General features: G+C 66.5%; 55 protein-coding genes (1 of these 55 running past the window's edge). 34 read left to right on the top strand and 21 right to left on the bottom strand.

Annotated features, from left to right (window positions below):
- The 3 genes from JHL17_RS15710 to JHL17_RS15700 all read right to left on the bottom strand — a co-directional run.
- On the bottom strand, positions 1 to 535 hold the 5' portion of the coding sequence (locus tag JHL17_RS15710; protein WP_200194475.1) for an ABC transporter permease subunit. It extends 116 nt beyond the left edge of the window; only the first 535 of its 651 coding nucleotides appear in the window; its start codon is at positions 533 to 535; its stop codon lies beyond the left edge, outside the window.
- Entirely contained in the window at positions 528 to 1,202 is a 675-nt protein-coding gene (locus tag JHL17_RS15705) for an amino acid ABC transporter permease (RefSeq protein ID WP_200194474.1), read from the bottom strand. The genes JHL17_RS15710 and JHL17_RS15705 overlap by 8 nt, the downstream gene beginning before the upstream one ends.
- A 240-nt stretch (positions 1,203 to 1,442) precedes the next feature.
- The gene (locus JHL17_RS15700; RefSeq protein ID WP_200194473.1) at positions 1,443 to 2,246 is read right to left on the bottom strand and encodes a transporter substrate-binding domain-containing protein; all 804 of its coding nucleotides are present in this window, start codon (positions 2,244 to 2,246) and stop codon (positions 1,443 to 1,445) included.
- Between the two features lie 209 nt (positions 2,247 to 2,455).
- Here JHL17_RS15700 and JHL17_RS15695 point away from each other — a divergent pair, with 209 nt between their 5' ends.
- The 5 genes from JHL17_RS15695 to JHL17_RS15675 all read left to right on the top strand — a co-directional run bounded on the left by JHL17_RS15695 (position 2,456) and on the right by JHL17_RS15675 (position 5,474).
- The gene (locus JHL17_RS15695) at positions 2,456 to 3,379 is read left to right on the top strand and encodes a MurR/RpiR family transcriptional regulator (protein WP_200194472.1); all 924 of its coding nucleotides are present in this window, start codon (positions 2,456 to 2,458) and stop codon (positions 3,377 to 3,379) included.
- Between the two features lie 123 nt (positions 3,380 to 3,502).
- The gene (locus tag JHL17_RS15690; RefSeq protein ID WP_200194470.1) at positions 3,503 to 3,871 is read left to right on the top strand and encodes a hypothetical protein; all 369 of its coding nucleotides are present in this window, start codon (positions 3,503 to 3,505) and stop codon (positions 3,869 to 3,871) included.
- 147 nt (positions 3,872 to 4,018) lie between these two features.
- On the top strand, positions 4,019 to 4,438 hold the full coding sequence (locus JHL17_RS15685) for a putative toxin-antitoxin system toxin component, PIN family (RefSeq protein ID WP_200194469.1): 420 nt from the start codon (positions 4,019 to 4,021) through the stop codon (positions 4,436 to 4,438).
- Positions 4,439 to 4,684 carry a toxin-antitoxin system HicB family antitoxin gene (locus tag JHL17_RS15680; protein ID WP_200194468.1) on the top strand — a complete coding sequence of 82 codons (246 nt, stop codon included), beginning with the start codon at positions 4,439 to 4,441 and terminating at the stop codon, positions 4,682 to 4,684.
- Positions 4,685 to 4,760: 76 nt separating this feature from the next.
- Complete coding sequence (locus JHL17_RS15675) at positions 4,761 to 5,474, top strand: 2OG-Fe dioxygenase family protein (RefSeq protein WP_247893572.1); 714 nt, start codon at positions 4,761 to 4,763, stop codon at positions 5,472 to 5,474.
- A gap of 10 nt (positions 5,475 to 5,484) precedes the next feature.
- On the opposite strand, the gene gstA is transcribed toward JHL17_RS15675, so the two are convergent.
- A complete protein-coding gene (gstA, locus tag JHL17_RS15670) occupies positions 5,485 to 6,102 on the bottom strand; it encodes a glutathione transferase GstA (protein ID WP_200194466.1) in 618 nt (205 codons plus the stop codon).
- 100 nt (positions 6,103 to 6,202) lie between these two features.
- On the opposite strand from gstA, the gene JHL17_RS15665 reads away from it, so the two are divergent.
- Complete coding sequence (locus JHL17_RS15665; protein WP_200194465.1) at positions 6,203 to 7,060, top strand: LysR family transcriptional regulator; 858 nt, start codon at positions 6,203 to 6,205, stop codon at positions 7,058 to 7,060.
- 85 nt (positions 7,061 to 7,145) lie between these two features.
- A complete protein-coding gene (locus tag JHL17_RS37885) occupies positions 7,146 to 7,610 on the top strand; it encodes a 2OG-Fe dioxygenase family protein (RefSeq protein ID WP_200194553.1) in 465 nt (154 codons plus the stop codon).
- Positions 7,611 to 7,640: 30 nt separating this feature from the next.
- On the opposite strand, the gene JHL17_RS15655 is transcribed toward JHL17_RS37885, so the two are convergent.
- From JHL17_RS15655 to JHL17_RS15645, 3 genes are read right to left on the bottom strand one after another with little or no spacing between them, the layout of a single operon-like run.
- A complete protein-coding gene (locus JHL17_RS15655; protein WP_200194463.1) occupies positions 7,641 to 9,629 on the bottom strand; it encodes a class I SAM-dependent DNA methyltransferase in 1,989 nt (662 codons plus the stop codon).
- A gap of 2 nt (positions 9,630 to 9,631) precedes the next feature.
- A complete protein-coding gene (locus tag JHL17_RS15650) occupies positions 9,632 to 10,774 on the bottom strand; it encodes a restriction endonuclease subunit S (protein WP_200194462.1) in 1,143 nt (380 codons plus the stop codon).
- Positions 10,771 to 13,185 (bottom strand): DEAD/DEAH box helicase family protein, encoded by a 2,415-nt coding sequence (locus JHL17_RS15645; RefSeq protein WP_200194461.1) that lies wholly within the window; start codon positions 13,183 to 13,185, stop codon positions 10,771 to 10,773. The genes JHL17_RS15650 and JHL17_RS15645 overlap by 4 nt, the downstream gene beginning before the upstream one ends.
- Positions 13,186 to 13,729: 544 nt before the next feature.
- On the opposite strand from JHL17_RS15645, the gene JHL17_RS15640 reads away from it, so the two are divergent.
- The 5 genes from JHL17_RS15640 (at position 13,730) to JHL17_RS15620 (ending at position 16,940) form a co-directional block, all read left to right on the top strand.
- Positions 13,730 to 14,281, top strand: a complete 552-nt coding sequence (locus tag JHL17_RS15640; RefSeq protein ID WP_200194460.1) for an MbcA/ParS/Xre antitoxin family protein — start codon at positions 13,730 to 13,732, stop codon at positions 14,279 to 14,281.
- Entirely contained in the window at positions 14,278 to 14,955 is a 678-nt protein-coding gene (locus JHL17_RS15635) for an RES domain-containing protein (protein ID WP_200194459.1), read from the top strand. Before JHL17_RS15640 ends, JHL17_RS15635 begins: the two co-directional genes overlap by 4 nt.
- A gap of 437 nt (positions 14,956 to 15,392) precedes the next feature.
- Positions 15,393 to 15,698 (top strand): response regulator, encoded by a 306-nt coding sequence (locus JHL17_RS15630; RefSeq protein WP_247893583.1) that lies wholly within the window; start codon positions 15,393 to 15,395, stop codon positions 15,696 to 15,698.
- A 145-nt stretch (positions 15,699 to 15,843) separates the two neighbouring features.
- Positions 15,844 to 16,380, top strand: coding sequence for a dihydrofolate reductase family protein (locus tag JHL17_RS15625; RefSeq protein WP_200194457.1), 537 nt, complete (start codon positions 15,844 to 15,846; stop codon positions 16,378 to 16,380).
- Positions 16,377 to 16,940, top strand: coding sequence for a TetR family transcriptional regulator (locus tag JHL17_RS15620; RefSeq protein WP_200194456.1), 564 nt, complete (start codon positions 16,377 to 16,379; stop codon positions 16,938 to 16,940). The genes JHL17_RS15625 and JHL17_RS15620 overlap by 4 nt, the downstream gene beginning before the upstream one ends.
- Before the next feature lie 152 nt (positions 16,941 to 17,092).
- Here the strand turns inward: JHL17_RS15620 and JHL17_RS15615 are convergent, their stop codons facing one another.
- Positions 17,093 to 17,845 (bottom strand): SDR family NAD(P)-dependent oxidoreductase, encoded by a 753-nt coding sequence (locus tag JHL17_RS15615; RefSeq protein WP_200194455.1) that lies wholly within the window; start codon positions 17,843 to 17,845, stop codon positions 17,093 to 17,095.
- Positions 17,846 to 18,045: 200 nt separating this feature from the next.
- Here JHL17_RS15615 and JHL17_RS15610 point away from each other — a divergent pair, with 200 nt between their 5' ends.
- Together JHL17_RS15610 and pyk are read left to right on the top strand one after the other, a co-directional pair.
- Positions 18,046 to 18,981 carry a LysR substrate-binding domain-containing protein gene (locus JHL17_RS15610; protein ID WP_200194454.1) on the top strand — a complete coding sequence of 312 codons (936 nt, stop codon included), beginning with the start codon at positions 18,046 to 18,048 and terminating at the stop codon, positions 18,979 to 18,981.
- 187 nt (positions 18,982 to 19,168) lie between these two features.
- On the top strand, positions 19,169 to 20,593 hold the full coding sequence (pyk, locus tag JHL17_RS15605; RefSeq protein WP_200194453.1) for a pyruvate kinase: 1,425 nt from the start codon (positions 19,169 to 19,171) through the stop codon (positions 20,591 to 20,593).
- Positions 20,594 to 20,642: 49 nt separating this feature from the next.
- On the opposite strand, the gene JHL17_RS15600 is transcribed toward pyk, so the two are convergent.
- Together JHL17_RS15600 and JHL17_RS15595 are read right to left on the bottom strand one after the other, a co-directional pair.
- Positions 20,643 to 21,068 (bottom strand): Lrp/AsnC family transcriptional regulator, encoded by a 426-nt coding sequence (locus JHL17_RS15600; RefSeq protein WP_200194451.1) that lies wholly within the window; start codon positions 21,066 to 21,068, stop codon positions 20,643 to 20,645.
- Between the two features lie 167 nt (positions 21,069 to 21,235).
- Entirely contained in the window at positions 21,236 to 21,721 is a 486-nt protein-coding gene (locus JHL17_RS15595; RefSeq protein WP_211113432.1) for an acyl-CoA thioesterase, read from the bottom strand.
- Positions 21,722 to 22,138: 417 nt separating this feature from the next.
- Here JHL17_RS15595 and JHL17_RS15590 point away from each other — a divergent pair, with 417 nt between their 5' ends.
- The 3 genes from JHL17_RS15590 (at position 22,139) to JHL17_RS15580 (ending at position 26,411) form a co-directional block, all read left to right on the top strand.
- Positions 22,139 to 24,403 (top strand): carbohydrate-binding domain-containing protein, encoded by a 2,265-nt coding sequence (locus tag JHL17_RS15590; RefSeq protein ID WP_200194450.1) that lies wholly within the window; start codon positions 22,139 to 22,141, stop codon positions 24,401 to 24,403.
- A 308-nt stretch (positions 24,404 to 24,711) separates the two neighbouring features.
- Entirely contained in the window at positions 24,712 to 24,906 is a 195-nt protein-coding gene (locus JHL17_RS15585; RefSeq protein ID WP_200194449.1) for a hypothetical protein, read from the top strand.
- Between the two features lie 134 nt (positions 24,907 to 25,040).
- Complete coding sequence (locus JHL17_RS15580) at positions 25,041 to 26,411, top strand: chloride channel protein (RefSeq protein WP_200194448.1); 1,371 nt, start codon at positions 25,041 to 25,043, stop codon at positions 26,409 to 26,411.
- Between the two features lie 210 nt (positions 26,412 to 26,621).
- Here JHL17_RS15580 and JHL17_RS15575 read toward each other — a convergent pair whose 3' ends face one another.
- The 3 genes from JHL17_RS15575 to gcvA form a co-directional block, all read right to left on the bottom strand.
- Positions 26,622 to 27,590: an aldo/keto reductase gene (locus JHL17_RS15575; protein WP_200194447.1), complete on the bottom strand. Its 969-nt coding sequence runs from the start codon at positions 27,588 to 27,590 to the stop codon at positions 26,622 to 26,624.
- 27 nt (positions 27,591 to 27,617) lie between these two features.
- Entirely contained in the window at positions 27,618 to 28,841 is a 1,224-nt protein-coding gene (locus JHL17_RS15570; RefSeq protein ID WP_200194446.1) for an MFS transporter, read from the bottom strand.
- 126 nt (positions 28,842 to 28,967) lie between these two features.
- Complete coding sequence (gcvA, locus tag JHL17_RS15565) at positions 28,968 to 29,852, bottom strand: transcriptional regulator GcvA (protein ID WP_200194444.1); 885 nt, start codon at positions 29,850 to 29,852, stop codon at positions 28,968 to 28,970.
- A gap of 111 nt (positions 29,853 to 29,963) precedes the next feature.
- Between gcvA and JHL17_RS15560 the strand changes: the two genes are divergently transcribed.
- Both JHL17_RS15560 and JHL17_RS15555 read left to right on the top strand, forming a co-directional pair.
- Positions 29,964 to 30,716 (top strand): TSUP family transporter, encoded by a 753-nt coding sequence (locus JHL17_RS15560; RefSeq protein WP_200194443.1) that lies wholly within the window; start codon positions 29,964 to 29,966, stop codon positions 30,714 to 30,716.
- An 809-nt stretch (positions 30,717 to 31,525) separates the two neighbouring features.
- Positions 31,526 to 32,839 carry a replication initiation protein gene (locus JHL17_RS15555; RefSeq protein ID WP_247893571.1) on the top strand — a complete coding sequence of 438 codons (1,314 nt, stop codon included), beginning with the start codon at positions 31,526 to 31,528 and terminating at the stop codon, positions 32,837 to 32,839.
- A 34-nt stretch (positions 32,840 to 32,873) separates the two neighbouring features.
- Here the strand turns inward: JHL17_RS15555 and JHL17_RS15550 are convergent, their stop codons facing one another.
- Positions 32,874 to 33,749: a LysR family transcriptional regulator gene (locus JHL17_RS15550; RefSeq protein ID WP_200194441.1), complete on the bottom strand. Its 876-nt coding sequence runs from the start codon at positions 33,747 to 33,749 to the stop codon at positions 32,874 to 32,876.
- 95 nt (positions 33,750 to 33,844) lie between these two features.
- On the opposite strand from JHL17_RS15550, the gene JHL17_RS15545 reads away from it, so the two are divergent.
- Positions 33,845 to 34,252 carry a tautomerase family protein gene (locus JHL17_RS15545; protein WP_200194440.1) on the top strand — a complete coding sequence of 136 codons (408 nt, stop codon included), beginning with the start codon at positions 33,845 to 33,847 and terminating at the stop codon, positions 34,250 to 34,252.
- Between the two features lie 450 nt (positions 34,253 to 34,702).
- Here JHL17_RS15545 and JHL17_RS15540 read toward each other — a convergent pair whose 3' ends face one another.
- Positions 34,703 to 36,010 carry an MFS transporter gene (locus JHL17_RS15540; protein WP_200194439.1) on the bottom strand — a complete coding sequence of 436 codons (1,308 nt, stop codon included), beginning with the start codon at positions 36,008 to 36,010 and terminating at the stop codon, positions 34,703 to 34,705.
- Positions 36,011 to 36,326: 316 nt separating this feature from the next.
- On the opposite strand from JHL17_RS15540, the gene mhpA reads away from it, so the two are divergent.
- From mhpA to JHL17_RS15510, 6 genes are all read left to right on the top strand, one after another.
- Positions 36,327 to 37,817, top strand: coding sequence for a bifunctional 3-(3-hydroxy-phenyl)propionate/3-hydroxycinnamic acid hydroxylase MhpA (mhpA, locus tag JHL17_RS15535; RefSeq protein WP_200194437.1), 1,491 nt, complete (start codon positions 36,327 to 36,329; stop codon positions 37,815 to 37,817).
- The gene (locus JHL17_RS15530) at positions 37,814 to 38,944 is read left to right on the top strand and encodes an alpha/beta hydrolase family protein (RefSeq protein WP_200194436.1); all 1,131 of its coding nucleotides are present in this window, start codon (positions 37,814 to 37,816) and stop codon (positions 38,942 to 38,944) included. The genes mhpA and JHL17_RS15530 overlap by 4 nt, the downstream gene beginning before the upstream one ends.
- A 38-nt stretch (positions 38,945 to 38,982) precedes the next feature.
- On the top strand, positions 38,983 to 39,978 hold the full coding sequence (locus JHL17_RS15525) for a fumarylacetoacetate hydrolase family protein (RefSeq protein ID WP_200194435.1): 996 nt from the start codon (positions 38,983 to 38,985) through the stop codon (positions 39,976 to 39,978).
- A 40-nt stretch (positions 39,979 to 40,018) separates the two neighbouring features.
- On the top strand, positions 40,019 to 41,023 hold the full coding sequence (locus JHL17_RS15520) for a VOC family protein (protein ID WP_200194434.1): 1,005 nt from the start codon (positions 40,019 to 40,021) through the stop codon (positions 41,021 to 41,023).
- A 425-nt stretch (positions 41,024 to 41,448) separates the two neighbouring features.
- A complete protein-coding gene (locus tag JHL17_RS37880; RefSeq protein WP_200194433.1) occupies positions 41,449 to 42,201 on the top strand; it encodes an IclR family transcriptional regulator domain-containing protein in 753 nt (250 codons plus the stop codon).
- A gap of 242 nt (positions 42,202 to 42,443) precedes the next feature.
- Positions 42,444 to 43,145, top strand: a complete 702-nt coding sequence (locus JHL17_RS15510; protein WP_200194431.1) for a hypothetical protein — start codon at positions 42,444 to 42,446, stop codon at positions 43,143 to 43,145.
- Between the two features lie 149 nt (positions 43,146 to 43,294).
- Here JHL17_RS15510 and JHL17_RS15505 read toward each other — a convergent pair whose 3' ends face one another.
- From JHL17_RS15505 to JHL17_RS15490, 4 genes are all read right to left on the bottom strand, one after another.
- On the bottom strand, positions 43,295 to 44,065 hold the full coding sequence (locus tag JHL17_RS15505) for a hypothetical protein (protein ID WP_200194430.1): 771 nt from the start codon (positions 44,063 to 44,065) through the stop codon (positions 43,295 to 43,297).
- Between the two features lie 116 nt (positions 44,066 to 44,181).
- A complete protein-coding gene (locus tag JHL17_RS15500) occupies positions 44,182 to 44,607 on the bottom strand; it encodes a DUF350 domain-containing protein (protein ID WP_200194429.1) in 426 nt (141 codons plus the stop codon).
- Positions 44,608 to 44,649: 42 nt separating this feature from the next.
- Entirely contained in the window at positions 44,650 to 46,422 is a 1,773-nt protein-coding gene (locus tag JHL17_RS15495; RefSeq protein WP_247893570.1) for a DUF2491 family protein, read from the bottom strand.
- A gap of 213 nt (positions 46,423 to 46,635) precedes the next feature.
- Positions 46,636 to 47,418 (bottom strand): lysophospholipid acyltransferase family protein, encoded by a 783-nt coding sequence (locus JHL17_RS15490; RefSeq protein WP_200194428.1) that lies wholly within the window; start codon positions 47,416 to 47,418, stop codon positions 46,636 to 46,638.
- A gap of 146 nt (positions 47,419 to 47,564) precedes the next feature.
- Between JHL17_RS15490 and ftsE the strand changes: the two genes are divergently transcribed.
- From ftsE to hemP, 4 genes are all read left to right on the top strand, one after another.
- A complete protein-coding gene (ftsE, locus tag JHL17_RS15485; protein WP_200194427.1) occupies positions 47,565 to 48,275 on the top strand; it encodes a cell division ATP-binding protein FtsE in 711 nt (236 codons plus the stop codon).
- A 4-nt stretch (positions 48,276 to 48,279) separates the two neighbouring features.
- The gene (locus JHL17_RS15480) at positions 48,280 to 49,173 is read left to right on the top strand and encodes a cell division protein FtsX (protein ID WP_200194425.1); all 894 of its coding nucleotides are present in this window, start codon (positions 48,280 to 48,282) and stop codon (positions 49,171 to 49,173) included.
- Positions 49,173 to 49,811, top strand: a complete 639-nt coding sequence (locus JHL17_RS15475) for a YdcF family protein (RefSeq protein ID WP_200194424.1) — start codon at positions 49,173 to 49,175, stop codon at positions 49,809 to 49,811. The genes JHL17_RS15480 and JHL17_RS15475 overlap by 1 nt, the downstream gene beginning before the upstream one ends.
- 137 nt (positions 49,812 to 49,948) lie before the next feature.
- Positions 49,949 to 50,116, top strand: coding sequence for a hemin uptake protein HemP (gene hemP, locus JHL17_RS15470; protein ID WP_083897402.1), 168 nt, complete (start codon positions 49,949 to 49,951; stop codon positions 50,114 to 50,116).
- Between the two features lie 94 nt (positions 50,117 to 50,210).
- Here the strand turns inward: hemP and JHL17_RS15465 are convergent, their stop codons facing one another.
- Positions 50,211 to 50,411 (bottom strand): heavy-metal-associated domain-containing protein, encoded by a 201-nt coding sequence (locus JHL17_RS15465; RefSeq protein WP_200194423.1) that lies wholly within the window; start codon positions 50,409 to 50,411, stop codon positions 50,211 to 50,213.
- Between the two features lie 423 nt (positions 50,412 to 50,834).
- Here JHL17_RS15465 and JHL17_RS15460 point away from each other — a divergent pair, with 423 nt between their 5' ends.
- From JHL17_RS15460 to JHL17_RS15445, 4 genes are read left to right on the top strand one after another with little or no spacing between them, the layout of a single operon-like run.
- Positions 50,835 to 52,226 carry a GntP family permease gene (locus JHL17_RS15460; protein ID WP_200194422.1) on the top strand — a complete coding sequence of 464 codons (1,392 nt, stop codon included), beginning with the start codon at positions 50,835 to 50,837 and terminating at the stop codon, positions 52,224 to 52,226.
- Between the two features lie 2 nt (positions 52,227 to 52,228).
- Positions 52,229 to 52,888, top strand: a complete 660-nt coding sequence (locus JHL17_RS15455) for a CoA transferase subunit A (RefSeq protein WP_200194420.1) — start codon at positions 52,229 to 52,231, stop codon at positions 52,886 to 52,888.
- Positions 52,889 to 52,905: 17 nt separating this feature from the next.
- On the top strand, positions 52,906 to 53,559 hold the full coding sequence (locus JHL17_RS15450) for a 3-oxoacid CoA-transferase subunit B (protein WP_200194419.1): 654 nt from the start codon (positions 52,906 to 52,908) through the stop codon (positions 53,557 to 53,559).
- Between the two features lie 6 nt (positions 53,560 to 53,565).
- Positions 53,566 to 54,354, top strand: a complete 789-nt coding sequence (locus tag JHL17_RS15445; RefSeq protein ID WP_200194418.1) for a 3-hydroxybutyrate dehydrogenase — start codon at positions 53,566 to 53,568, stop codon at positions 54,352 to 54,354.
- Between the two features lie 60 nt (positions 54,355 to 54,414).
- Here JHL17_RS15445 and JHL17_RS15440 read toward each other — a convergent pair whose 3' ends face one another.
- Positions 54,415 to 54,795: a ribbon-helix-helix domain-containing protein gene (locus tag JHL17_RS15440; protein WP_200194417.1), complete on the bottom strand. Its 381-nt coding sequence runs from the start codon at positions 54,793 to 54,795 to the stop codon at positions 54,415 to 54,417.
- Between the last annotated feature and the right edge of the window lie 167 nt (positions 54,796 to 54,962).

The raw sequence follows: 54,962 nt of genomic DNA, 5'->3' as shown, positions 1-54,962 counted from the left end.
CGTTGGTGATCATGGTTCCGGCCTTCGTCACCTCGACGAAGCCGATGATGGAGGTCACCGCCGTGCCCTTCACCACCTGCACCGAGAATCCGACGGTCGGCGGCACGGCGATGCGCAGGGCCTGCGGCAGGATGACGTGGCGCATCTGCTCGGGAAACGTCATGGCGAGGCTGGCCGAGGCTTCCCATTGGCCCTTCGGCACCGCCTCGACGCAGCCGCGCCAGATCTCGGCGAGATAGGCGGCGGTGAACAGCGTCAGCCCGACGGCGGCCGAGGTCCAGGCCGAGGTCTCGATGCCGATCAGCGGCAATGCAAAGAAGACGATGAACAGCTGCATCAGCAGCGGCGTGCCCTGGAAGACCTCGATGAACAGCCGGGCCGCGACGCGCAGCGGCGGCACCGGCGATACCCGGGCGACCAGCAGCAGCAGCCCGGCGATCCCGCCGGAAACGAAGGCGATCAGCGACAGCAGCACCGTCCAGCGCGCCGCCAGCAGCAGGTTGGACAGGATGTCCCACAGCGTGAAATCAAGCACGCGCCACCCCCTTTGCGAACATCCGCCGGCCGATCAGGCTGAAAGCCCAGCGCAAGGCCACCGCCAGCGCCAGATACAGCGCGGTCGCCAGGAAATAGGCCTCGAAGGGCCGGAAGTTGCGGGACTGGATGAAGTTGGCGGCGAAGCTCAGCTCCTCCGCCGCAATCTGCGAGCAGACCGACGAGCCCAGCATGACGATGACGATCTGGCTGGTCAGCGCCGGCCAGATCTTGCCCAGCGCCGGCCCCAGCACGACGTAGCGGAAGATCTGCGGCCCGGTCATGCCCAGGCTGGCCCCGGCCTCGATCTGGCCCTTCGGCGTCGCCTCGATGCCGGCACGGATGATCTCGGTCGAATAGGCGCCGAGATTGATCACCATCGCCAGCACCGCCGCCTGCCATTCCGCCAGCCGGATGCCGAGCGAGGGCAGACCGAAGAAGATGAAGAACAGCTGCACCAGGAAGGGCGTGTTGCGGATCAGCTCGACATAGGCACCGACGACGATCGCCAGCGGCTTGACGGTCGAGGTCCGCGCTGCCGCCCCGCCGATGCCGAGCGCCACCCCCAGCACCGTGCTGACCGCGGTCAGCCCGACGGTCGTCGCCACACCGTCCACCAGCACGGGCGTGTAGTCCAGCAGGGACGAGAAATCGAAACTGTAGGCCATTGTTGTGGTGTCCGTCGGTGGGTGCATGCCGGAAGGATCCCCTCTCCCCCCCGGGGAGAGGGTTAGGGTGAGGGGGACGCATAACGAGGTTCTTCAAGCATCCCGCNGGGGACGCATAACGAGGTTCTTCAAGCATCCCGCGCTTGCCGCTCCCCAACAAATCCACGCTGTGCGTCCCCCTCACCCCGACCCTCTCCCCGGGGGGGAGAGGGGGGATCCCTGGGAGAGGACAGCCTTACGTCACAGATCCTTGGGCAGCGGCGCGTGCAGCCACTTCTTGGAGATGCCGTCCAGCGAGCCGTCGTCCTTCGCCTTGGCGATGATGGCGTTGACCTTCTCCAGCAGCGGCCCCTCGTTCTTGTTCAGCCCGACGAAGCAGGGGGAGTTCTTGATCAGGAACTTCATGTTCGGCAGGCGCGGCGGCTTGCGCTCGAAGATGGCGGCGGCCACCACGTTGCCGGTGGCGACCAGCTGTACCTGCCCCGACAGGAAGGCCGAGATGGTGCCGTTGTTGTCCTCGTAGCGGCGGACGGTGACCTTGTCCGACACGATCTTCGACAGCTCGATGTCCTCGACCGAGCCGCGGGTGACGCCGACGGTCTTGCCTTCCAGATCCTCCACCTTCTCGGCCTTGATGTCGTCGGGACCGAAGACGCCGTTGAAGAAGGGGGCATAGGCGGTGGAGAAGTCGATGACCTTCTCGCGTTCGGCGTTCTTGCCCAGGCTGGAGATGACGAGATCGACCTTGCCGGTGGTCAGGTAGGGGATGCGGTTGGTGCTGGTCACCGGCACCAGCTCCACCTTGGCGCCCATCTCCTTGGCGATCAGGGTGGCGGCGTCGATGTCGTAGCCGACCGGCTTCAGGTCGGTGCCGACCGAGCCGAAGGGCGGGAAGTCCTGCGGAACGGCGACGCGCAGCACCTTCTCCTTGGCGATGCGCTCCAGCGCGTCGGCTTTTGCATGTGTCGGGGCGGTGGAAACGAGACCACCGGCCAGAACCGCCGTGGCAAGGCCGAGAGCACCCAGAATCTTCGCGAACCGCATGGCACCTGATCTCCAAACCGAAGGACGATGAGCCTCCCTTTTCAAACCCTGTGCCACTTTCGCCCTATGAATTCCGGTGCAGTCCAAAGGGCAGGAATGTTACGATTATCCCGACCCATGGAGGTCATGTTACGAATGTAACGGCGCATCATCCTCACCGCCCAAGTCGATTTTTTACGCAAATGCCGATGTTGCGAGGCGATCCGCCCATGAAACAGGCAAACCAGCCGCTTGCCCACGCTGCTTCCCGCCCATCCTCCGCCGACGCCGCGGAGCCGTCCCTGACCGCCCGCATCCGCGACCGCTACGGCGAACTCACCCCCACGGAGCGGCAACTCGCCGACGTCATCCTCGCCTGCCCGGGCGAGCTGTCGGGCTATTCGGCGACCGAGCTGGCCGGCCGGGCCGGCGTATCGAAGATGACGGTGTCGCGGCTGGTCCGCCGGCTCGGCTATGCCGGCTTCGAGGAGGCTCGTCTCGCCGCCCGGCGCGGCGGCGACTGGGGCTCGCCCCTGTTCCTGCTGCCCCCCGGCCCCCCTCCCGACGGTCCGGCCACCGCATCCGACGGCGGCCCGGCGCCGCTGGACGCCCATTTCCAGCGCAGCGCGGAGGCCCTCGCCGCCACCGCGCGCCAGACCGACCCGGCGCTGCTGTCCCAGGCGGCCCGGGCGCTCGCCGACGCCCGCCGGGTCTGGGTCTGCGGTGCCCGCAACAGTGCCTTCCTGGCCGGCTATGCCCGCTGGCAGTTCATCCAGGTGCGCGGCGAGGTCCACCATCTGGCGGCGGTGGGCGAGACGATGGCGGAGACGCTGGCCGATCTCGGCCCCGGCGACCTGCTGGTCCTGGTCGGCATCCGCCGCCGCCCGCCGGCCATCGTCCGGCTGCTGCATGCGGTGCGGGAGCGAGCCATCCCGACCATCCTGATCGCCGACAGCCATTCGGCGCTGGAAGGCCCGGCGCCGCCCCTGACCTTCCGCTGCGAGACGCGCAGCCTCGCAGCCCTCGACACCCATGTCGCGGCGATGGCGGTGATCCACGCGCTCGCCGCCGAGTTGATCCCGCTGACCGGCGAGGCCGGCCGCGCCCGCATCCGCGCCATCGAGGATCTGCACGACCGGCTGGGAGAGCTGTAGGCCTCCCGCCCCTTGCGTCCGTTATGACCGATCCGGGGCCGGAAGCCGACACCGGTTTGGACTGGGGACTTCGCGTTCGGATATCGATATGCCGGACCGTGATCCACGATCGGGAGCATGTCGATGGCTTGGTTGCGCTGGGACCGCGGCCGCCAGGAGAATGGCGGCAAGGACTATTTCAAGATGCTGCTGGCCCGCTCGGCGCGGCTGCGCTTCGATTGCTACCTGCTGCGTTACCCGGCGACCAGCGGCCTGGACGAGCATGTCGACCCGGCGCCGGACGGCTTCGAACATCACCGCGTCAACATCATCCTGCGGCAGCCGGCGGCGGGCGGCGTCTTCCTGTGCGACGGTGCGATCGTCGACACCCCCCGCATCAAGTATTTCCGCCCCGACATCCATCCGCACGGCGTGACCGAGGGGGTTGGCGAGCGGCTGGTCCTGTCCTTCGGCTGGCTGCGGAAAGCGCGACGTCCTGCCGGAAGGCGGTGATCGGCCGGCCGGTGCCGGAAGGCCGCCACAAGCCGGTGATGGACTTGGCGCGGGGACTGCGTGTCCGGAAAAGAGCGGCCTGAATTCTGACATCATATGCGATGTCATGAGCTTGCCGGATGCGATGATGTCGCATACGATACCGGCATGCTTAAGATCGTGATGGATACCGACGTTCTGTTCGCCGCGTTCCACAGTCGTTCGGGAGCATCACGACGATTGCTGCTGGAACTGCTGGATGGAAAGCTGACTCTGCTGCTGTCTCCGACGCTGATGGTCGAGTACGAGACGGTGCTGACCCGTCCAAGGAACTTGGATCTATTCGGCATCGGCATTGCCGACGTGCTATCCGTCCTCGACGAACTGGCGGGACTATGCGTGCCCGTGGCGTTCGACTACCGCTGGCGACCGGTGGCGAACGATCCGGATGACGATCATGTTCTCGAAACCGCGATCAACGGCGGTGCCGATGCGATCGCGAGCTTCAACCTGACCGACCTCGCTGCCGGCGCCCGCCCGTTCGGGATCGCCGTCGAACGGCCGGTGGACATACTCAGGAGACTATGAATGGCGAGCTTTCCCTTGCGCATGCCCGACGACTTGAAGGACGAAGCGGCCCGGCTCGCCGAAGCTGCCGGCGTCAGCCTCAACCAATATGTCGTCGCGGCCTTGGCGTCGCGTGTCGGTGCCCAGGCCGAGGCGACACGGTATTTTGCCGCCAGGGCGGCCCGGGCGGCCCCCGGACGTGCCAGGGAGATCCTGAACCGGTCCGGCGCTGGAAATGCCCCCCGCGACGATGACCGCCTTGAGTGACAGTTCGGAAAGCGACGGTTCGGGAAAGGAGCGTCCAATGTCCTGGAGCAGGTCGCCGTCCTCGGCCTTTGATGCAATGACGACGACGCTTAGCGACGCCGTGGCGGCGGACGGCTTCTCCTTCGTCGAGGCCGCCACCATGCAGGCCCTGCTCGACGCGGCCGGCCTGCGGGATTGGCAGGGGTTCGCCGCCAGCTGGGGCGATCTGGGCCTGGACAGCTACATGGCGGACGGCGGGCGCTACCGGCGCCGGCGCCATGCCGCCTTCGCGCTGTCCGCCGCGGGGATCCGGCGCAAGCCGCACCAGCCCCATTACCAGAGCCGGGACTACAACCCCTTGAACGGCGGCCTCGAACGCTGGTTCGAGCCGATCACCGAGGCGATCGCGGCCCATCCCGCCCTGGAGGCGGTGCTGAAGACCTGTTTCGCGCTGTTCGATCCGCTCACGCCCGACGGCACCAGGCCGGAGGTCTGGCACACGGAGGTCCACCAGTTCCGGGTCGAAGCCCGCGCCGGCGAGACCGGACGCCCCACCCCGGAAGGGATGCATCGTGACGGCGTGGACTGGGTCCTGGTGATGCTGGTCCGGCGCGAGAACGTCTCCAGCGGCACGACGAGCATCCATGATCTCGCCGGCCGGCCGCTGGGCAGCTTCACCCTGCGCCACCCGCTGGAATCGGCGGTGGTGGACGATGCCCGGGTGTTTCACGGCGTGACGCCGGTCGAGCCCGTCGATCCGGCGCAGCCGGCGTTCCGCGACGTGCTGGTGGTGACGATGCGGCGCGCCTGACGGCGCACCCTTACGCCACAGCCGGAACCGCGGCCTCCCGGGCCAGCGCCGCAGCCACGGAAGGCCGCGCCGCGATCCCCCGGACATAGGCGGCGATGGCGGGCCAGCGGGCAAGCTCGATGCCGAATCCCGGCATCCAGCCGAGCACGGCGAACAGAGAGGCGTCCGCCACCGTGAAGCCTTCGCCCATCAGGTACGGCGTCCTCGCCAGCGCCGCCTCGATCCAGTCGAAGCGCCGGAACAGCCGGCTCTTGAACCGCTCCCGCACCGCGTCCGGCAGATCCTTGTCGAACAACGGGGCCGAACCCGCATGGATCTCGCTGCCGACGACGCTGAGCCATTCCTGCAGGCGCACCCGCTCCAGCGTGCCGTTCGGCGGCGCCAGTCCCGCCTCCGGCTTCAGATCGGCGAGATACTGGACCAGCGCCGGGCCTTCCGTCAGCACCTCGCCGGTGTCGAGCCGCAGCGCCGCGACATAGCCCTTGGGATTGACGGCGAGGAAATCGCCGCCATCCGACAGGCGTTTGCTGCGGTTGTCCACCCGCACCAGCCCATAGGGCAGCCCCAGCTCCTGCAGGACGATGTGGGGCGAGAGGGAACAGGTGCCGGGTGCGAAATAGAGCTTCATCGGACGGTCTCCGCCGCTGGGAATGTCGCGGCGGAGAATGGCGGATCGCCGGAAAGAAGGAAAATTACTGCCAAAGAAACATGATATAAGTTTTCCTACTATGAACCTGACCCAAATCCGCAGCCTGATCGCCGTCGCCGAAGCCGGCAGCGTCACCGCCGCCGCCGAGGCGGTCGGCGTCACCCAGTCCGGCATGAGCCAGGCGCTGGCGGCGCTGGAGGACTCGCTGGGCGTCACGCTGCTGGTGCGCCGGCGGCATGGCGTCGAGCTGACGGCTTTCGGCGAACGGGCGCTGCTCCACGCCCGGTCCGCCGTCGCCCATCTCGACGCGATCCGGCGGGAGGCGGCGGAGGCGAGGGGCGAGGAGACCGGCGCGATCCGCATCGCCGCCTTTCCCAGCGTGTTCGCGACGGTCCTGCCGCCCCTGCTGCGCCGCTTCCGCTCCCGCCATCCCGGCATCGAGGTGGTGGCGCTGGAAACCGACGACCGGGAAGTGATGGCGTGGCTGGAGGCCGGGACGATCGATCTCGGCGTGGTCCTGAACCCGCCCCCGGACGGCGACGCGGTTTCGATCGGCCAGGACGCCTGGGTCGGCGTGCTGCCGGCGGGCCATCCCCTCGCCGGACGCCGCACGCTCTCCCTCGCCGCGCTTGCCGCCGAACCCTTCGTCCTCGCCACCGGCGGCTGCCATCTCCATGCGCGCACGCTGGCCGAGGCCGCCGGCCTGTCCCTGCCGGACATCCGGGTGGAGGTGCGCGACTGGGCCAGCGCCATCGCCCTGGTGCGGGAGGGCGTCGGCGTCGGCATCGTGCCGGAATCGACGCTGCCGGAAAAGTGCCGCGGCCTCGGCATCGTCGCGCTCGATCCGCCGCTCGTCCGCCGCTTCGGCCTGAAGGCATCGCCCGTCCGCCGACCGTCCCGCGCCTCCAGCCTCCTGATCGACCTCGCGAGAGGATGAAACGGCTTATTCCCGGCCGGATGTCCGCTTGACTTAGTCCATATCCGGACTACATGATCCGGTTATGGACAGGAGGTGACCCGCCATGCCCACTCCCATGCGTGGCCGCCGCAGCGCCGGCCCGACCACCGGCCAAATTGGTGCAGGCCAAATCGGTGCAGGCCTGTCCCTCCTGCTGCCCGACCGCTTCGCCCCGGCCAAGGGCCGGCAGCTCAGCGCGCCGCGCTTTTCGCCAATCCCGGCCTTCGACGGCGCGACGCGGCCAGAGGATCTGGAGGCCGTCATGGAGTTGGAGGGCTGGACCAACGACCGGCTGGTCCGGCACAATAACGTCTCCAGCGGCACGACGAGCATCCATGATCTCGCCGGCCGGCCACTGGGCAGCTTCACCTTGCGCCACCCGCTGGAATCGGCGGTCGTGGACGATGCCTGGGTGTTTCACGGCGTGACGCCGGTCGATCCCGTCGATCCGGCACGTAGCGTTTCGCGACGTGCTGGTGGTGACGATGCACCGCGCGCGAAGGCGCGCTGCCTATGGTTCAGGGCTTAGGCGGGCGAACTCCGTAATGCCGGACCGCCCTCAAGCCACCGCCGAACTGCCGGGCCGACACTCCAAAGCGTCCTCTCCATCTTGCCCGACCGGCGCCTCGGCCGCCAGCAACGCACTCAACCGCTCCAACGCCTGCGCCACGATTCGGCCCTGCGCGTCGATGCTGGCGATGATCTCGGCCGGCGTGCGCGCGTCCACCGTGGCAACCACGTTCGGGTTGACCGCTTTCAAATCGAACACCGCCGCATCGATGGCGGCGGCCTGCGCCTCCAGATCGCGGGCCGCCTTGTCCTTCTCGCGGATCTGTGCTTCGCGCGCGTCCAGCACGCCGGCGGCGGCCTTGCCCTTCCTCTGGTGTTTCAACAGCTCCTTGAGGTCCGCCACCTCGGCCTTGAGCGTGGCCGCCTGATCCCGCAAGGGCAGCATCTCCTCGCGTGCCTTGGCGCGGCGAGCGGCGAAGTCCACGGTCCAAGACCAACGGCTGTCGGCCTCCGGGGTGCCGCGTCGGGCAAGCTGACGGGCATAGCTTGGAAAGGGCTGACCCGCATTGGTTTCATCGACCTGCCAGTCCGCGATCAGTGCCGCCGGCAGCGCGGCATCGTTCAACACAGAGCCATCCGGGGCGAAGCCGAAGTGCGCCAGCGTCAGTGGCGTTTTCTTGCCAACTTTGACGTGTGACAGGTCGTAGTACCAGATGCGCTCGGTCTTGCGGCCCTTGGTGAAAAACAGCAGGTTGGTCTTGACGCCTGCACCGGCGGTGGAGAACACCCCGCCCGGCAAGCTGACGATGGCCCACAGGTCGCACTCGTCCACCAGCTTGCGCTTGGTCTCGACGAAAGCGCTCTCGTTGGTGCGGAACAGCAGCCCCTCGTCCAGCACGATGGCGCAGGTGCCGCCCGGCGCCAACTCGGCCAGGATGTCCTGCACGAACAGCACCTGCGTCGCGCTGGTCTCGAACGCAAAGTTGCTCTGCGCGTCCTTGCCCTCCTTGCCGCCGAACGGCGGGTTGGTCAGGATCACGTCGAACCGGCTGGGCGCCGTCTCGAACAGCGCGCCATAGGTGGCGCGGCGCGTCAGCGAATTGCCGTGCCACAGGTTGGGCTGGTCGATGCCGTGCAGCACCAGGTTGGCCAGCGCGATGGGGAACACCAGGTTCTCCTTCTCGCGGCCGAAGAAGGTGTCGTGCTTGAGCGTGTCGATGTCGATGCTGCGGGCCTGTGCCCCGAGCTTGCGGGCGATGTGTTCGTAGGCGATGGCCAGGAAACCGCCGGTGCCGCAGCAGGGGTCGTACACCGTCTTCCCGAGCGTGGGATCCACCGTGTGCACCATCGCGCGGATCACCTCGCGCGGGGTGAAGAACTGGCCGCCGTCGGAGTTCTTCTCGCCCATCTTCAGCAGCAGATCCTCATACACCTGCGACAGGGTGAAGAAGTGCCTGTCGTCGATGTGGTCGATGCTGATCTCGTGGACCTTGTCGAGGATGTCGCGCAGGTTGGTCTCATGGTCCACCCGCACGCGCTCGACCGCCGTCATGATGCGGCCGATGATGCGCTGTTTCGGCGTCGCGCCGGGCATCGGCAGGCCGGTGCGCGGGTCCAGGTCCAAGCCGTGCAGGTGGGGCAGGAGTTCCTTGTTGATGAAGTCGAACAGCTTGCCGTCGCCGGCGGCGAACAGCTCCTGCCGTTTCCAGCCGAAGGGCTTGCCCTCCTGCGTCTTCGGGTGCCTCAGCCTGTCGGACTCGGTCCTGGGCGGAGGGGCGGCCCAGTCCTGCCAGCGGTAGGGTGCGCGCAGCGCCGAGGTGAAGGACGCCCCCACCGCTTCGGCCTTCTCCTGGTCGCGCATCTCCTGGGCGTCCAGGATACGCAGGAACAGGATCCAGGTCAGTTCCGGCACATACTGCAACGCGCTCGCGCAGTTCGAGCGGCGCATCACGTCGCAGATGGTCTTGACGAAGGCCGAAAGCGATTGGGTGGAGGCGATGGCCTTGGGGGCTTTGTCGGTCTTCCTGGGGCGGGCCATGGTCATTTCTCGAAGGCTTGGGCGAGCAGACGTTGAGGGAGCATCTCAATGTCCTGCAGTTTCTTTTCGATGGCAGCGCGAACCGGCCTGAGCTCCTTCAACGCGGCTGAGGCGCTTCGCTGGACTGCAAGAGTTGGCAGGTCGATTGTCCCTTCCGCGAGGCGGTTGAACAGCATTCGCTCGCGCACAGCGCCACGCGCCAGCGAAGCGATGCAACGAACGCCCAGCGGAGACCTTAGCCAGTGATAAAACCAGCGCGAGTCCACGACGTCCGGCTTGCCTTGCAAAGCAACGTAGTCCGGGCTGGTGATCCCAGGTGTGTCGTCATCGTCCACGTACGCGATCGAGCCGATCAGGATGCGCATCGGGTTATAGAACACCGTTCCCGGAGTCACGGGCTTGTACTTTGTAGCCTGCTTGCCTGGACGCTCTTTTGCCGGCGCCAAGCCATCACGAGTTGCCCCCAGTACTGGATAAGAGGTCCAGTTGGCTCCAATGCCGTGTCGAACCTCCGCGAGTACTTTCCTCAACGACATAGCAGAGGTCGAACTTCGGCGAACGCTTTCCACCACGATGGCATGCGCGAGACGGCTAATTTCTTTCAACTGCGTCTGCGCCGCCTGCCGTGCGGTTTCTACCTCGGCGAGTTGAGCCTTCAGGCAGGTGGCAATGCGACGTTGCTCCTCCCGATCAGGCGCAGGAATTTTCAGCGCATTTAATTGAGCACCATTCAGAGCGGATTGGCTTCCACCACGGGCCGAGGACAAATTGCGTAAATAGTCGTATTGCGACCTCAGCCATAGTTGCAAGAAATTACTGTCCCACGTTTCGTTCGGGAGAATGGCAAAGCAGTTTTGGTTTGTGGTGGCCTCAATCTCAAGTACAGCTGATCGACCGCGCGTCTTTCCTTCTCCAATTATCGCAATCAGCACTGAATTCTCTGGCAGTAACGTTAGAGAGCACTCATTGATAGCTTTTTCTGAAATTGACTCCTTCGCCGTGGTAATCGGCAAAAAATCTATTTCCCCTGTCTTCACCCAGGGGATTTCTGCCTTATGCCAATACGAAGCGTTATCTCGTGAAGGCGTCGCTCCGCTAGTGGTTCGTGCGTGATCGCCGAGAATCTTAACGGGCCAATGACTCATACCCCGAATAACCTCTCCTTTGCCTCATGCACCACCTGCGTCGGCATGCCGAGCGCACGCAGCGCATCCAGCCCGCCAGCCTGCTTGATTTCCGGCACGTCCCACAGCGCCTTTGTTTCCAGCGCTTCGGTGCCGCCCATGGCGAACTGATGGCCGAGGCCCTTTAGCACGATGGCGGCCTTGGGGTCCATGCCGTCGAACCATCGCTGATGCTTGAGGATGAACAGGTCTCCGCGTTCGCGACGACGCAGGGCGCGGGCGTGGTAGCCGTGGTGGCCGAAGAAGTCATAGAGGTCGAAATCGGTCATCCGATCCATGTCACGGATCAGCTCGGGGTTGAAACTGTCGCCCCGCAGGTGGCCGATCAGGCTCTCGCGCTTCTGTTTTTCGATCCACAAGGCCCGGAACTCGTCCAGGCTGTGCGCCTCGGCGATCACGCGCCGGATCACCTCGCGCCGGTATTCGTCCACCGGGATCAGAATGTCGCGCCCGTCGCGGCGGCCGGGAATGAAGCGGCCCTGTCCATTGATGCCCACGTCCTGGCCGGCGATCTCACCCACCGCCGGGCCGCCGCCGCTTCCGCCGCCCGCGCCGCCCTCGTCATCGCCATCGTCATCCCGGCCGCCGCCGCCCGGACGCGGCGGCTTGGTGATGAAGTCGGTGCCGAACAGGCTGGTGGCGTCGGTGTAGTCGTAGAGCCAGAACTTGTACTTCTGTGTTTCTTCATGGATGCGCGTGCCGCGCCCGACCATCTGATAAAACTTGATCGGCGACTGTACGTAGCGAAAGAACACCACGGCGTTGAGCCGCTCGATGTCCACGCCCGCCTCCAGCAGGTCCACGGTGCAGGCGATGAAGGCACGCTCGCCCGAACCGCGCATGGGCTCGATCATGGTGGCGCCGTTCTCGGCGCCGCCCATGCATTTGAAGGCATAATGGTCCTTCGGCGTCACCCCATGGTCCCGGCACCAACCCACATACAGGTTGTTCATGTGCTGGGACACGCGGTCGGCATGGATTTCGCGGGTGCAGAAGATGATGACCTTCTGTTCCGGGCCGCCGTTTTCGCACAGAAGCTGGAACAGATCGGCGCACATCTTCGGCGTGCGCAGCTCGATGAACAGCTCGTCGTCGAAGTCCTTGCCGGTATAGTGTGCTTTGGTGAGATCGGCTTCGCCGAGGGGCTTGCCGGTCTTGATGTTCCTGACACCGGAGGCCAGGATTTCCTCCCTGGTGAAGATGGCGCCGTCGATGCTGGCCTTGCGCTTAACGACCTCGCAGGCCGCCAGATAGCCATCCTCCTGCGCCTGGATCAGCGTGTACTCGTAAACCGGCTCGCCGAAGTACAGGCGGTTGTTCGCCGTGATCTCCTGGTCTTCCTGCGTGGCCTTGCCGGACTCTTCCAGCTTGCGCGGCGTGGCGGTCAGGCCGATGTGGATGGCGTTGGGATTGCGCCGCAGCACTTCGGACCAGCGGCCCCAGGCCGAACGGTGGCACTCGTCGATGATGATGACGCTGAAGGCGTCCTCCCCATAATGTTCGGTGAGGAAGCTGGCGAAACCGCGCTCGTCGTCGAGGCCGAGCGTCTGGTAGGTGGCGATGTGGATGCGGGCATTGGCGGCCGCATTTTCGCCGCCCTTCGTCTTCACGATGCGGGCGTTGTCGCCGAACGCGGCCTTGAGCTTGTTATAGGCCTGCCCGCGCAGTTCGTCGCGGTCGCACAGGAACAGGGCGGGCTTCGGCAACTGTTCCGCTTGCGCCAGACGCCACAGCAGGTTGGTGGCGATGACGGTCTTGCCCGCGCCGGTGGCCAGCGTGAGCAGCACGCGCGGCGGCTTTCCGGCCTGCCGGTCATGCAGGATTTTCCCGAACGAGGCCCGGATGGCGGCGTCCTGGTAATAGCGGCTCTGCGACCAAGCGGCGCTGTCGGCCTGGAACAGCATGGCCGACTCAGGCCGGGTCAGGTCGATGCCACTGTCTTTGCAGTAGCGCGCCGTCAGGTCGGGGTGGGACGGGAAGTCGCTGAACGCGGACGGGCCGTTGATCAGCTCGGTGAAGCGGTCGTACTCACCGTATCTGTGGCCGTTGGTGGAAAAGACGTACTTCACGTCGAAGCGCAGCGTGTCGGCGTAGCCGCGCGCCTGCTGCATGCCCTTGAGCGGGTCCTCGGCCTCCTTTTTGGCTTCGAGCACGGCCACCGGCATGGGCCTGGGGGCATCGCCAACCTGGACGCACAACAGGTAATCGGTGCGGCCGGACCCCTTACGCCTGCGGCCCTTCGGGCCAGTGGGCTCGACCGGTGCCGGGGTGAGCACGGTTTCGAGCGTGATGTGGTCTCGGCTGACGTAGCCCTTGTTCCGCAGGACCGGGTCGATGAGATGGTAGCGGGTATCCGCCTCGTTCATGCTCATGCCCCCCCTCCCGATAACCAGCGCTTATCTTCATCGCGCACACCCAGTGCGCGCCACGTCATCCTTTCCCGACAGCTCAAGCCCTGGAGCCCCCACCAGTGGCACATTGTGTCCTTGGGTACATTCAAACGTTGGGTGACCTGCTCGACGGATACCCATGGTTCGGTGGTCATGGCGGTTGCGCTTGCCAACTGGAAGCACCTCGGATGGATTGGGCCGGGGCGAGAGCTTATCAGCAGGGATGTTGCTTTCCCAACATGATCAATCATAAACCGCCGCCTGAGGACATCGCGGCGCTTGGGATTTCGCGCCCCCAGCGTCACGCTTCCCTCATGACGGACTGCATTCAGGTCACGCCCGAAGTCCGCCATCGTGACGCTGCCGCACTTTGACGCCCGGCCCCTCCCTCGGCGCCGCCTTGATCCAATCGAAGCGAGCGAACAGCCGGCTCTTAAAAAGAGTCCGCACGCCGACCCGATGCCGGACTTGACGTTGTCCATATCCGGACTACATGATCCGACCATGGACAAGAGGAGACCCCGCCATGCCCGCTCCCCTGCGCGCCCGTAGCCGCCGCATCACCGGTCCGGCCGCCGGACCGATCGGCGCGGGACCGTCCCTCCTCCAGCCCGACCGCTTCGCCCCGGCCAAGCGCCGGCAGCTGAGTGCGCCGGGCCTGCGGACCTTCCTGGCCATCGCCGACCGCTGGGGCTGGACGGAGGCCGAACGCCTGCTGGCGCTGGGCTCGCCCGGCCGCTCGACCTATTTCGGCTGGGTCGCCAAGGCGCGCGACGGCCAGGATCTGACCTTGCCGGCCGACGTCCTGCTGCGCATCTCCGCCGTGCTGGGCATCCACAAGGCGCTGATGGTCCTGTTCGGCTCGGAGCCGGCCGGCCTGGAGTGGCTGACCGGCCCGCATGACGGGCCGTCCTTCGGCGGCCAGCCGCCGATGGCTCTGGTCACCAACGGCACGATGGACGGTCCCATGCTGGTCCGCCGCTATCTCGACGCCGCGCGGGGGGGCGTCTTCGGGCCGCCCGGTCCGATAGACGAGGCGAGCCCGCCCTATGGCGACGACGACATCGTGATCCTGTGAGCCCCGTGACGACCGGCATCGCCATGGACCAGCCGACGCACCGCCTGATCCCCTCGCGCTTCCCGCCGATCCCGGCCTTCGACGGCGTGACGCGGCCGGAGGATCTGGAGGCCGTGATGGAGCTGGAGGGCTGGACCAACGACCGGCTGGTCCGGGAGCGCGTCGCCCGGCTTCCCCGCGACCAGTGGGTCTACGGCGTCGCGAACGCCTCGGTGGTGATGGCCGCCTTCCTGCACGCCGCCCCCGCCGGCGGGCGCTTCAACAGCGGCGAGCTCGGCGCCTGGTATGGGGCGTGGGCGCTGAAGACCGCCATCGCCGAGGTCGCCCATCACCTCCGCCGCGAGGCCGTCTACCGCCGGCTTCCCGAGATGCGGCTGACCTACCGCCTCTACACCGCCCGCCTCGACGGCAGCTTCCTCGACATCCGTGGCCAGGGCGCCGCGCGGCCCGACCTCTACGCCGCGGTCGACTACCGCGCCTCCCAGGCCTTCGGCGAGGAGGTACGGAGGGGAGGGCAGGCCGCCGGCATCGTCTATGACAGCCTGCGTCACCAAGGCGGCGTCAACGCCGTCGCCTATCGGCCGCGCCTGATCCTGGAAGTGACACAGGCCGATCACTACGAGATCACCGCGCCCGTCGAGGGGGCCGTGGTCGCGCGGCGGAAGGCTCTGTAAGGCAGGCGCCCGGTGGGGACAGGAATCGGCCGCTCAGAATTCTTGTGTTCGACCTGAACCGCAAGACGTCATCGATCTCCACCCGGCTGCACCGGACAGTTTCGCGCGGTATGCGGCGATGGCAAGAAACGCCGGATCACTCTCCGGCTCAGCCAAAAGCATAATCATCCATTTGATCGCCGGCCCGACAGATCTGGAATCACCGGACCGACGTATTCAGAGCGGTTGGGACGGGGGAAGACGGTGGAGACATCTGTCAATCTTGGCCCAACGTCTTGGCAGCGCCCGCTGTCCGTTCTTGCGAACGCTTATCAACGGGAAACTGCCTTGCGACCCGTCCGGCCTTATCAAGAATGCATTTGAGCGAGATTGCTTTGACCGACATGCCCCTTACCGGTCTCACCGTCCTGATTGTCGAGGATGAACCCTTGATCGCGATGAGCCTGGAGGATCTTCTGATCGACCGGGGCGTCACCTGCCTCGGACCCGTCGGCTCCCTCGTCAGCGCCCTGGCGACGATCTCGGAAAGCCGCTTCGACATGGCGCTGCTCGACGTCAACCTGCGCGGCGAGCGGATCGATCCGGTGGCCGACTGTCTGGCCGCCGCCGGCATCCCCTTCATCTTCACCACCGGCCATGGCGAGGACGGCTTGCCCCATGCGTACCGCGACCGCCCGGTGATCGCGAAGCCATACAGCGACACCGCCGTGATCGACGCCCTGCTGAGGTGCCGGCCATGCTGAGGCCGGGGGGTGGCGGCCGGTCCAGGTGAGGCTCCATTCCCCGTTCCCAAGCTGCCCCTCACCGTCCGCTCTGGCGCGATGCAGGCTTGACGCAAGCGATGCCCACCCCCATTATTTATACGGTGTATAAATAATGGGGCCGAGAATGATCAGCGGTCATGTCTTCATCGCGACCAGTCTTGATGGATTCATCGCACGCAATAACGGGGATATCGGTTGGCTCCTGGAAAGGGACGACCCTTCCGAGGATCATGGCTATGACGCCTTCATCAGTAATATCGATGTCATCCTCATGGGACGCGGCACCTTTGAAAGCATTCGGAATGCAAGGCCTTGGCCCTACACGCGCCCGGTTGTGGTCATGTCGGACTCCCTCAAGGACCAGCAGGTTCCAGAGGACTTTGTGGGAAAGATGCTCTTCTCCAACAAATCGCCGCAGCAGGCGATGAAAATGCTTGAGGCCGCAGGAAATCACCGGGTCTATGTAGACGGCGGTTTAATCATCCAATCATTCTTGCGCGAAGGATTGATTGCCGACATGGTAATCACCCGCATCCCAGTGCTGCTTGGAGAGGGACGCAGCCTGTTTGGCGCGATCCCTGCAGATATTGCACTCATCCATGAGGAGACCCGAAGTTTCGCCTCCGGCCTCGTCCAGTCACGCTACCGGATCGCACGGTGACGCGCCCAAGGGGACGTCCGCCCCACAACAAGGCAACCGTCTCGCGTGATGGCATCCTGTCAGCCGCCCTGGATCTGGTTGATACCCATGGGGTCGACGCCTTCACCATGCGTACCTTGGCCGGACGGCTCCAGATCAATCCCATGACGATATATCACCATTTCGGTGATCGCGACGGTTTGATCGGCGCCATGTCGGAACGGGTCTACTGCGGCGTCTCGGCACCGCCAGCAGGCGACCCCCGGAGCCGGATCGACACCCTCTTGCGGGCATATCATGGCCAAGTGCTGAACCATCCCGGCCTCACTCTGCTCATCTTCAGCCGCCCCACGGTCTTTCCAGAACAGGCGCAGCGGATAACCGAAGAGATTGCGCAGCTTTTGGTCGAAGCTGGCTTGTCGCCGCAGAAAACCCGGCTTTGGGTGAACATCCTCGTCGATTTCACCCATGGCGCCGCAATCGCAACCGCGATCGGCGGTCGATGCAATTCCGAAGCCTCCGGTTCGCAGGATGATTACGACAAGGCCCTTGCGGAGCTATTGGACGGGCTCAAAAACTGATTGTACGCCAACCGACCAGAGCATCATCGTCAGCCGCCACCCGGAGGCGGGCAGCCGCCTCGTCGGCGGCTACATGACCTTCTATCCGATCGGCACCGCGACCATGACCCACGTCCAGGCCGGCCTGCGACCGGTTCGGCCGCTCGGCCGGATCAGATGTTCTGGCCGCCCGAGACCTCGATGCGCTGGGCGGTGACCCAGCGGTTGTCGGGACCAAGCAGGCTCGCCACCGCCGGGCCGATGTCGTCGGGCACCCCGACGCGGCCCAGCGCGGTCACCGCGGCGAAAGCCTCGTTGTAGGCCGGGGTGTCGCGCACCGCCCCGCCGAGGAAGTCGGTCTCGATGGCCCCGGGTGCGACCGCGTTGGCGGTGATGCCGCGGGCGCCGAGTTCCTTTGCCAGATAGAGGGTCAGGATCTCGACCGCGCCCTTGGCCGCCGCATAGGCCGAGAAGCCGGGGAAGGACACCCGGGTCAAGCCGGAGGAGAAGTTGACGATCCGGCCGCCGTCGGCCAGCAGCGGCAGCAGCGCCTGGGTCAGGAAGAAGACGCCCTTCACATGCACGGCGAAGAGCAGGTCGAACTGCGCCTCGGTGGTCTCGGCGAAGCCCGCCATCTCGCCATGGCCGGCATTGTTGACCAGATGGTCGAAGCGGTCGCAGCCCCAGCTTTCCAGGGTGGCGCGGACCTGCGCGGCGAAGGCGGGAAGGCCGGAGAGGTCTGCGGTGTCGAGCGGCAAGGCCGCCGCCCGCCGGCCGAGCGCCCGGATCTCCGCCAGGACGGCATCGGCCTCCGCGGCCTTGCTGCGGTAGGTGAGGATCACGTCGCCGCCGCGGCGGGCGATGGCGAGGGCGGTGTTGCGGCCAAGGCCGCGGCTGCCGCCGGTCACGATCGAGATGGTGGTCATTTGCGTGTCTCCTGCTGCCGGTCCCGGAAGGCCGGGAAGGGGGGCCGTCACCGCCCCGCCATGCCCTGGCGGCAAGGGGGTCCCTGCCGCCCTCCTTTGATATCCAGCCGCTTGCCCTCCGGGAACGACTTCGTTTATGTATCATCCATACCTTTCAGGCATGGCCCATGCGGGCCCGCATCAGGCAGGCCCCCCACGGAATGGAACTGCGTCACCTCCGCTACTTCGTCGCCGTGGCCGAGGAGGGCAGCCTCACGGTGGCCGCCGAACGGCGCCTGCACACGGCGCAACCCTCGCTGAGCCGACAGCTGCGCGACCTGGAGCAGGAGGTCGGCGCCCAGCTTCTGCTGCGCAGTTCCCGCGGCGTCGACCTCACGCCGGCCGGACGCGCCTTCCTCGACCATGCCCGGCTGGCCCTGCGGTCGGCCGCCGATGCGGTCGCCGCCGCCCGCCGCGCCGCCCGGCCGCCCAAGCCCAGCTTCGCGGTCGGCTTCCTGACCGGCCAGGAGGTCGAATGGCTGTCGCACGTCACCCATGTGCTGCGCGGCCATCTCAAGGACATCGACTTCCGGATATCGAGCGACTTCTCGCCCGACATCGGCGCGGCCATCCAGCGCGGCGAGATCGATCTCGGCTTCTGCCGGCTCGAACCGCAGCCGGATGTCTCCTACAAGGTCATCGCGCATGAGCCGATCCTGGTCGTCCTGCCGGGCGACCATCCCCTGGCCGCCCGCTCCGCCATCGACGTGCGCGACATCGATCCGGCCTCCTTCATCGGCTACACCGACACCCCGCATGTGCTGCGCGGCATCGTCGACCGCTATCTGCGGGAGCGCGGCGTCGTGGTGGCGCCGGTCCACGCGCTGGACGGCATCGCCACCGGGATCTCGCTGGTGGCGTCCACCGGCGGGGTCACCCTGCTGCCCGCCTATGTCGAGCCGCTGCTGCCGCGCTCGCTGGTCAGCCGGCCGCTCGCCGGCAACGCGCCGGTGATCGAGATCGCCGCCGGCTACCGGGCGGACAATCCCTCCCCCATCCTGCAGGTCTTCCTGGAGAACATCGACCGGCTCGTCGCCTCCAGGGCGCAGGCGCCCGGCGCTGCGGAAAATTCCCCGGGAGGAACGGCATCCCCGTAAACTCCCCCGCGGATCGCCTTGCTTTCCGGGCGCGATGGCGACACCTTGTTCGGGCAGGCGGACGGGCGTATGACCCGGCCGTTCCGTCGCTGACCTGTCACCCCGCCGTCCTCCCAAGGTGGTTGCCGCCCTGCCGGCCCACCGGACGGCCCAGCCAACAGAGGACGGCCCCCGCGGCCGGAACCACATGCGCCGTCATCGCCGCGCCAAGATCGTCGCCACCGTCGGACCGGCCAGCAACTCGCCCGAGATGCTGAAGACCCTGTTCCTGGCCGGCGTCGACACCTTCCGGCTGAACTTCAGCCATGGCACCCACGACGACCACGCCAAGGTCCACCGCGCCATCCGCGAGCTGGAGGCCGAGGTCGGCCGCCCCATCGGCATCCTTCAGGATCTCCAGGGCCCGAAGATCCGTGTCGGCACCATCCGCGACGGCAAGATCACCGTCGCCACCGGCGAGCAGATCCGCTTCGTGCTTCAGGGCAGCGACGGCGACAAGCGCTCCATTCCGCTGCCGCACCCGGAAATCTTCGCCGCCATCATGCCGGGCCACCATCTGCTGATCGACGACGGCCGCGTCCGCGTCGCGGTGACCGAGTTGGGCGACGACTGGATCGAGGCGAAGGTCGTCGTCGGCGGCACCATCTCCAACCGCAAGGGCGTCAACCTGCCGGGCACCGTGCTCGACCTGTCGCCACTGACCGCCAAGGACCGCACCGATCTCGCCTTCGGGCTGGAGCTGGGCGTCGACTGGGTCGCCATGTCCTTCGTGCAGAAGCCGGGCGACATCCTGGAAGGCCGCGGCCTGATCGGCGACCGCGCCGGCATCATGGCGAAGATCGAGAAGCCGCAGGCGCTGGAGAAGATCGACGACATCATCCGTCTGTCCGACGCGGTGATGGTGGCGCGCGGCGACCTCGGCGTCGAAATCCCGCACGAGGACGTGCCCGGCCGCCAGAAGGAGCTGGTGCGCGCCTGCCGCCTGGCGGTGAAGCCGGTGATCGTCGCCACCCAGATGCTCGATTCGATGGTCTCCGCCCCGACCCCGACGCGGGCCGAGGCATCGGACGTGGCGACCGCCATCTATGACGGCGCCGACGCGGTGATGCTGTCGGCCGAATCGGCGTCGGGCCAGTATCCGGTCGAAGCGGTGACGATGATGGACCGCATCATCCGCTCCACCGAGCAGCACAAGCTCTACCGCTCGCTGATCCAGGCGACCCATCCGGGCGAGGAGCACACGCCGCCCCACGCCGTGGCCGCCGCCGCCGCCGATCTCGCCGACACCCTGCATTCCTCGGCCATCGTCGCCTTCACCTCCAGCGGCACCACCGCGGCGCGCATCGCCCGCAAGCGGCCGGAGGTGCCGATCCTGGCGATCACCCCGGACACCGCGGTATCGCGCCGGCTCTGCCTGCTGTGGGGCGCCCACAGCGTGCTGTCCGACGACATCCGCACCTACGAGGACATGGTCGACCGCGCCATCTCCATCGGGCGGGCGGAGGAGTTGGCCGGCAAGACCGGCACCATGGTGGTCGTCGCCGGCATCCCCTTCGCCCAGGCCGGCACCACCAACAACCTGCGCGTCATCCACATGGACGGCAAGGCGTGAGGGCAGGGAGTCCTTCCTCCCGTCCCCCGCTGGACGGGAGGAAGGGCTCCTACCGTTCCATCTTCGTCGACAGCACGATGGACGACATCGTCCGCTCCACCCCGGGCAGGCGGCCGATGGCGTCGAGTGCGGTGTCCATCGCGTCATGGGTCTCGGTGCCGACGGTGGCGCACAGGTCGTACTGGCCGCTGATGCTGTGCAGCCGGATCACCTCCGGCATCTTGCGCAGGGCGTGGACGGCGCGGTCGGCCAGCTTGGCGTTCACGCTGATCATCACCAGGGCCGACACCCCGCGCCGCGGCGCCGGATCGCCCAGCTTCACCGTATAGCCGGAAATCACGCCCTGCCGCTCCAGCCGGGCGATGCGGTCCTGCACGGTCGACCGCGATAGCCCCAGCGCCCGGCCCAGCGCCGCCGTGCTGGTGCGCGCGTTCACCGTCAACAGGTCGATCAGCCGGCGGTCGAGCTCGTCCATGGAGATCCGTCACAAAGGCGGGGGCGCCCAGAGTCCCCTCTCCCCCCCGGGGAGAGGGTTAGGGTGAGGGGGGAGCATAGCGAAGATCTCGGGATAGCCACGCAGTGCATCCCCCTCACCCCGGCCCTCTCCCCGGGGGGAGAGGGGGGAAATAGGCCCAGCCCCCTCTACCCCTCGCAGCCCGCCTGGTAGCGCTGCATGGCGGCGCGGATGTCGTCCGGGATCGGCACGGCGGCGAAATCGTCGAGCGAGGTGGTGACCACCGTCAGGCTGCCCGACAGCCGGACCTGCCCCTCGTGCTCGCCGTTGATGCGCAGCTTGAGGGAACTGCGGCCCAGCCGTTCCAGCAGGACGCCCAGCGTCAGCGTGTCGCCCATGCGGCTGGGGATGACGAAGTCGCATTCGGCATGCACGATCGGCAGGCCGAGGCGGCGCTGCAGGATCATCGTCGCATAGTCGATGTCCAGACCCTGGGTGAACCAGTCCTCCACCGCCCCGTTGAACATGTCGAAATAGACCGGGAAATAGACGATGCCGGCCGGGTCGCAGTGGGAAAAGCGAATGGGCCGCTGCACCCGGAAACAGCCCGCCGGCAGGGGCCGGTGGCTGGGTTGGTCGACGGCGCGGCGCGTCCGCTCGCTGTACTCGTGCATCTCTCGGTCAATCCTTGTTCCGCCTCGGCATCGGACATATGGGGGCCATATGGGTCTCCGCTACCTTGCGGTCGCCGCGTCTCGTTTCGGCGGCAAACAGTTGTGGCTATTCCAAACAATCCGGGAAAAGCACCTTTCGTTCAACGGCTTCCTTCATCAATAGGGGAAATCCGCAAGTTTCGTAGCGGTGGCTGTTGCGGAAATGCTGCACTGCAATCAAGACAACGACGCAAACCGCCGCCGCTCCCGACTGCCCGCAATTTGTCGCAGATTCGGCGCTTTTAAGGGAAAACATCACACAAAGATCCCGCCGTCCCCCGCCATCCTCCGCCGGCATCCGGGTTCAGGCCCAAAACGGACATCAGGCCCGACAGCCGGCCAAGGCTGACGGGCACATCAGGCGAGGACACCGAACCGATGGCCACTTCCGCTACCAAGATCGTCGTGAACGCCCTGGGCAAGGCCGCAGGCGGCGTGAACGCCCATTTCGTCCTGCTGGTCGACGGCCAGAAGGTGGGCGAGGGCACCGCCGGCACGACGGCGAAGGATTTCGTCTTCACGCCCGTGCTGACCAGCGACGTCGCACACAAGGTGCAGATCAAGTACGACAACGACGCCGTCATCAACGGCCAGGACCGCAGCCTGACCGTCAACAGCATCAGCATCGGCGGCAAGACGATCGCGCCGACCGCCGGCATCGTCAGCTACGACAAGGGCGCGCTCGACGGCAAGGACGTCGCCGCCGGCCAGTCGAACCTGTGGTGGAACGGCACGCTGGTCGTCAATGCCGACAAGAGCTATTTCCCCGTCGCCACGCCGGCGGCAAGCACGGGGACCAAGGACACCATCGTCGTGAACGCCTCCGGCACCCCGGCGGGCGGCGTCAACGCCCATTTCAAGGTGCTGGTCGACGGCAAGCAGATCGGCGAGGGCACCGCCGGCACCGCCGCCAAGGATTTCAGCTTCACCACCGACGCCGCCGACCGCGTGGCGCACAAGGTGCAGGTCCAGTACGACAACGACGCGATGATCAACGGCCAGGACCGCAGCCTGACCGTCAACAGCATCTCGATCAACGGCCACAAATATGCCTCGACCGACAACGCCGTCACCTATGACAAGGGCGCGCTCGACGGCAAGGACGTGATCGCCGGCCAGAAGGGCATGTGGTGGAACGGCACGCTGGTGGTGAACGCCCCGGCCTCCGATTTCCCGGCCGGCACCACCACCACGCCCACGACGCCGACGACGCCGACCACCCCCACCACCCCCACCACCCCGACCAACCCCACCCCGACCGGTCCGGCCTTCTACGTCGCCACCAACGGCAAGGACAGCTGGTCGGGCAAGCTGGCCGCCCCCAACGCCGACGGCACCGACGGCCCCTTCGCCTCGCTGCAGAAGGCGCAACAGGCGATGCGCGCCGACCCCAACATCGACACCACCTATATCCGCGGCGGCGACTACCGCCAGAACGGCCTGTGGCTGGACGGCCAGGACTCAGGCGTGCACTTCGTCGGCTACGGCAGCGAGAAGGCGGTGATCCACGGCGGTTCCAACGCCACGGTGTCCTTCGGCCTCGGCGGCGCCAAGAACGTCACCATCGAAGGCCTGTCCTTCGCCGACGGCGTCGTGGGCGGCCACTATGTCTACGCCGACAACGCCGCCGGGCTGACCTTCGCCAACAACGTCGTCAAGGGCGGCGGCTACGGCATCACGGTGCAGAACAGCGCCAACAGCAAGGTCACCGGCAACCAGTTCGACAACACCGGCGCCGAGTCCATCTTCGTCAAGGCCGGCTCCAACGCCACCATCGTGTCCGACAACCTGATCCGCCACCCGAACGCCGCCGACCGCGGCGATGCCGGCATCTGGATCAACGGCAGCTCCGACGTCAAGGTCACCCACAACCAGATCGAAAACTCGCCGGAGAAGGCCATCGCCGTCGGCTCGGTCCAGACCGACGGCAGCGACGCGTCCTACCGGGTGACCATCGCCAACAACAAGGTGATCGACGCCAACCTCGAATCGAACGACGGCGGCGGCATCTACCTGATCAACCGCCAGCAGACCCTGACCGACCACGTCGTCGTCAACAACGACGTGTCCGGCACCACCGCGACCAACCCGTCGAGCAGCGTGGCGAGCTGGGGCATCTACCTCGACGACTGGACCAGCGGCGCCACGGTGAAGGGCAACGTCGTCCACGACAACATCGGCGGCGTCTTCCTGCATGGCGGCTGGAACAACACGGTCACCGAGAACGTCATCGCCGGCAACAGCGGCGCCCAGATCGGCCTCCAGCAGGACGTCGCCTGGAGCGGCTGGAAGGGCCATCTGATGAACGGCAACGACATTTCCGGCAACGTCATCGACGTGCGCGAGGGCACCGCCGTCCACATCTACGGCCCGGCCAATGTCGGCAACCTCCACAACAACTTCTACAGCAAGCTCAACGCGTCCCAGGACATGTTCGACGTCTGGCCGCAGGTGCTGGCCGGCGGCGGCAAGGGCCATCTGGCCGAATGGCAGGCCGCCGGGTACGACAAGGGATCGGTGATGCTGGACCCCGGCTTCGTCAATCCCGGTGCGGACGACTTCAGCCTGTCGTCGAACTCGCCGGTCTATGGCATGGGCTTCGACCACATCGCCTACACCGACATCGGCCTGCTGCACGGCTGATCCCCGCTCTCCCATCGGCTGCCGGTTCTAGAACCTGCGGCCGATGATGGTCCGGCTGGAACCTTGGGGTGAACAGGACGTTATCGCTTTCGAAAAGTCGTCCGATCCGACACCGGGCGTATCTTGAAGTGAAGACGAACCACCCCAACCTGTCAGTCGTCATGCCGCCCCAGCCTTCAGAAAAGGAACGCGGGCGTCATCCTGAGAAACACATCGGATGACCCGCCCGCGACGCAGCTTCTGCAAGGGCGGCATGCCTCAGCTCTGCCCGGCATTCGGCCGGCGGCCGGCCATTATAAGAGGAAGCCATGGATCGTCGTGAATTCTGGATGAAGGACCCGGAGTTGAAGGCCGCCTACGAGGCGCTCGGCCCCAATTTCCGCCGCGAGGTCGAGCAGGCGCAGAAGCGCCGCAGCCAGCAGACCCTGCAAGGCGCCGCCATCGCTTCGCGCGGCAACCGCTCCGCCTCGAAGCCCCAGACGGTCAGCGTCGTCCGCCGCTGACGCCACTTTCCACGCGTGATCTGCCCCGTTGGGCCTGCTCTGCGTGACCGTGGCTGGATCCGAGGAGAACAACGGACCTAAACTCGGCCTCCCGCCGTTTCATTCGGTCTTTTCCCCCGCTTCCGGCCCCTCCGATGCCTTCTGCCAATCGTCCGCCCCAAACGCTGCCGCACCGGCTGCGCCGCCCCCGCCATGTCTGGATGTCTCCCAGGAACTGGCGTCGGCGCCTGCTGTTCTGGTCCGGTGCCGGTGTGGTCGGGCTGGTCGCCGTCCTGTTCGCGCGCGCCGCGGATTACGCCCAGCAGATCTTTCGGCTGGCGGAGTCGGCCTCGCCCTGGCTGCCCTTCCTGCTGACCCCGCTGGGACTGGCCTTTTCGGCCTGGGTGGCGCTGCGGGTGGTGCCGGGATCGCAGGGCAGCGGCATTCCCCAGGCCATCGCTGCCCGCCACGTCCAGGACCCGGCGGCCAAACGCCGGCTGTTGTCGCCGCGCATCGCCGTCGGCAAGATCCTGCTGACCCTGGTCGGGCTTGCCTGCGGCGCCTCCATCGGGCGCGAAGGGCCGACGGTGCAGGTCGGCGCCTCGATCATGCTGATGGCCGGCTCCATCGCCGGGCTGGGGCGCGAGCCGGGGCTGATCCTGGCCGGCGGGGCGGCCGGCGTCGCCGCGGCCTTCAACACGCCGTTGGCCGGCATCGTCTTCGCCATCGAGGAGATGGCCCGCAGCTTCGAGCGGCGAACCAGCGGCCTCGTGCTGGTCGCCGTGGTGGCGGCCGGTCTGGTCGCCGTGGCATTGCTCGGCAACTACGCCTATTTCGGCCATACCGCCGCCTCGGCCAGCTGGCACGACTGGAAGGCGGTGGTGGCGACCGGCATCGTCGGCGGGCTGGCCGGCGGTGGGTTCAGCAGCCTGCTGCTGTGGCTGTCGCGCTGGATCCGCCGCGGCTTGGACGGGCGGCTGGCCCGCCATCCGGTTCTCGTCGCGCTGGGCTGCGGCCTCGCCCTGGCGGTGATCGGCACGGCCACCGGCGGCCTGACCTTCGGCACCGGCTACGAGCAGGCCCGCGCCGTGCTGGACGGGGTGGAGACGCTACCCTGGTACTACGCCCCGGCGAAGCTGCTGGCGACCGCTCTATCGGGCATCTGCGGCATTCCCGGCGGCATCTTCTCGCCCTCGCTGTCGGTGGGGGCGGGCATCGGCTCCATCATCGGCGGGCTGTTGCCGGATACCTCGCTGGAAGCGGTGGTGCTGCTGTCGATGGTCGCCTATTTCGCCGGGGTGGTGCAGGCGCCGCTGACCGCCGTCGTCATCGTCACGGAGATGAGCGCATCTCCCGAGATGCTGCTGCCGCTGATGCTGAGCGCCGCGCTCGCCACCACCCTGTCCCGGCTGGTCTGCCCGCACTCGGTCTACCACGCCATGGCCGACGCCTTCCTGGCGGTGCTGAGGGCCGACGAGGCCGGCAAGCCGGCCTCGTCCAAGGCAGCGGCGATCCCCTCGCCCTGAGCGCAGGGGCTGTCGGATAAGGCGACAATCGCCCTCTCCCGCCCCGGGAGAGGGAGGGGACCCGCCAAAGGCGGGGAGGGTGAGGGGTGATCCAAGCATTCCGAACCGCATGGCTTCGTGCCCAACCCCTCACCCTTCCCACCGCTCCGCGGCGGGCCCCTTCCCTCTCCCGGGGCGGGAGAGGGAGCCACATTGCGACGGCTCTGCGCCTCAGTAGGCGCTGGCCCCATCCAGCCGCCCGATGTCGTCGGCATCGAGCCGCAGCCGGGCCGCCGCGATCAGGTCACCCATCTGCTCCGGCTTCGACGCGCTGACGATCGGCGCCGTCAGGCCCGGCCGCGCGATCAGCCAGGCGAGCGCCACCTGCGCCGGGGTCGCGCCATGCCGGCCGGCGACCTCGTCGAGCGCCGCCAGGATCGCCCGGCCGCGCTCGTTCAGGTATTTCGACACCGCCCCGCCGCCGCGCGCGCTCTTGTCGGCATCCTCGGCCGAGCGGTATTTGCCGGTCAGGAAACCGGCGGCCAGCGAGTAATAGCTGATGACGCCCAGCCCGTTCTCCCGGCACAGCCCCTCCAGCTCCGCCTCGTAGCCCTCGCGGCTGTAGAGGTTGTATTCCGGCTGCAGCGTCTCGTAGCGGGGCAGGCCGGTGCGGGCGCTGACCTCCAGCGCCTCGCGCAGGCGGGGTGCCGTCAGGTTGGAGGCGCCGATCGCCCGGACCTTGCCCTGGTCGATCAGGTCCTTGTAGGCGCCCAGCGTGTCCTCGAACGGCGTCGCCGGATCGTCCCAATGCGACTGGTAGAGGTCGATGCGGTCGGTCTGGAGACGCTTGAGCGACTCCTCCACCGCGCTGCGGATCCAGGCCGGCGACAGCCCCTTCTTCCCCGGCCCCATCTCCGACCCGACCTTGGTCGCGAGCACGATGCGGTCGCGGTTGCCGCGGCTCTTCATCCAGTTGCCGAGGACGGTCTCGGACTCACCGCCCTTGTTGCCGGGCGCCCAGGCCGAATAGACGTCGGCGGTGTCGACGAAGTTGAAGCCGGCATCGACGAAGGCGTCGAGCAGCCGGAAGGAAGTGGCCTCGTCGGCGGTCCAGCCGAACACGTTGCCGCCGAAGCAGAGCGGGGACACCGTCAGGCCACTACGACCCAATGGGCGTTGGTTGGGCGGGCGTTGATCCATTGCATCGTCTCCTTTGAAGGTCACTGCTCAGGCGGCGGGCCGCCCGCGGAATTCGGTCAGGTAGAACAGCAGGCCGATGGCCGGGAAGGCGAAGCCGATCCAGGTCACCGGCGCCCAGCCGCCGACGGCGAAGGCATAGCCGGCCAGCGCCGAGCCGGCGGCTCCGCCCAGGAAGAAGATCGCCATATAGATGGCGTTCATCCGGCTGCGAGTCTCCGCCCCCAGCGAGTAGATGGCGCGCTGCCCCAGCACCATGTTCATCTGCACGCCCATGTCGAGCAGCAGCCCGGCCAGCACCAGCAGCGCGATCGATCCCTCGCCTGCCCGCGCCACGAAGAAGGACAAGGCCGCCATCGCCAGCGCGAAGCCGGTGGCCGGCCGGGTCCAGCCGCGATCGGCGATCTGCCCGGCGATCGGCGCCACCAGCGCGCCCGCCGCACCGGACAGGGCGAACAGCGCGATGCCGCGCTGGCTGAGATGGAAGGGCGCCCCCGCCAGCAGCAGCGGGACGGAGGTCCAATAGAGGCTGAAGGCGGCGAACATCATGGTCTGGTAGACGGTCCGCCGCTGCAGAACCGGAGTCCGCACCAGCAGCCGTCCGAGCGAGCCGAGCAGGGCGCCATAGCTGGATTGCCCCGTCGGCCGCCGCTGCGGCAGCACCCGCCACAGCAGGACGGCGAAGCCGACCATCACCACTGCCGACAGGCCGAACACCGCCCGCCAGCCCAGGCTGTCGGCGATCAGGCTCGACACCGGGCGGGCCAGCAGGATGCCGAGCAGCAGGCCGCTCATCACAGTGCCCACCACCTGCCCGCGCGAGGCCTCCGGCGCCATGTGGGCGGCCAGCGGCACCAGCATCTGCACGGCGACCGAGGTGACGCCGATCAGGAAGGATGCCATCAGGAACAGCGAGGCGGTCGGGGCGACGGCCGCCACCAGCAGGGCCGCCACCGTGCTGGACAGGGTCACCACCACCAGCCGCCGGTTCTCCAGCAGGTCGCCCAGCGGCACCAGCAGGATCAGCCCGGCGCCATAGCCGATCTGGGTCAGGGTGACGACGAGGCTGGCGGTTTCCGGCGACAGCCCGACCGCCGGACCGATCAGCCCGACCAGCGGCTGGGCATAATAGATGTTGGCGACCACCACGCCGCAGGCCAGCGCCATCAGCAGGATGAGCGAGCGGGAGAGGGCCGGGTGGGCGGCGTCCTCGGCCGGCAGGGGAGCAGGATGGGGAGCAGCGGTGGGCGGCATCGCGCGGTCCTGTGAAGTCATGACGATTTGAAACGGGGACAGAACAGCGCGCAGCCTATGTCGGCACCCGCCACGCCCGCATCGGTCAATTGCGCCGCCCGGCCATGCAGGAACGAGACGGGACGATCACTCCAACGCAGCGGACAGCGCGTGGAGCCAGTCGCGGAAGGGAGTCAGCCCGGCATCCTCCCGGCGGGAGGCGCGGGAGACCAGATACCAGGAATGGGCCATCGGCACCGCCAGTCGGAACGGCGTGGCGAGACGCCCGGCGGCGAGGTCGTCCAGACTGTAGAACCGCGGCGCCAGCGCCACCCCGACGCCGTCGATGGCGGCCTGCAGCGCCATGGCGTAGCTGCCGAAGGACAGTCCTCCCTTCGCCGCCAGATCCGCCGATCCGGCGGCGGCCAGCCAGCGCGGCCAGTCCTCCCCCCAGTGGGAGACGTGCAGCAGGGTGGCGCCGGCCAGATCCGCCGGCCGGTGCAGTTCCGCCGCCAGCCTCGGCGCGCAGACCGGCTGCAGGCTGGAGGAGAACAGCCGTTCCGCCTCATAGCCCGGCCATTGGCCGTCGCCGAGCAGGACGGCGCAGGTCCAGTCGTCGTTCATCGGCGCCCCCGCCCCGCCGGTGGCGATCCGGACCTCGATCTCCGGATGGGCAAGATGGAAGCTGGACAGGCGCGGGATCAGCCAGCGCACCGCCACCGTCGCCCCCATCCCCACCGTCAGCACCGGCCCGGCCCGCATCGCCGACACCTGCTCCACCCGGCGGGCGATGCTGTCGAACGCCTCGGTCAGCGCCGGCCGGAGCGCCCGGCCGCGGTCGGTCAGCGTCAGCGCGTTGGCCCGGCGGTCGAACAGGGCGAAGCCCAGCCGCTCCTCCAGCAGCTTGACCATCCGGCTGACGGCGGCCTGGGAAACGTGCAGCTCCGCTGCCGCCGCGGTGAAGCTGCCATGGCGGGCCGCCGCCTCGAAGGCGCGCAGACCGTTCAGGGAGGGCAGGCGGCGCGTGCTCATCCTTACGTGACCCCAAGTTTTCCTGGGGCTGAGCATCGAACAATGCCGTTTGCGGCGCAACCGTCGGCATGAGACTTCTTCGGCCTGATTTCCATGATTCCGGGCTCGTTCATGCTGACGCTTCCGCTGATGGTGGGGCTTGGCCTCACCGTGCTGGTGACCTCGTTTCTCTCGGGCCTGTTCGGCATGGCCGGCGGCATGGTGCTGATGGGCCTGCTGCTGATCCTGCTGCCGGTGCCGTCGGCCATGCTGCTGCATGGCGTGACGCAGTTCGCGTCCAACGGCTGGCGGGCATGGCTGTGGCGGCGCCATGTCGTCTGGCCGATCATCCTGCGATTCGCGCTGGGCGGATCGGCGGCCGGCCTGCTGTTCGCCCTGGTCGGCGCCGTACCGGACCGGGCGGTGTCGCTGCTGATTCTGGGACTGACCCCTTTCCTTGCCCTGGCCATCCCCGCCCGCTGGGCGCTGAACGCGCAGAAGCCGCTCCACGGCGTGCTGGGCGGCTTCCTGTGCATGGGCGTCCAGCTGGTCGCCGGCATCTCCGGCCCTTTGCTCGATACCTTCTTCATCCGCAGCGCCATGACCCGGCAGAGCGTGGTCGCCACCAAGGCGGCCATCCAGTCGGTCGGCCATCTGGTGAAGATCGCTTACTTCGCCCCGCTGGTGGCCGGCAGTGCCGACGAGACGGTGGAATCGACGGTGATCCTGATGTCGATCGCCATGGCCCTGCTGGGTACGAATCTCTCCCGCCGGGTTCTCGACCGCATGAGTGACGCCCAGTTCCGCCTGTGGAGCCGCTATCTGGTGATGGGAACCGCCAGCGTCTATCTGGGCCAAGGGCTGTTCCTGCTGGCGGCACACTGAAAAGAAAACATTTGAAAACAATCTATTAGCTGTTTCCTCTTCTCTTTCCTTACTTCTTGGGGGCCAGATCCCGGCCGGTCGCAGCCGACAAGCCCGCTTTCCGATCCTTACGGCTCGGGGGCGGGCTTCCTTACATCCTGGGGGCCTGTAAGCCCTTGTGACTCCCCACGTGACCCGAGAATCGACCGAGGTGATCCGTCGAACACCCGAATCCTTACCTCCTGGGGGCCAGGAGCCGGCTGTAAGTGCCCCCAAGCCGTAAGGATGGCGCTTGCTCATGGAGCTCCGAACGGCAAAAATGGCCGAGCGCCCCCAGGGAGTAAGGATGGCGCGCATCTCTGGATGGGGCTTTCGAGAATCGAGTCGAGCCGATTCAGCCCGAATCTGGATCCGCAAGGATGTCGGGCCGCCTCTCCGGGCGAGATTCGCACTTAGGAAGCCTTGCCAGATCCGGCACTTAGCGGTCGCTTGCGACTCCCTTTCCCTTTTAAGAGGATTCGTCGGCGCGAATCCCCAGGAGAGTCCGCGAGTCGCATCGAATCTTCCTTACAGCATGGGGGAAACAGCCTTACCGGGCGGGGGCGAGTCGCACACCCCCCGGGGCGTAAGGGTTCCGCCCCCAGGATGTAAGGATGAAAAGGATTCTGTGGCGCGACCCTTTCCTTACTTGTTTTTCTGGTAAGGATTGATTTAGCCTCCCTCGATTTCGGCGGAGGACGGTGATGGCGGGGACGGGGCGCAGGAAGGCGCGCGGCGCGGTGGCGGAGGAGTCCGTCCCGTCGGACGCGGCTGCGCCCATGAGGCCGGCGATGACGGCTGAATCGGCGAAGGCCGGATCCGGTCTGGTCGTGCTGGGGCCGGAGGATCTGGCCGGCGGCGCGGTGATCGACGGCGACAGCGCCGTGGCCACGCTTCCGGCGGTCAGTCCGGATGCCGCGGCCCCGGTCGCCGGCCTGACCGCCCGCGTCGCCAGCGCCACCTTCGAGCGCGACGGCTACAAGCATCTGATCAAGGCGGCGGAGGCGGTCTACAGCTATCCGGCCAACGGCACCCGCCTGTCGCTGCCGGCGCAGAAGATGCTGAACTTCATGATCCATCTGGCCGGCAGCCAGAATTTCGCCAACAAGCTCTACCGGATGCCCAAACGCGTGGTGCGCGGCAACCACAAGGGCAACGAGCGCATCTTCGACGCCCTGAAGGAAATCTTCGATTCCAGCCTGGTGGTCATCGGCCCGTTCCGCGGCCGCCGGTCGCGCGCCGAACTGCGCATCCTCTCCAGCTATGTCCGGCCGGAGGAGGAGGAGGACAGCGACGCCGCCGACATCCATTTCCAGTTCACCGACGCTTTCCTGGAAATCCAGCGGTCGTCGCAGTTGTGGGCCAAGCTGTCCGGCCCGGCGATGGTCAAGGTCACCAGCACCTACGCGCTGAAGCTCTACGAGATCGGCATGCAGCGCTACCAGATGGACTATCCGTCGCTGGAGTTGGACATCGACACGCTGCGCAAGCTGATGAACGTGCCGGAGGGCGCCTACAAGGATTTCGGCATCCTGCGCACCCGCACCATCGACCGCGCCATGGCCGAGGTGAACCAGCTGGCTCCCTTCCGCGTCAGCATGCCGGAAGACAAGATGAAGCGGAAAGGCCGCAAGATCGAGGCGGTGACCCTCGATTTCCTCGCCAAGGACGAGGAGGAGGCGGCCGAGACCTTCCTGGAGCGCGAGCGCCACAGCGCCGGCCGCCGCGCCCGGCGCATCGGCAAGGTCGACACCGTCGCCCCCGCCGATCCGGTGGAAGCCGGCCTTGCCGACCTTGGCCCGCTGCCCGACGCCGACGACGTGACGGCTCTGTGGGCCGCCGTCCTGCACGCCTTGAAGGGCAAGGTCCCCGCCCCTCTGCTGGCCGAGCTGGAGCCGGACCGGGTGGAGGAAGCCCCGCAGGGCGGCCGCCGCCTCGTGCTGAAGGCCAGGAACGCCGCCGTCGCCGACACCGCCCGCATGAACCACTGGCCGAGCCTGAAATCGGCCCTGTCCTCGCTCACCGCCGGGATGATCGAGGACGTGGCCTTCGAGGTGCCGGCCCGCAAGGCGAAGGCGGCGAAGGCAGCCTCCCCCGAGACGTAAGGATCGGGGCCGTGCACGCGGTCGAACCGCGCTCCTAGGGCCTGCGGCTGTCCTGATCGGCCGCCACTTTGAGCCATTTTACGAAATGCTCCGTCTTCGGCCTTCCTGGCCGAAACACCTGCACGGCATAGACATAGTCGCTGTCCACGAACCCGAAGGGCGCGCGCAGTCGACCGCAGGCCACGTCGTCGGCGACCAGATGCCAGGGAGCGATGGCGATGCCGAGACTGTTCAGCGCGGCCTCGATGGTCATGTGGTAATGGTCGAAAATCCGCGTCGTCCCACTGTCGCCATGTCCCCCGGTCCCTGTCAGGCGTGCCCATTCGCGCCAGGCATCGGGCCGTGTCCGTGTCTCCAGCCGGGGCAGCGCGAGAATATCGGGATGGTCTTCGGCTGCGAGGGACGGTGCCACGACCAACCCCAGCTTTTCGCGGAAGAGCAGCGAACTGTTTTCCGGAAGACCGGCTTCCCGAGGCAGAACCATGATCTGCACGTCGATGTGGCTGCGCGGGTGCCGGTCATCGGTTGCGAGGCGCACGTCGTAGCGGGGGTGCTTGGCGGTAAAGCCGTGGAGGCGTGGAATCAGCCAGCGCATGGCGAAGGTGCTGAGGCAGGCGACGTCCAGAACGGCATGGTCGCCGCGCCCTATGATGCGAAGCGCGTCCTCGATCTGATCGAAGGCCGCGGTCAGGGCGAAGCCGAACACCTGTCCCTCCGCGGTGAGCTTCGGACGGTTTCGCGCCCCTTCGAACAGCTCCGTGCCGACGAAGGCCTCAAGATGGCTGACATGGCGGCTGACCGCTCCATGGGTCACCCCGAGTTCTTCGGCGGCTGACGACAGCTGGCCGTGCCGTGCGGCGGCCTCGAAGGCCCTGAGCGCGGCGATCGGCAGGGTCTTGCGGCTTCTCATCGTGATCTTGGCTCACATAAAAACGGCTGATCCGTCAATATGTAAGGCAGGCCGGGAATGTTAGATCAAGCGTCATCGAAACGATGGGGTCAATCATGCCGTTTGTCAGGACAGCCCTTCCCAAAGGGACGGAACACTCGCAAAAGCTGCGGATCGTACAGGGGATTCATGACGCCCTGGTCGAAGCCATCGGAATGCCGAAGGATGAGCTGTTCAATCTGGTTTCCGACTATGGAGACGGCGAGTTCTTCTATGACCGGAGCTTCAACGGCATCGCGCGCTCTGACAAGCTGATCGTCGTGGAAATCACAATGCGCAGGGGCCGGAGCGATGCCATGAAGCGCGCGCTCTATGCCGCCATTGCCCGAAACCTGGAAGCCGCGGCGGCGGTGTCGCCCAAGGACGTGTTCATTTTCATGCACGAAAATGACTATTCGGACTGGAGCGTCGGAAATGGCGTGTTCGCGATGGCGCTGGGCCAGCAGCGGGGGACGGACGGCTAAGGGCCCGTCCATCATGGCCCGGTTCTTTTTCGGTCCGTCGTCCCCGTGAAGGAGTCTGTGAAGAAATCGGTGACTCGCTGAGAGAAGCCCCAAGTTCGAACCACGTGGCGTTGGATCGCATCGTGCGCGTTCCTCGGCCGTCATTCCCGCGAAGGAGCCTGTGAAGAAATCGAATTTATATGAGAAAGCCCTGATCTGGCAGGCGTGCACATCTCCCACTTGTCATCCCCGCGGAGGCGGGGAACCAGGATTTCCAATACAAGCGCTTGTAAAGGCTGGATTCCCGCCTCCGCGGGAATGACGGCCGAGGAACGCGCACGATGCGATCCAACGCCACGTGGTTCGAACTTGGGGCTTCTCTCAGCAAGTCACCGATTTCTTCACAGGCTCCTTCGCGGGGATGACTGGTTTCCTTAAGGAACATGATCTTCACTCGCGCTGACGTCACGCTCAAGCGGTCACGTCGGCGGCAGGTTTCTGAACCACGAGCAGGGGCTTGGCGACGGAGATCCTGACCAGAATGGCGGAGAGGAGGATGCCGGCCGCCGCCAGGTACATGCCCGCGGTAAAGTTGCCGGACAGATCCTTCAGATAGCCCGTGATGGTCGGGCTCAGGAAGCTGCCGAGAAGACCGACGCAGGTGACGAGCCCGATCCCGGCCGGCCGCGCCTCGACCGTCATGACATTGATCGGAATGGTCCAGAACACCACCAGGGAAGCGAAGAGGCCGACCAGCGCCAATGCGATCCCGGCCAGCATCACGCCGGCCGACGCGGAGCCGTATCCGCAAAGTACCCAGCCGAGGGCCGAGACCGTGGCGGCGATAAGAAGGTGGTTCAGGCGCTCACCTCTGCGGTCCGACCGCTTGCCCCAGAACACCATTGCGACCGCAGCCAGCAGATTGGGAATGGCGACGGCAAAGGCGATCTCCGTCGAGGACAGCTTGAGCTGTCCCAGCAGCAGCGGGAACCAGGGCTGGGCGCCCAAGGCGAAGTTCATCAGGAAATAGGCCAGGGCAAGCGCCCAGACCAACGGATTCTTCACGGCCAAGCTCAGCGCGGCCTTGACCGGAACATGCGAGGCCTCCTTTCGGCTCGCCGTCAGTGCCTCGATGCGCCCCTTTTCGGACTCGGTCAGCCACCGGGCATCGGCCGGGCGGTCGTCCAGGCACCCCAGGGCGATGAAGCCCAGGATTACGGGAGGCAGACCCTCAAGGATGAAGATCCATTGCCAGCCGGCGAAACCCAGCACACCGTCCAGCTTCAAGATGGCCCCCGATATGAGCGCCGTGGTGAAACCGGCGACCGGAACCATGAGGAGAAGCCAAGAATTGAAGGAACCGAGCCGTTTGGCGGATACCCAGTAGCTGGCGTACAGCATCACGCCGGGAATGAATCCCGCCTCGGCGACGCCCAGCAGGAAGCGGAGGCTCAGGAAGGAGGTCGTCCCGGTCGCAAAGGCCATCAAGGCCGCCACCAGGCCCCAGCTGATCATGATGCGTGAGATCCAGTATCGGGCGCCGACGCGCGCCAGAACCATGTTGCTCGGCACCTCGAACAGCATATAGCCGAGGAAAAAGATGCCTGCCCCCAGTCCGAACGTGGCGGCGTCGATCCCGAGGGCGGGATTCATGGTCGGTGCGGCAAAGCTGATGTTGATGCGGTCCATGAAGGCGAACAACATTCCTGGCATCAGGATCCAGAGCAGGCGCCGGGCTACTTTCCGCTCCACGACGGTTGGCGCTTCGAAGTCGGACATCTCTTCCTCCCTATTGGGCATCATTTCATCCCTTCCGTATTGCAGGAAAGGGGGTGGAAGGCGGCTGCGGGGGATTCAAGGGCCATATGGACGCCGCGGTCCGCTCGGCAGGCCGGCAGCGTGTGACGTGGGCCTTTCCCTCTTGTCTTGGATTTCCCGGCATTCCGCCGAAGGCCCTCCGCACCCAACCTGTTCCTGACAATCTCATATCCTGATATTTTTGCAAGACAATAAGCGATTGAACTTGCGATATGCACGACTGAGTATCATAAAGAGAGAAATTCCTAATCGATGATCTGCGGGGAGGGCAGGCTTGATGCCGCAAACATACGACATCGCGATCGTGGGGTATGGCCCGGTGGGGGCGACCTTGGCCAATCTGCTCGGACCGTCCGGCCTATCAATCTGTGTGATCGAACGTGATCCGGAGCAATTCGCACTCCCCCGGGCCGGTCATTTCGACGATGAGGTCATGCGGGTCTGGCAGACCGCCGGAGTGTGCGACGAGATCGCCGCCACGGTTCGCGTCAATCCCGGGATGCGGTTCGTCAATGCGGGTGGGGCGCTTCTCGTCGACTGGCCGCGGCCTGCCGGAGAGGGGATGCAGGCGTGGAGCACCAGCTATCGTTTCCATCAACCCTATGTCGAGCATGTGCTCCGGCGTGGGGTCGAACGCTTCGGAACGGTCGATGTTCGCCTCGGCACGGAGGTGGTCTCCGCCGAGGACCAGGGCGATCAGGTTCGCCTAGAGGTCCGGTCATCGTCCGGCGGCAGTGAAAGTCTCCAGGCGTCCTACGTCGTCGGGTGCGATGGAGGACGGTCGACGATCCGCCGGGCCATGGGTGTGGGATCGATCGATCTCGGCTCGCACGAAAAATGGCTGGTGGTCGACCTGGAACTGGAAACGGAACGCGAGGATCTCGGAGACTTCACCATCCAGTATTGCGATCCTTTGCGGCCGACGACCTATATCCGCATGGTTGGGAATCGCCGGCGCTGGGAATTCATGCTCATGCCGGGCGACGACCCGGCACAGATCGCGCAGCCCGAGCATGTCTGGCGCCTTCTGGAGCGGTGGATCGGCCCCTCGGAGGCTCGGATCGAGCGGGCGGTGGTCTACACCTTCCATGCCATCGTCGCTGAACGGTGGCGGAAAGGGCGCCTGCTGCTCGCCGGCGACGCAGCCCACCAGACGCCGCCCTTCCTCGGTCAGGGCATGTGCGCCGGCATTCGCGACGTCTCCAACCTCGCCTGGAAGCTGTCCTCCGTCGTTCGGGGGGAGGCACCCGACAGCCTGCTGGACAGTTACGAACAGGAGCGTGCGCCCCACGTCAGGCATTACATCGACCTTGCCATCCGTCTCGGTGGAATCCTGCAAACGACGGATGCCACACGGGCCGAGGAGCGCGACCGGATGCTGGGGACCGCTCCCGAGCGCCTCATCTCGGAAAAGCCGCGGCTTGGCCCGAGCGCCCTCACCGTGGGAGAACGTCCCGTCGGTGTCCTGTCCGAGCAGGTTCGGGCGGCCGATGGCCGTCGCTTCGACGATCTGGTCGGGTACCGCTTCGCCGTTCTGGTAAGCCAGTCCTTCATGAAGGAATTGCCCGTCTCGACGATCGGCGCTCTTGCCAGGAGCAACGTTGCCGTCGTGCAGGATTGTGGCGAGGGTTATCTGCTGCGCCTTGGAGCGAAGGCGGTCGTTCTGCGGCCGGACCGCTACATCCTGGGCACCGCCAACGGCATTGCCGAAATCGAGGCGCTGCTCCCGCGGATTCCGTGTCCGTCAACGGCGGAGCAGGCGGCATGACCATCAGCTATATCCAGCGCGAGATGGGCGCGCCGCCCATGCCGCCTGAAGCCGTCGGCGATGAGGACCGGAAGGCGCTTGCCGCCGCAACCCGCGCCCTGCCGCTGCAGCGGTTGGTCGGGAACGGGATGGACTACGCCGATGCGGTGGCGCTCCATCGCATGGCGGATGCCGGCATTCCCTGGATCACGGCGACGACCTTCCTCGGCGAGGCGAACCTCACTCGGGCGCGGCGCGCCGAATCCGCTGGCAGCGGTCGGAGCGCACGGGATCACTACCGTCATGCCGCGGCCTGTTTCCGGTTCGGTCAGTCGACCCTGTATTTCGACGACGCCGAGAAGAAAGCCTTGTACAGCAGGGCGTTGGACGCCTTTGCCGAAGGCGCCAGGCTCGATGACCCGGTGACCGAGAAGATCGGCCTGCAGGTCGGCGGCGCCACGGTCGGCGGCTGGCTGATGCGCCCCGCCGGGACCACGGCCGGTCCGGTCGTCATGATCTTCGGCGGGGCCGACGGATGGCGCGAGGAGTATCACTCGGGCGCCCGTTACCTTGTCGAACGCGGCATCGGCGCCTTCCTGGTCGATGGACTTGGCCAGGGCGAAACCCGCATCCTGGGAAACCACCATCTGGCCGCCCCTCCGGAGGAAACCTTCGCCGGGGTTGCCGACGCCTTGGTTTCACGGTCGTTCGCGACCAGTGTCGGCATCTGGGGCAACAGTCTCGGTGGAAACTTCGCCGCCCGGACGGCAAGCATCCATGGCGGCATCGCAGCCTGCTGCGTCAACGGCGGGGCGGCCGAGCCGATCGAGGTGCTCGACCGCTTCCCCAAATTCATCGACCGCATCTGCGCGATGATGGGGCAGAGGGACCATGAGCCGGCGCGCGCTCTGATGACGGCTCTCGCCATCGATCGCGGTTGCCGGGCGATCCGGTGCCCGCTGCTCGTCATCCATGGCGGACAGGATCCCATCTTCGGTGTCCCGAACGCCCTGTCGATTTACGAGAAAGCCTCGTCCCCGGACAAGACCGCGGTCGTCTGGGACGATGGCGACCACTGCATCTACAACCATTCCCACGAGAAGCACAGCCTGATCGCCGACTGGTTCGTCAAACGGATGTCGGCTTAGTCGCGCGGCGTGATCTCCAACCGATAGGAAACTCTCCGATGAAGCTTGCAAGCCTGAAGGCCGGTGGTCGCGACGGGACCCTCGTCGTCGTCAGCAAAGACCTCGCGAAGGCGACGAAAGTTCCGGAAATCGCCGCCACGATGCAACTCGCCCTCGACCGCTGGAGCGATGTCGGGGAGCGCCTGCGCTCCGTCTATGACAAGCTCAATGGCGGAGAGATCGCCGATGCGTTCGAACTGAACCACGCCGATCTCGCGGCGCCGCTGCCCCGGGCCTATCAATGGTGCGACGGCTCGGCCTATCTGTCCCATGCCGAACTGGTTCGGAAAGCCAGAGGGGCCGAGATGCCGGAAAGCCTGTATTCCGATCCCCTCATCTACCAGGGCGGCAGCGATCAGATGATCGGTCCGCGCGATGACATCGTGCTGGCCGACGAGGGCTGGGGCATCGACCTGGAAGCCGAACTGGCCGTCATCACCGACGATGTTCCGATGGGCATCACGGCCGAGGAGGCCGTCGGCCACATCAAGCTCGTCACGATCCTGAACGACGTCAGCCTCCGTCTCCTGATGCCGGCCGAACTCGCCAAGGGCTTCGGCTTCTTCCAGTCCAAGCCGTCGACCGCCTTCGCGCCGGTCTTCGTGACGCCGGACGAACTCGGCGACGCCTGGGACGGCCGCAAGCTGTCTCTGCCGCTCGTCAGCCACGTCAACTCGGAACTGCTCGGACGTCCTGACGCCGGCGTCGATCTGAACTTCGATTTCCCCACCCTCGTCGCCCACGCGACCAAGAGCCGGTCTCTGGGTGCGGGAACGATCATCGGGTCCGGTACCGTCTCGAACCGGGATCGGTCGGTCGGCTCGTCCTGCCTTCAGGAACGCCGGATGATCGAGAAGATCGAGACCGGCGAGATCAAGACTCCGTTCCTGAAGTTCGGCGACGTCGTCAGGGTCGAGATGATGGACAAGACCGGGACGAGCATCTTCGGCCCGATCGAGCAGAAGGTCGTCCGGTACGAGCGGCCCGCAGTATGAGCGGCAGCCGTCTCCACCGACATACGGGATGAGGTCGACCATGGAAATCCAGAGTTTCGGATACGTCGGTGTCCGGTCTCAAACGCTCGACGACTGGCGCTCCTACGGGACGAAGTTCCTCGGACTCCAGCTTATCGACAAGAGCCGGTCGTCCCTGGCCTTTCGCATGGACGATCGCAAGCAACGGATCATCGTGCGGCAGGATGACAGCGACGGCGCCGACTTCTTCGGGTGGGAGGTCAAGGATGGCGATGCTCTCGACCGGCTGGCCGGCCGGCTGGAGAGTGCCGGGGTTCTGGTCGAGCGGATGCCGAGGGCTCTTGCCGAGGAAAGGCATGTCCGTGACCTGATCATGTTCCATGATCCGGCTGGCAACCGCATCGAGGTCTTTCATGGTGCCGCGATCGCCGATTCGCCGTTCCAGCCGGGGCGGGCGATCTCCGGCTTCCGGACCGGCCCGCTCGGGATGGGTCATGCGGTTCTGACCGTCGAACGGATCGACGACGTGATGCCGTTCTATGTCGATCTGCTGGGCTTCAAACTCAGCGATTTCGCTCTGCGGCCCTTCAAGGCCTATTTCTTCCACATCAATGCCAGGCATCACAGTCTTGCCCTGATCGAGACGGGCAAGCGCGGTGTCCATCACCTGATGATGGAACTCTTCAATTTGGACGATGTCGGTCAGGCCTATGATCTGGCACAGGGGGAGGAAGGAAGGATCGGCGCCACACTCGGACGGCACACCAACGACTGCATGACGTCGTTCTATGCCTACACTCCCGCAAAATTCATGGTGGAATATGGCTGGGGCGGCCGGGAGATCGAACCGGCGACCTGGAGCCCCGTCGAGCTGGAGCATGGACCGAGCCTCTGGGGCCACGACCGGACATGGTTGACTCCCGAGCGGAGGGCGGAAGCCCGGGACATGCGCCTCAAGGCGGCCGAACTGGGCGTGCAGGAGCCCGTCCATGTGATGCGCGGCAACCACCAGCTGATGCGTGGCACCTGCCCCTGGTGGGATGAGGCGATCCGAGCCGCGCAGTGATGTGCGGTTCACCAAGGTGCCTGATCATTGCAGTCATCCCGAGGAAGGGGCATCGCAGCCCACCGAATGATGGAAACGGCGATTTGTCAGGCCGGCGGGTGGCGGAACGGACGGTCGGCCGAGCCTTCGGGAGGATCCCCTGCCATTTCCGCCAAATATCACTATGTGATAAGCTTGCCCAGCGGCGGGCGTGCTTTCGGGAGTTCACGCCGGTTTCTATCGTCGTTGCGAAGCATTGGTGATTGTGCGGGCCTGCCGCTTTGAGGGCTGGTTCGGACGGGCTTGTCGAGCGGAGTGGAGCATGCGGCGCAAGAGGAGCCACTCATACGGCAAATTCCACCCAGCGGTTCCGCATGGCGTTCGAATATATTGACTGTCACTGCGGATAAGCACCTTGGGAGAGCCTTGTGTCGAGTGTAAAGAAAGTGTTCGCGATCCTCGATCTCTTCAGCATTGAGCGTCCGACTCTTACCGCGGATGAGATCATCGCCATTTTGGAATGCAGCCGACCTCAAGGCTACCGTTACATCAGGGATCTCTGTGAAGCCGGCTTTCTGGTTCGTTTTTCCGGAGAGTACAGGCTTGGTGCGCGGGCGATTGAGCTTGATTACATCGTGCGGGAAAGTGATCCACTGCTTCGTGCGGCGGAACCAACCATGCGGCAGGTGCGGCAGCAGAGTGGCTGCGACATTCTCCTGCTGAGTATGGTGGGAGACCGGATTATCACCATCCACCACGAGCGTGGCACCGATCCCACAACGGTGACGTATAGCCGAGGCCGATTGATGCCGTTGTTCCGGGGAGCTGGCTCCAAGGTGATCATGGCCTCATTGCCGGCTGCGAAGCAAAAGCAGCTGTTCGAGAAGTATAATGCGCTGGAAGAGCCGTCGGTTCTCGGCAACAGCTGGGAGGAGGTACGCGGCTCCTTGAAGGATATCCGGCGCGCCGGATATTCGGTGTCGGTCGGAGAGTTGGACCCGGAAAACGTCGGCATCTCGGCACCGATCGCCTATGATGCTCCAGCCGCGCATGCGGGCATCGTCATGGTCTTGAGCGCTACCAGATATCTGACGACCGACAAGAGCGTCATCATCCAGATGGCCAGGGCGGCGGCAGAGCAAATCTCCGACGCCATCCGGTTTCCCCGCGATGCGCGTCCGTTGATGATGGTGCCATAGACAATCAACAGTTCTATGCATTCACAAGCTATGCTTGACCGGATGGGGTTGCCCGCGGCGAATGGCGCCCGCTTCGTGGTCCCGCCCAGGCCATGGACGAGGTGGCCTGAAGGCAGCGAACCCTCTTATGTCGGTTTGCTGTTCCGTTGCTCCCGGAACCCCGTTTTGCACAAAATCCACAATCGAGGAAAAAATTCTTATAATCTCTCCGCATAGGTCCCACCATCCTGCGGAGCGACGCCATGGCCCTCGACAGCCGTACCCTTGCCGACGACCATTTTCCCCTCTGGGCCGAAGAGCCGCCGGTGCCCGCCGGAGGCTCGCTGGTTCCCGGTTCGCAGTTCCATGAGGAGCAATGGGTGATGGCCGCCGGCATGCTGGCGCGCGGCAGCAGCTTCCTCTATGTCGCTCGCGCCATGGGCTGCAGCCGCACCACCCTGTGGCGGGCCTATTACGGGTCCAAGGATTTCCGTCACAGGGTCTGGTGGGAGCGGCAGGCCCTGAACCGGGAAGCCGACTTGCGCCTTTCCTCGCTGCGCAGCCTGGTCGTCGAGCAGATCGAGCGGCTGGTTTCCTCCGGCGATCCGTCGACGGTGCGCTGGCTGGCCGACCGGCTCGGCCTCCTCGACGGGCTCGGAGCCCACTCGGCCCGGCAACCGGCCTCCGGGCGATCGGCCGACTTCGCCGCTTCGCAGCCGTTGCTGCCCGAAGACCCTTCGGCCGCCGTCGTTCCCGAACTGTCCGAACTGGATGACGACATCCCCGGCGCCATTCGTGAGCGCACGCCGCCCGATCCGCGCGCCGTCGCCGCCATCCTGGCCCGCCCGGAAGCGGAAGGACCGAAGGGCGTCTACCCCTGGACCGCCAACCCCGACGATCCCTATCCCAGCCTCGGCTCGGCGCAGGAGCGGCGGGGCGCGAAGGCCGCCTTCGGCCGCCTGTAGGCCGGGCGGGCCTGCGGTCGGGATGGAACAGCCGCCGAAAACTGTTCCACGACGTTCCATCCCCCAAAGCTCTCCTCCCGGGATAGGGTGGAGGGAGTCCCCCAGGAGGTAAGGATCGGCGAAGTCTCCCTTTACCGATCCCCCTGACCTCAGCCCTGCTTGGCCTTCAGCGCCGCCAAGCGGTCGGACAGGTTGGTCGGCGCCGTCTTGCCCGACGCGGCGGCCAGGGCGGCGGCGATGTTGGGGTCTTCCTTTTCCGGAGCCGACGGGCGCAGCAGCTTGGCCTTGGCATTGGCGGCCTCGGCGGCGGCCAGATCCTTGGCGGCGGTGTCCTGCATCGCCTTCAGCGCGACGGTCAGGCCGCTGGTGGCGCCGGCGAGGCCGGCGGCCTGCCGGGCGGCTTCCGCCTGGCGCTCGGCCATCGCGCGCTGCTGGTCGGCGCGGCCCATGTCGCGCTGGGCGCGGGTCAGGTCGGCGCGGGCGGCCTTGAGCTTCGCGCCGGCCTCGGCGTAGTTCTTTTCGAGCACCTCCAGGAACTCGCGCGCTTCGACCGCATCGCGGACCTCGCGCTCGATATCCGGGGCCATTTCCTCGAGCATGCCGACGATGGTCTCCAGGCTCTTTTCCAGCGCGGCCTTGCGGGACGGGTCGGCCTCCGCGTCGATCTGGCGCTGCAGATGCTCGGCCGCCGCCATCCGCTGGGCCGACAGCGACTTGATCTCGTCGGCCTCGCGCTGCTCGCGGTCATAGATGGCGCGGGCTTCCGCCACCTGCCGGCCCAGGCCGTCGAGATGCTGCTCCATGGTCCGGAGCTCCGCCTCGGTCGCGGATTTCGGATCCCACCGCACCAGCGCCTCCATGGCGCCCTGGACGGCTTGGTCGGTCTTGACACCCATAAGGTTGCGGATGAAGGCGAGCATGGCTTGAATCCTGTCGATGAGGGTTGTTGGAGGCGCTTGGCAAGGCGCCTCGCCTGCACAGATGGGGAGGCGGGGATGTGGTGACCAGACCCCCATCCTTACCTCCCGGGGGCAATTTATCCGGCCATGGCGGCGGCGTTGATCAGCGCCACCCCCAGCTGGACACCCACGAGCGTCGCCGCCGACGCGACGTTGCCGGATTCGATTTGGCCGCGCAGGTCGCGGATCAGCAGGGTCGCCACGGCGAAGGCGACCAACTGCAGGATCACCGCCACAATGCCCCACAGCAGGATGTCCAGCACGAAGGTGCTGGTCGCCAGCGTCGCCGCCAGCGGGATGGCGATCGCCACGATGGAGCCGGCCAGGGTCAGGCCGCCGGCGGCATTGCCTTCCGCCACCAGCCGTCGCTCGTCGAAGGGGGTGATGCGGGTGTAGACGGCGACGCCGGCCGCCAGCAATGCCAGCGTCACGGCGAGCTGGACCAGCAGCACCGGAAGCCCGGTGCCGAGCGCGGTCAGGATGGAACCGAAGGTGCTTTCCATGGGGCCGGCACTCTTGTCGTGTGGGGTGGGTCGGGTCCTGGATCAGGACAGGGAGAGGGAGGCGGGGTTCACGTCGATGCCGGCGGCGATCTCGACCGAGGCGCGGCCGGACCGCTCCACCGCCTCCACCAGGATGTATTCGGTGGTGGGGGCAGGGGACGCCGCCCCCGTGGGGGCGCCGTACAGCATCGACTGGCTGACCACCGTCTCGGTCCCGCGTACCGTCTGGCGCGTTTCGTTGAGGGTGAAGGGCTGGATTCGGCTGGCGCCGGGCTGCCAGACGCGGGGATAGAGCTTGCCGTCCTTGGTCTGGAACTCCGGCCAGCCGATCATCCCCTCCGCATCGTCCAGCCAGAAACCCCACTCGCCCTCGTCGGACGGGGCGACGCTGTCGATGGGCGTGAAATAGCGGCATTCGTCCGGCTGCCCGTCCGGACCGAGATGGATCTGGAAGAACCCGCCGGTTTTTCCCGGACCACCGGGCAGATGCAGGCGATAGACGCTGGCCGGGCCGGAGGTGACGGTGCCGACCGCCTCGATCGACACCAGCCGGTCGCCGCCGGTATCCGGCGCCTTCACCTTGGTGGCGGTCTCCGCCAGCAGGAAGGGGGTGGGGTCGACGGTGACCGTCATCCCCACCCGGAACAGCGACGGGTTGTAGGCCTTGCCGCTGAGCTTCTGGTTCACGTAATTGCCGAGCGTTCCGAACAGGGGCACGTCCGATCCTCCCTTGGAGACGGGGCTGTCGGAGACAGGCCCCGGTTTCGATGGCGCATCCATCCGGCGCCGCGCCCGCCACAGCAGGAACAGCACCGCGGCTCCCAGCAGCAGCAGGCCCCACCACCAGAAGCCATGTCCGGAGCGCGGGGATGCCTGTGCCGCGCTGGCGCTGTCCACCGAACTGGATGTGTCGGCGCGCGCCAGATCCGCCGGCACGTCGGGCGGCAGCTGGCCGGCCTCGCGCGGGGTGCCGGACTGGGCGGCCATCGACTGGTCGAGCTGGTCGAGCTTGCCGCGCAGCTCCGCGTTGTCGCGGGCCTGCCGGTCGGCCTCCTGCCGCCATTCGCGGTAGCCGGGGTCTTCGGCGTTGTTGTGGAAGAAGGCGGCATGGCCGGGCCGGGTCAGCGTATCGAGCATGAACCACAGGAACAGCCCGTCCCACAGGCCGAAACGGCGCGGGGTGTTGTAGGCGTAGGGCGGCGGGCTCCAGCCGTAGCCGCCATAGGGATTGGCGGGCGCGGGCCGGGTGGACGGGGTGCGGTAGGAGGAGCCGCCCGACCCCCATCCCCATCCCCAGCCGGAACTGCTGGAATTGCCGGTTCTTCCCTGGGACGACGTGGCGGGTGGCGGTGCTCCCGGCTGGGCCGGCGGCGTGCGGTCCGCCTCCTGCTTGGTGCGGTAGCGGTTCAGCGCGTCGGCCGAGCCCTGCTGGCTGAAGGTACGGTCACCGGCCGAAGCGGGCGGGGCGGCGACCGACGGGGCGCTGTTCCCCGGACGGGCATAGCCGCCGCTGGAACTGGAGGATCCGCCCGAGAACCAGCCGCCGCTGCTGCTTCCAGTCGATGGCGTGCGCGGGGCGGAGGGGCGGGAGTAGCCGCTGCTGCTGCCGGAGCTTCGGCTGCTGCTGCTGACGGACGGCGTGCGCGACGGCCGCGAATAGCCGCCCGACGACCGGCTGCTGGAGCCGGCACGGGCTTCGGCCTCCTGCGGCGTCAGGGTGACGGCCGCCGCCGTGGCGGCGATGGCGAGCGGGGCGGATGTCGCGGGAACGGAAAGGAGCGTGCCGACCGGGCCGGTCAGCGGCTGCATCGTCATCAGAAGGGCGACGGCGGCGGCACGCCAGCGTTCCTTCCACCTGTTCCGACACCGGGTGGGCCTTCGGGGCTTCTCGGTCTGCGTCATCGTCCTCTCGCGCGTCATCCGGAGCCGGTTCAACCGGCCCTCCCGGCGATTCGTCGCGCGAGCGTAGGCAGATACGCGGCCATGCTCAAGAAATTAACCGTTGCGTGCCGGTCTTTGCGACGCCCTTTACGACACTGCGGTGGCCGTCCGCTTGTCCCGCTCCGGTTCCGGTTGTGACGGGCGTAGGGTGGGCGGACCGCCGGCCGTGGTGACGAGACGGTCGCTCGCGGCTTCCAGTCGCTCTTCCAGGTCGCGCATCGCTTCGGCGCGCGGGCGTCCGGGCATGATCGGCGGCAGGAATTCCACCACCACCGTGCCGGGACGCTTCAGGAAGCTGTGGCGCGGCCAGTAGAGACCGGCATTCAGCGCCATCGGCACGATGGGAATGTCCAGGCTGTCGTAAAGGACGCCGACGCCGATCCGATAGGGCCGGTAGGCGCCCGGGGCGACCCGGGTGCCCTGGGGGAAGATCACGATGGGGCGGCCTTCGTCGCGCACCGGGCGGGAGTTGCGGATCAGCGACTTGATCGCCGCGCCGCCGGCCCCGCGGTCGACCGGGATCATCTTCGCCTTGGCGGCGTACCAGCCCCAGATCGGGATCCACATCAGCTCGCGCTTCAGGATGATCGCCGGGTCCTTCACCAGAAGGTGGAGCTTCATCGTCTCCCATGCCGACTGGTGCTTGGCCGCCAGCAGATAGGGGCCGTCGGGCAGGTTCTCGCGTCCGCGCACCTCGTAGCGGATGCCGACCAGCGTGCGTTCCAGCCAGCCGACGGTGCGCAGATACCAAACCACGACCGCGACCATCTGCGGTCGCGGCAGCAGCAGCATCCACAGCAGGGCGACGCACATCAGCGCGGTCCAGGCATGGAACGCGATGTTGAAGGCAAGGGACCGGATCCAGATCATGGCCGGCAACTTGTCAGGTCTTCACCGACTTCTCAAGTATTCCGCGCAGCCGGGGAGACGACGATGCGTTGCGGGGCAGGGTGGACTCCGCTCCGCGCCGGGTGCATTGTCCCCGGCGCGGAGGGGTGGCGAGCTGTGGTGGAACCGTGATTCGTTTCGAGAATGTCGGTTTGCGGTACGGCACCGAAGCGGAGGTGCTGCGCGACATCAGCTTTACCCTGCAGCCGGGATCCTTCCATTTTCTGACGGGTGCCAGCGGAGCGGGCAAATCGTCTCTTCTGAAGCTGATGTACCTGGCCCACCGGCCGTCGCGCGGACTGGTCACCCTGTTCGGCCGCGACATGGCGCTGGTCACCCGGCGCGAACTGCCGGAACTGCGCCGCCAGATCGGCGTGGTGTTCCAGGACTTCGCGCTGCTCGACCATCTGTCGGCGCTGGACAACGTGGCGTTGCCGCTGCGCATGGCCGGCACGCCGGAGGCCGATGTGGTCGCCCACTGCAGCGAGATCCTGCGCTGGGTAGGGCTGGGGAACCATCTGCACGCCAAGCCGTCGACCTTGTCGGGCGGGCAGAAGCAGCGGGTCGCCATCGCCCGGTCGGTCATCAACCGGCCACGCCTGCTGCTGGCCGACGAGCCGACCGGCAATGTCGATGACGGCATCGGCATGCGGCTGCTCTATCTGTTCGAGGAACTGTACAAGCTGGGGACCACCGTGGTGATCGCCACCCACAACGAGGCGCTGATTCGCCGTTTCGACCACCCGCGCCTGCATCTCGACAATGGCCGCCTGCTGGTTCTTCCCTCGCGCGGCGGCCGAGCGCAGGAGTCGCGGGTCAACGACTTGCGGAGGGAGTAGCGGCATGGCGCTTCGTCCCATGCGGCCGCGCTCCGACCTGCCGCTGGCGGTCGATCCCTCCTCGCGCTTTCTCGGCTGGATCACGGCACTGATGGCGTTCCTGGCGGCGCTGGCGCTCGCCGGCGCCATGCTGGTGTCGGATATGGCGCAGCGTTGGGACAGCGGGCTGGCCGGCGGGCTGACCGTACAGGTGGCGCCGATGCCCGGTGCTCCGATCGCTTCGCTGGACGAGCGGGCGGAAGCGGCGCTGACCGTGCTGCGCTCCGTCCCTGGGGTGCGCTCGGCGACCATGCTGAGCGGGGGCGAAATCGCCCGGCTGCTGGAGCCCTGGCTCGGATCGGGGGCGTCGGACCCGCTGCTGCCGATGCCGCGGCTGATCGATGTCGTCGTCGACGGGCCGGTCGACGTTGCCGCCCTGCGCCTGCGCCTGACCTCCGCCGCGCCGGGGGCGACATTGGACGACCATGCGGTCTGGTTGGCCGACCTGCGCTCCTTCGCCGGGGCGATAAGATTGGCGGCGCTGGGCGTCGTCGTGCTGATCGGGGTGGCGGCGGTGATGACCGTGGTCTTCGCGGTCCGCACCGGACTTGCCATCCATCGGCCGGTGGTGGAATTACTGCACCTGATGGGCGCCACCGACCGCTACGTCTCCCGCCAGTTCGAACGGCATGTGGTATCCTTGAGCCTGCGCGGCGGCGGGATCGGGCTGCTGCTGGCCGGCGGTACGCTGTACGGGCTGCACCGTGCGTCCCAGGGATTGCAGGCCAGCCTGCTGCCCGATCTGACGCTGGAGCCCTGGCAGTGGATGGTCCTGCTGCTGGTGCCGGGGGCGCTCGCCCTGCTGGCCTTGGTGACCGCGCGCCGGACCGTGCTGCGCACGCTGGAGTCCATGCCGTGATGAGCGTTCTCTACCGGCGGCGCGGCGGGGTGATGGCGCGGGCGGTCGGGCATCTGATCGCCGGCGCGCTGGCGCTGGCGGTTGCGTGGCTGGTCGGGTTGTTCTGGTATGCGGCCGATGTGCCGCGCTCTTCCCCGACCGGCGCCGATGCCGAGCGGGCGACGGACGCCATCGTCGTGCTGACCGGCGGCAGCAACCGGCTGCGCACCGGTCTGGAACTGCTGGCCGCCGGGCGGGCGAGGAAGCTGTTCGTGTCCGGCGTCTATGACGGTGTGGAGGTGCAGGAACTGCTCAAGCTGTCGCGTCATTCCCCGACCGAAATGGAATGCTGCATCACGTTGGGCTATTCCGCCGACAGTACCATCGGCAACGCCTATGAGACGTCGGACTGGATGCGGGACCAGGGATTCCGGTCGCTGCGGCTGGTGACGGCCAACTACCACATGCGCCGCAGCCTGCTGGAACTGTCGATGGCGATGCCCGACGTGGACCTGGTCCCGCATCCCGTCGTCGCCCCCACCGTCCATCTGGACGATTGGTGGATGTGGCCCGGAACGGCCAATTTGCTGATCAACGAATACAACAAGCTGCTGGTGGCGGGCGCACGCTGGATGCTCCGCCGCGTGGTCCGGGACTGAGCGCAGCAATCAGGACGACGATCTCAAAAGCGAATGAGAATGACTTGCATCTAGCGGAGGGCTGGGTTATGGTCCTGTCCAGGGTTCACGCCCGGACATCGCCGACCGCAACGTCCGTTCAGCAAGAAAGACACGCCATGCACGACATCGCCGTCTCCGCTCCCGCCTCCTTCGTCGCCGCGTCCCTGCCGGTGGTCGAATCTGCCCGCCTCATGTCGGGCAGCCGCGAGATCGTGATCCAGCACGCCGGGCAGAGCTACCGCCTGCGCGTGACCCGTGCGAACAAGCTAATTCTAACCAAATAAAAGATCTTCAACGAACCTTCCGGGAAAGACGTCACCGAGAATGGGCGCCGGCCGCAATGGCCCGGCGCCCATTCCGTTTTGAGCGACGCGCTTCCTATGCCCGGCCTTCAACCTCATAGCCGGCATCTTCGATGGCTTGGCGGATGGCGGATTCATCGGCGCTGCCTTCGATTGCGACTTGGCCGGCATTCAGGTCGACCAGGGCGCGTTCCACGGAAGGAACGCCTTCCACGGCCTTGGTCACGGTCTGGGCACAATGGCCGCAAGTCATTCCGGATACCTTCAACGTGAGCATGGGTCTTCTCCCCTGGGGTAACGATACTCGGTATGAGGCAGCCTCCACCTTCCAGGAGTTGGAAGGTCAAGCAATAATGCGGGCCAGTTCAACCGCATGGCGGCAGGATCGTGGCCAGCAACGTCGTTGTCTACGATATGAGATATTGTCTCTATAAAGATACTCCCGTGCCGGGATTTGTCTCATTTTGAAGACGTTGCTCCAGCTTCCAGCTTTGTGTGCAGTGCAAAAAATTCGTGGTATCAAAGGTTTCGCTTGTGACCACCGGGTCTCTTTTCTCTGGCATGGCTTTTGCTGTTTTTGAAGGTGCCCCTCTCCAACGGGGGCAGGAGAGGCTGCGCGGGCCGCCTAGAATTCAATGCCCGAAAACGACATCCGTGACGCCAAGCGTCCGAAAAGAATAACCGAGGGAGCACCGTCCAAATGAGTTTCCTGATCTGCTTGGGAGCGCTCGCGTTCCTCATGCTGGTCGCCTATCGGGGCTTCAGCGTCATCCTCTTCGCGCCGGTGGCGGCGCTGGGGGCTGTGCTGCTGACCGACCCATCCGCCGTGCCGCCGGTCTTCACCGGCCTGTTCATGGACAAGATGGTCGGCTTCGTGAAGCTGTACTTCCCGGTCTTCCTGCTGGGTGCGGTGTTCGGCAAGGTGATCGAGCTGTCCGGCTTCTCCAAGTCGATCGTCTCGGCCGTCATCAAGCTGGTTGGACGCGAGCGCGCAGTGACCTCCATCGTCCTGGTCTGCCTGCTCCTGACCTATGGCGGCGTGTCGCTGTTCGTCGTCGTCTTCGCCGTCTATCCCTTCGCGGCGGAGATGTTCCGGCAGGGCGACATCCCCAAGCGCCTGATCCCCGGCGTGGTGGCGCTCGGCGCTTTCACCGTCACCATGGACGCGCTGCCGGGGACGCCCCAGATCCAGAACATCATCCCCACCACCTTCTTCAAGACCGATGCCTATGCCGCTCCCTGGCTGGGCCTGATCGGTTCGGTCTTCATCCTGGTGCTCGGGCTGGTGTATCTGGAGTGGCGGGTGCGCTCGGCCATCGCGCGCGGCGAGGGCTATGGCAGCGGCCACACCAACGAGCCGGAAACCGTGAGGTCCGAGGCGTTGCCGAACCCGATCCTGGCGCTGTCGCCGCTGGTCACCGTCGGCGTGCTGAACAAGCTGTTCACCATGGCGATCCCCGGCGTGTACGGCGTCACGAACGAGGTCGCCCTGACCCCCGGCGCCAAGCCGCTGGTGACGCAGGTCTCCTCGGTCGCCGGCATCTGGGCGGTGGAAGGGGCGCTGCTCTGCGGCATCCTGATGGTGCTGGCCTTCGCCTGGAAGCCGGTGTCGCAGCGCTTCGCCGAAGGTACCAAGGCCGCCATCGGCGGGTCGCTTCTGGCCTCGATGAACACGGCGTCGGAATACGGCTTCGGTGCGGTGATCGCGGCACTGCCGGGCTTCCTGGTGATCCGCGATGGGCTGTCCGCCATCCCGAACCCGCTGGTGAACGAGGCGGTGACGGTCACGGCACTGGCCGGCATCACCGGGTCGGCGTCCGGCGGGATGAGCATCGCGCTGGCGGCGATGGCCGATCAGTTCATCACCGCGGCCAACGCCGCCGGTATCCCGATGGAGGTGCTGCACCGTGTCGCCGCCATGGCCAGCGGCGGCATGGACACCTTGCCGCACAACGGCGCCGTCATCACCTTGCTGGGCGTCACCGGGCTGACGCACCGGCAATCCTACGGCGACATCTTCGCCGTCACCTGCATCAAGACGTTAGCGGTCTTCTTCGTGATCGCCGTCTACTACCTGACCGGGATCGTCTGATCATGAAGAACAAGCTCATTTCCCTGGAAGACGCCGTCGCGCGCATTCCCGACGGGGCATCCCTGCTGATCGGCGGCTTCATGGCCGTCGGCGGCCCCAACCGGCTGGTGGATGAACTGATCCGCCAAGGCAAGCGCGACCTGACCATCATCGCCAACGACACCGCCCGGCCCAACAACGGCCTGGGCAAGCTGGTGGTGGAGAAGCTGGTGCGCCGGGTCGTCACCAGCCATATCGGCCTGAACCCCGAGACCCAGAAGCAGATGATTTCGGGCGCCATCGAAGTCGAACTGGTGCCGCAGGGCACTCTGGCCGAGCGCATCCGCGCCGGCGGTGTCGGGCTGGGCGGCGTCCTGACCCCCACCGGCGTCGGCACGACGGTGGAGGAGGGCAAGCGCAAGGTCGAGATCGACGGCGTCCCCTATCTGCTGGAAATGCCGATCAAGGCCGACTTCGCCCTGGTCGCCGCCAAGCAGGCCGACCTGTACGGCAACCTGACCTATGCGCTGACCGCCCGCAACTTCAACCCGCTGATGACGATGGCCGGCGCCACCGTGATCGCCGAGGCCGAGGATATTCTGCCCGTCGGCTGCATCCCGCCCGACGCGGTGATGACACCCTCGGTGCTGGTCGATTACATCGTCGCTGCGACGCCGCGCTGATCGGGGAGTAGAGAACCATGGATGAAAAGACCCTGATCGCCAAGCGCGTCGCGCTGGAGCTGATGGACGGCGACCTCGTCAATCTGGGCATCGGCCTGCCGACCCTCGTCGCCCGCTATGTTCCTGCCGGACGCCATGTGTTCTTCCAATCGGAGAACGGCATCGTCGGCATGTCCGGCCCAATCACCGGGGCGGAGAACCACGACCTGACCGATGCCGGAGGCTCGCCCATCTCGGCCCTGCCGGGAGCGGCATCCTTCGACAGTGCCCTCTCCTTCGGGTTGATCCGCGGCGGACATCTGGACGTCACCGTGCTGGGCGGCTTGCAGGTGGACCGCGAGGGTCGACTCGCCAACTGGATGGTACCGGGCAAGATGGTGCCGGGCATGGGCGGGGCGATGGATCTGGTCACCGGCGCGCGCCGGGTGATCGTCGCCATGCAGCACAGCGCCAAGGGCGAGGCGAAGATCGTCGAGCGCTGCACCCTGCCGCTGACTTCGGTCCGCCGGGTCGATCTGGTGGTGACCGACCTTGCCGTCATCGAGCCGACCGACGCCGGCCTCGTCTTGAAGGAAACCGCCCCCGGTGTCACGGTGGAGCAGGTGATCGCCAACACCGGGTGCGAACTGATCATCGCCCCCGACCTCCGTTCCATGCCGATCGAAGGATAAAGAAGAATGACCAATCTGAAGGGGAAGGCTGCGCTCGTCACCGGGTCCACCAGCGGGATCGGGCTTGGAATCGCACGGCAGCTTGCAGGCCAGGGCGCCGACCTGATGTTGAACGGCTTCGGCGATGCCGCCTACATCGCGGATCTGTGCCAGTCGCTGTCGACGGAGTTCGGCGTCCGCGTCGCTCACAACGGTGCCGACATGTCCAAGCCGGCGGAGATCGAGGAGATGGTCGCCGCCGCCGAGGCGGCCTACGGCCGGCTGGACGTGCTGGTCAACAATGCCGGCATCCAGCATGTCGCGCCGGTCGATGCCTTTCCGGTGGAACGCTGGGACGCGGTGATCGCCATCAACCTGTCGGCCGTCTTCCACGGCACCCGCGCCGCCCTACCGGGCATGAAGGCGCGCGGTTGGGGCCGGGTCATCAACATCGCCTCGGTCCATGGGCTGGTGGCGTCGGTCAACAAGTCGGCCTATGTCGCCGCCAAGCACGGCGTGATCGGCCTGACCAAGGTGACGGCGCTGGAACTGGCGGAAACCGACATCACCTGCAACGCCATTTGTCCGGGCTGGGTGCTGACGCCGCTGGTGCAGAAGCAGATCGACGCGCTGGCCACCTCGCGCAACCTGTCGGTCGAGGAGGCCGGGCGCGAACTGCTCAGCGAGAAGCAGCCGTCAAAATCCTTCGTCACGCCGGAACAGCTGGGCGAACTGGCGGTGTTTCTGTGCTCGGGGGCGGCCGGCAACATGCGCGGTGCGGCGCTGACCATGGATGGCGGCTGGACCGCCCAATAAAGCGGCGCGACGCCTCGGGGGCAGGTCGAAAGGCCTGTCCCCGGTGCCGGTATTCGGGTGTCAGTTGTTGCTGACGGCCGGAACCGTGTCGAAGGGGGTGGCAATGAACGGGCGACCCGTCCCGTGGCCGGCCCGGGCATGGCCGCGTTCGGTCGCCGCTTGTCGGAAATAACCGACCACGAACACGCGCAAGGCGTTGGCCAACGACACGCCGGATTGGGACGTGCGGCGGCCCTGCTGCTCCATGCGGTCACGGACATCGTCGCACAGTTCGTCTACCGTCAGGTCCTCCCGTCGGCAGATTTCGTCGAGTCCTTCCCAGTAGGATGGCTCCAACCGGATGGTGACATCGCGATCAAGCAACCTCAGAGTGCGGGAGGCTAGAGAAGCTACACCTGTGGATTGATCAACGCGAGACCTGCTGTTCCCATCGCTCGACATGCTCTTCGGTCCTCGTGCTACCCGTGCGATTGCCCCCAACGCATGCACACTATAACGCGACCACAACCGGTTTTGGGAACAAAACTTTAGGCAGGTAAGGATTCCCCCTAGAGGCTGTTAGGGACTCGGGGTAGCCGCACGCGGTGTGGTTGCCCAGATATTGGAGA

It is taken from the genome of Azospirillum endophyticum, assembly GCF_016595245.1.
Taxonomy (GTDB): domain Bacteria; phylum Pseudomonadota; class Alphaproteobacteria; order Azospirillales; family Azospirillaceae; genus Azospirillum; species Azospirillum endophyticum.
The sequence above is the reverse complement of the archived record's forward strand: the minus strand, read 5'-3'. Positions and strand labels throughout refer to the sequence as shown.

Excerpts from the sequence above, each read along its gene's own strand:
- JHL17_RS15560 (WP_200194443.1), top strand. The coding sequence starts at position 29,964 with ATGCTGACGCTTCCGCTGATGGTGGGGCTTGGCCTCACCGTGCTGGTG.
- JHL17_RS15685 (WP_200194469.1), top strand. The coding sequence starts at position 4,019 with ATGCTTAAGATCGTGATGGATACCGACGTTCTGTTCGCCGCGTTCCAC.
- JHL17_RS15675 (WP_247893572.1), top strand. The coding sequence starts at position 4,761 with ATGACGACGACGCTTAGCGACGCCGTGGCGGCGGACGGCTTCTCCTTC.
- JHL17_RS15680 (WP_200194468.1), top strand. The coding sequence starts at position 4,439 with ATGGCGAGCTTTCCCTTGCGCATGCCCGACGACTTGAAGGACGAAGCG.
- JHL17_RS15695 (WP_200194472.1), top strand. The coding sequence starts at position 2,456 with ATGAAACAGGCAAACCAGCCGCTTGCCCACGCTGCTTCCCGCCCATCC.
- JHL17_RS15625 (WP_200194457.1), top strand. The coding sequence starts at position 15,844 with ATGATCAGCGGTCATGTCTTCATCGCGACCAGTCTTGATGGATTCATC.
- JHL17_RS15550 (WP_200194441.1), bottom strand. The coding sequence starts at position 33,749 with ATGAGAAGCCGCAAGACCCTGCCGATCGCCGCGCTCAGGGCCTTCGAG.
- JHL17_RS15600 (WP_200194451.1), bottom strand. The coding sequence starts at position 21,068 with ATGGACGAGCTCGACCGCCGGCTGATCGACCTGTTGACGGTGAACGCG.
- JHL17_RS15445 (WP_200194418.1), top strand. The coding sequence starts at position 53,566 with ATGACCAATCTGAAGGGGAAGGCTGCGCTCGTCACCGGGTCCACCAGC.
- JHL17_RS15490 (WP_200194428.1), bottom strand. The coding sequence starts at position 47,418 with ATGATCTGGATCCGGTCCCTTGCCTTCAACATCGCGTTCCATGCCTGG.
- JHL17_RS15555 (WP_247893571.1), top strand. The coding sequence starts at position 31,526 with ATGACGGCTGAATCGGCGAAGGCCGGATCCGGTCTGGTCGTGCTGGGG.
- JHL17_RS15595 (WP_211113432.1), bottom strand. The coding sequence starts at position 21,721 with ATGCACGAGTACAGCGAGCGGACGCGCCGCGCCGTCGACCAACCCAGC.
- JHL17_RS15580 (WP_200194448.1), top strand. The coding sequence starts at position 25,041 with ATGCCTTCTGCCAATCGTCCGCCCCAAACGCTGCCGCACCGGCTGCGC.
- JHL17_RS15510 (WP_200194431.1), top strand. The coding sequence starts at position 42,444 with ATGGCCCTCGACAGCCGTACCCTTGCCGACGACCATTTTCCCCTCTGG.
- JHL17_RS15520 (WP_200194434.1), top strand. The coding sequence starts at position 40,019 with ATGGAAATCCAGAGTTTCGGATACGTCGGTGTCCGGTCTCAAACGCTC.
- JHL17_RS15540 (WP_200194439.1), bottom strand. The coding sequence starts at position 36,010 with ATGTCCGACTTCGAAGCGCCAACCGTCGTGGAGCGGAAAGTAGCCCGG.
- JHL17_RS15570 (WP_200194446.1), bottom strand. The coding sequence starts at position 28,841 with ATGCCGCCCACCGCTGCTCCCCATCCTGCTCCCCTGCCGGCCGAGGAC.
- gcvA (WP_200194444.1), bottom strand. The coding sequence starts at position 29,852 with ATGAGCACGCGCCGCCTGCCCTCCCTGAACGGTCTGCGCGCCTTCGAG.
- mhpA (WP_200194437.1), top strand. The coding sequence starts at position 36,327 with ATGCCGCAAACATACGACATCGCGATCGTGGGGTATGGCCCGGTGGGG.
- JHL17_RS15590 (WP_200194450.1), top strand. The coding sequence starts at position 22,139 with ATGGCCACTTCCGCTACCAAGATCGTCGTGAACGCCCTGGGCAAGGCC.
- JHL17_RS15545 (WP_200194440.1), top strand. The coding sequence starts at position 33,845 with ATGCCGTTTGTCAGGACAGCCCTTCCCAAAGGGACGGAACACTCGCAA.
- JHL17_RS15640 (WP_200194460.1), top strand. The coding sequence starts at position 13,730 with ATGCCCGCTCCCCTGCGCGCCCGTAGCCGCCGCATCACCGGTCCGGCC.
- JHL17_RS15645 (WP_200194461.1), bottom strand. The coding sequence starts at position 13,185 with ATGAGCATGAACGAGGCGGATACCCGCTACCATCTCATCGACCCGGTC.
- hemP (WP_083897402.1), top strand. The coding sequence starts at position 49,949 with ATGCACGACATCGCCGTCTCCGCTCCCGCCTCCTTCGTCGCCGCGTCC.
- JHL17_RS15530 (WP_200194436.1), top strand. The coding sequence starts at position 37,814 with ATGACCATCAGCTATATCCAGCGCGAGATGGGCGCGCCGCCCATGCCG.
- JHL17_RS15630 (WP_247893583.1), top strand. The coding sequence starts at position 15,393 with ATGAGCCTGGAGGATCTTCTGATCGACCGGGGCGTCACCTGCCTCGGA.
- JHL17_RS15450 (WP_200194419.1), top strand. The coding sequence starts at position 52,906 with ATGGATGAAAAGACCCTGATCGCCAAGCGCGTCGCGCTGGAGCTGATG.
- JHL17_RS15500 (WP_200194429.1), bottom strand. The coding sequence starts at position 44,607 with ATGGAAAGCACCTTCGGTTCCATCCTGACCGCGCTCGGCACCGGGCTT.
- JHL17_RS15465 (WP_200194423.1), bottom strand. The coding sequence starts at position 50,411 with ATGCTCACGTTGAAGGTATCCGGAATGACTTGCGGCCATTGTGCCCAG.
- JHL17_RS15525 (WP_200194435.1), top strand. The coding sequence starts at position 38,983 with ATGAAGCTTGCAAGCCTGAAGGCCGGTGGTCGCGACGGGACCCTCGTC.
- JHL17_RS37885 (WP_200194553.1), top strand. The coding sequence starts at position 7,146 with ATGCCCACTCCCATGCGTGGCCGCCGCAGCGCCGGCCCGACCACCGGC.
- JHL17_RS15495 (WP_247893570.1), bottom strand. The coding sequence starts at position 46,422 with ATGACGATGCAGCCGCTGACCGGCCCGGTCGGCACGCTCCTTTCCGTT.
- JHL17_RS15655 (WP_200194463.1), bottom strand. The coding sequence starts at position 9,629 with ATGGCCCGCCCCAGGAAGACCGACAAAGCCCCCAAGGCCATCGCCTCC.
- JHL17_RS15665 (WP_200194465.1), top strand. The coding sequence starts at position 6,203 with ATGAACCTGACCCAAATCCGCAGCCTGATCGCCGTCGCCGAAGCCGGC.
- JHL17_RS15455 (WP_200194420.1), top strand. The coding sequence starts at position 52,229 with ATGAAGAACAAGCTCATTTCCCTGGAAGACGCCGTCGCGCGCATTCCC.
- JHL17_RS15650 (WP_200194462.1), bottom strand. The coding sequence starts at position 10,774 with ATGAGTCATTGGCCCGTTAAGATTCTCGGCGATCACGCACGAACCACT.
- JHL17_RS15690 (WP_200194470.1), top strand. The coding sequence starts at position 3,503 with ATGGCTTGGTTGCGCTGGGACCGCGGCCGCCAGGAGAATGGCGGCAAG.
- JHL17_RS15475 (WP_200194424.1), top strand. The coding sequence starts at position 49,173 with ATGAGCGTTCTCTACCGGCGGCGCGGCGGGGTGATGGCGCGGGCGGTC.
- JHL17_RS15610 (WP_200194454.1), top strand. The coding sequence starts at position 18,046 with ATGGAACTGCGTCACCTCCGCTACTTCGTCGCCGTGGCCGAGGAGGGC.
- JHL17_RS15615 (WP_200194455.1), bottom strand. The coding sequence starts at position 17,845 with ATGACCACCATCTCGATCGTGACCGGCGGCAGCCGCGGCCTTGGCCGC.
- JHL17_RS15480 (WP_200194425.1), top strand. The coding sequence starts at position 48,280 with ATGGCGCTTCGTCCCATGCGGCCGCGCTCCGACCTGCCGCTGGCGGTC.
- JHL17_RS15440 (WP_200194417.1), bottom strand. The coding sequence starts at position 54,795 with ATGTCGAGCGATGGGAACAGCAGGTCTCGCGTTGATCAATCCACAGGT.
- gstA (WP_200194466.1), bottom strand. The coding sequence starts at position 6,102 with ATGAAGCTCTATTTCGCACCCGGCACCTGTTCCCTCTCGCCCCACATC.
- JHL17_RS15575 (WP_200194447.1), bottom strand. The coding sequence starts at position 27,590 with ATGGATCAACGCCCGCCCAACCAACGCCCATTGGGTCGTAGTGGCCTG.
- JHL17_RS15505 (WP_200194430.1), bottom strand. The coding sequence starts at position 44,065 with ATGCTCGCCTTCATCCGCAACCTTATGGGTGTCAAGACCGACCAAGCC.
- JHL17_RS15460 (WP_200194422.1), top strand. The coding sequence starts at position 50,835 with ATGAGTTTCCTGATCTGCTTGGGAGCGCTCGCGTTCCTCATGCTGGTC.
- JHL17_RS15585 (WP_200194449.1), top strand. The coding sequence starts at position 24,712 with ATGGATCGTCGTGAATTCTGGATGAAGGACCCGGAGTTGAAGGCCGCC.
- JHL17_RS15700 (WP_200194473.1), bottom strand. The coding sequence starts at position 2,246 with ATGCGGTTCGCGAAGATTCTGGGTGCTCTCGGCCTTGCCACGGCGGTT.
- pyk (WP_200194453.1), top strand. The coding sequence starts at position 19,169 with ATGCGCCGTCATCGCCGCGCCAAGATCGTCGCCACCGTCGGACCGGCC.
- JHL17_RS15705 (WP_200194474.1), bottom strand. The coding sequence starts at position 1,202 with ATGGCCTACAGTTTCGATTTCTCGTCCCTGCTGGACTACACGCCCGTG.